General features: G+C 72.7%; 45 protein-coding genes, 1 tRNA gene and 2 pseudogenes (1 of these 48 only partly in view). 30 read left to right on the forward strand and 18 right to left on the reverse strand.

Going from position 1 to position 57,671, the window contains the following annotated elements; all coding sequences use genetic code 11:
• A pseudogene (locus tag FRCN3DRAFT_RS54960) lies at nt 1-220 on the forward strand (IS110 family transposase); the annotation flags it as partial.
• A gap of 20 nt (nt 221-240) precedes the next feature.
• On the opposite strand, the gene FRCN3DRAFT_RS0209620 reads toward FRCN3DRAFT_RS54960, so the two are convergent.
• On the reverse strand, nt 241-1,458 hold the full coding sequence (locus FRCN3DRAFT_RS0209620; protein WP_035927145.1) for a glycosyltransferase family 4 protein: 1,218 nt from the start codon (nt 1,456-1,458) through the stop codon (nt 241-243).
• Between the two features lie 274 nt (nt 1,459-1,732).
• On the opposite strand from FRCN3DRAFT_RS0209620, the gene FRCN3DRAFT_RS43620 reads away from it, so the two are divergent.
• From FRCN3DRAFT_RS43620 to FRCN3DRAFT_RS0209670, 11 genes are all read left to right on the forward strand, one after another.
• Nucleotides 1,733-3,142 carry a glycosyltransferase family 2 protein gene (locus tag FRCN3DRAFT_RS43620; protein WP_007519991.1) on the forward strand — a complete coding sequence of 470 codons (1,410 nt, stop codon included), beginning with the start codon at nt 1,733-1,735 and terminating at the stop codon, nt 3,140-3,142.
• Between the two features lie 242 nt (nt 3,143-3,384).
• Nucleotides 3,385-4,281 carry a glycosyltransferase family 2 protein gene (locus FRCN3DRAFT_RS0209630; protein WP_027140410.1) on the forward strand — a complete coding sequence of 299 codons (897 nt, stop codon included), beginning with the start codon at nt 3,385-3,387 and terminating at the stop codon, nt 4,279-4,281.
• A gap of 230 nt (nt 4,282-4,511) precedes the next feature.
• On the forward strand, nt 4,512-5,861 hold the full coding sequence (locus tag FRCN3DRAFT_RS43625; protein ID WP_007519988.1) for a S8 family serine peptidase: 1,350 nt from the start codon (nt 4,512-4,514) through the stop codon (nt 5,859-5,861).
• A gap of 64 nt (nt 5,862-5,925) precedes the next feature.
• A complete protein-coding gene (gene tyrS, locus FRCN3DRAFT_RS0209640; protein WP_007519986.1) occupies nt 5,926-7,215 on the forward strand; it encodes a tyrosine--tRNA ligase in 1,290 nt (429 codons plus the stop codon).
• A gap of 405 nt (nt 7,216-7,620) precedes the next feature.
• Nucleotides 7,621-8,646, forward strand: a complete 1,026-nt coding sequence (locus FRCN3DRAFT_RS0209645; protein WP_007519985.1) for an NAD-dependent epimerase/dehydratase family protein — start codon at nt 7,621-7,623, stop codon at nt 8,644-8,646.
• Complete coding sequence (locus tag FRCN3DRAFT_RS0209650; RefSeq protein WP_007519983.1) at nt 8,646-9,212, forward strand: dTDP-4-dehydrorhamnose 3,5-epimerase family protein; 567 nt, start codon at nt 8,646-8,648, stop codon at nt 9,210-9,212. Before FRCN3DRAFT_RS0209645 ends, FRCN3DRAFT_RS0209650 begins: the two co-directional genes overlap by 1 nt.
• Before the next feature lie 337 nt (nt 9,213-9,549).
• Nucleotides 9,550-10,806 carry a class I SAM-dependent methyltransferase gene (locus FRCN3DRAFT_RS0209655; protein WP_007519981.1) on the forward strand — a complete coding sequence of 419 codons (1,257 nt, stop codon included), beginning with the start codon at nt 9,550-9,552 and terminating at the stop codon, nt 10,804-10,806.
• Between the two features lie 7 nt (nt 10,807-10,813).
• The gene (locus FRCN3DRAFT_RS53960; RefSeq protein WP_157845199.1) at nt 10,814-10,975 is read left to right on the forward strand and encodes a hypothetical protein; all 162 of its coding nucleotides are present in this window, start codon (nt 10,814-10,816) and stop codon (nt 10,973-10,975) included.
• Entirely contained in the window at nt 10,972-13,578 is a 2,607-nt protein-coding gene (locus FRCN3DRAFT_RS49345) for a hypothetical protein (protein WP_051466207.1), read from the forward strand. Before FRCN3DRAFT_RS53960 ends, FRCN3DRAFT_RS49345 begins: the two co-directional genes overlap by 4 nt.
• A 5-nt stretch (nt 13,579-13,583) precedes the next feature.
• Nucleotides 13,584-14,489 carry a hypothetical protein gene (locus FRCN3DRAFT_RS0209665; RefSeq protein WP_007511419.1) on the forward strand — a complete coding sequence of 302 codons (906 nt, stop codon included), beginning with the start codon at nt 13,584-13,586 and terminating at the stop codon, nt 14,487-14,489.
• A gap of 245 nt (nt 14,490-14,734) precedes the next feature.
• Nucleotides 14,735-16,270, forward strand: a complete 1,536-nt coding sequence (locus FRCN3DRAFT_RS0209670; protein WP_007511421.1) for a Wzz/FepE/Etk N-terminal domain-containing protein — start codon at nt 14,735-14,737, stop codon at nt 16,268-16,270.
• Between the two features lie 605 nt (nt 16,271-16,875).
• Here the strand turns inward: FRCN3DRAFT_RS0209670 and FRCN3DRAFT_RS0209675 are convergent.
• Nucleotides 16,876-18,219, reverse strand: coding sequence for a hypothetical protein (locus FRCN3DRAFT_RS0209675; protein ID WP_007511423.1), 1,344 nt, complete (start codon nt 18,217-18,219; stop codon nt 16,876-16,878).
• Nucleotides 18,220-18,968: 749 nt separating this feature from the next.
• Between FRCN3DRAFT_RS0209675 and FRCN3DRAFT_RS0209680 the strand changes: the two genes are divergently transcribed.
• The 3 genes from FRCN3DRAFT_RS0209680 to FRCN3DRAFT_RS0209690 all read left to right on the forward strand — a co-directional run bounded on the left by FRCN3DRAFT_RS0209680 (nt 18,969) and on the right by FRCN3DRAFT_RS0209690 (nt 22,023).
• Entirely contained in the window at nt 18,969-19,847 is an 879-nt protein-coding gene (locus tag FRCN3DRAFT_RS0209680; RefSeq protein ID WP_232793987.1) for a glycoside hydrolase family 26 protein, read from the forward strand.
• Nucleotides 19,848-20,148: 301 nt separating this feature from the next.
• Entirely contained in the window at nt 20,149-20,904 is a 756-nt protein-coding gene (locus FRCN3DRAFT_RS0209685) for an FkbM family methyltransferase (RefSeq protein WP_007511427.1), read from the forward strand.
• Between the two features lie 207 nt (nt 20,905-21,111).
• Nucleotides 21,112-22,023, forward strand: coding sequence for a PIG-L deacetylase family protein (locus FRCN3DRAFT_RS0209690; protein WP_007511428.1), 912 nt, complete (start codon nt 21,112-21,114; stop codon nt 22,021-22,023).
• Nucleotides 22,024-22,240: 217 nt separating this feature from the next.
• Here FRCN3DRAFT_RS0209690 and FRCN3DRAFT_RS0209695 read toward each other — a convergent pair whose 3' ends face one another.
• From FRCN3DRAFT_RS0209695 to FRCN3DRAFT_RS0209720, 6 genes are all read right to left on the reverse strand, one after another.
• The gene (locus FRCN3DRAFT_RS0209695; RefSeq protein WP_198535956.1) at nt 22,241-23,509 is read right to left on the reverse strand and encodes a glycosyltransferase family 4 protein; all 1,269 of its coding nucleotides are present in this window, start codon (nt 23,507-23,509) and stop codon (nt 22,241-22,243) included.
• Between the two features lie 183 nt (nt 23,510-23,692).
• Entirely contained in the window at nt 23,693-24,457 is a 765-nt protein-coding gene (locus tag FRCN3DRAFT_RS0209700) for an SDR family oxidoreductase (RefSeq protein ID WP_007511432.1), read from the reverse strand.
• On the reverse strand, nt 24,454-25,374 hold the full coding sequence (locus FRCN3DRAFT_RS0209705; protein WP_007511435.1) for a phytanoyl-CoA dioxygenase family protein: 921 nt from the start codon (nt 25,372-25,374) through the stop codon (nt 24,454-24,456). The genes FRCN3DRAFT_RS0209700 and FRCN3DRAFT_RS0209705 overlap by 4 nt, the downstream gene beginning before the upstream one ends.
• An 11-nt stretch (nt 25,375-25,385) precedes the next feature.
• Entirely contained in the window at nt 25,386-26,120 is a 735-nt protein-coding gene (locus FRCN3DRAFT_RS43635) for a 2-C-methyl-D-erythritol 4-phosphate cytidylyltransferase (protein ID WP_007511437.1), read from the reverse strand.
• Nucleotides 26,117-27,529, reverse strand: a complete 1,413-nt coding sequence (locus FRCN3DRAFT_RS0209715; protein WP_007511438.1) for a DUF4910 domain-containing protein — start codon at nt 27,527-27,529, stop codon at nt 26,117-26,119. Before FRCN3DRAFT_RS0209715 ends, FRCN3DRAFT_RS43635 begins: the two co-directional genes overlap by 4 nt.
• Before the next feature lie 14 nt (nt 27,530-27,543).
• Nucleotides 27,544-28,383 (reverse strand): glucose-1-phosphate cytidylyltransferase, encoded by an 840-nt coding sequence (locus FRCN3DRAFT_RS0209720; RefSeq protein WP_007511441.1) that lies wholly within the window; start codon nt 28,381-28,383, stop codon nt 27,544-27,546.
• A gap of 867 nt (nt 28,384-29,250) precedes the next feature.
• On the opposite strand from FRCN3DRAFT_RS0209720, the gene FRCN3DRAFT_RS0209725 reads away from it, so the two are divergent.
• Nucleotides 29,251-30,537, forward strand: coding sequence for a glycoside hydrolase family 26 protein (locus FRCN3DRAFT_RS0209725; protein WP_007511442.1), 1,287 nt, complete (start codon nt 29,251-29,253; stop codon nt 30,535-30,537).
• Nucleotides 30,538-30,581: 44 nt separating this feature from the next.
• Here the strand turns inward: FRCN3DRAFT_RS0209725 and FRCN3DRAFT_RS0209730 are convergent, their stop codons facing one another.
• On the reverse strand, nt 30,582-31,022 hold the full coding sequence (locus FRCN3DRAFT_RS0209730) for a MerR family transcriptional regulator (protein WP_027140411.1): 441 nt from the start codon (nt 31,020-31,022) through the stop codon (nt 30,582-30,584).
• 496 nt (nt 31,023-31,518) lie between these two features.
• Here FRCN3DRAFT_RS0209730 and mfd point away from each other — a divergent pair, with 496 nt between their 5' ends.
• From mfd to FRCN3DRAFT_RS0209790, 12 genes and pseudogenes are all read left to right on the forward strand, one after another.
• Complete coding sequence (gene mfd / locus FRCN3DRAFT_RS0209735) at nt 31,519-35,193, forward strand: transcription-repair coupling factor (RefSeq protein WP_035927164.1); 3,675 nt, start codon at nt 31,519-31,521, stop codon at nt 35,191-35,193.
• An 85-nt stretch (nt 35,194-35,278) separates the two neighbouring features.
• The gene (locus FRCN3DRAFT_RS0209740) at nt 35,279-36,088 is read left to right on the forward strand and encodes a SurA N-terminal domain-containing protein (protein ID WP_232793988.1); all 810 of its coding nucleotides are present in this window, start codon (nt 35,279-35,281) and stop codon (nt 36,086-36,088) included.
• Entirely contained in the window at nt 36,085-37,311 is a 1,227-nt protein-coding gene (locus FRCN3DRAFT_RS0209745) for a nucleoside triphosphate pyrophosphohydrolase (protein WP_007511450.1), read from the forward strand. Before FRCN3DRAFT_RS0209740 ends, FRCN3DRAFT_RS0209745 begins: the two co-directional genes overlap by 4 nt.
• Before the next feature lie 81 nt (nt 37,312-37,392).
• Nucleotides 37,393-39,771, forward strand: coding sequence for a signal peptide peptidase SppA (sppA, locus tag FRCN3DRAFT_RS0209750; protein ID WP_007511452.1), 2,379 nt, complete (start codon nt 37,393-37,395; stop codon nt 39,769-39,771).
• A gap of 166 nt (nt 39,772-39,937) precedes the next feature.
• Nucleotides 39,938-41,224, forward strand: coding sequence for a phosphopyruvate hydratase (eno, locus tag FRCN3DRAFT_RS0209755; RefSeq protein WP_007511455.1), 1,287 nt, complete (start codon nt 39,938-39,940; stop codon nt 41,222-41,224).
• A gap of 26 nt (nt 41,225-41,250) precedes the next feature.
• Complete coding sequence (locus FRCN3DRAFT_RS0209760; protein ID WP_007511456.1) at nt 41,251-41,631, forward strand: FtsB family cell division protein; 381 nt, start codon at nt 41,251-41,253, stop codon at nt 41,629-41,631.
• 48 nt (nt 41,632-41,679) lie between these two features.
• A complete protein-coding gene (locus tag FRCN3DRAFT_RS43640; RefSeq protein WP_007511458.1) occupies nt 41,680-42,267 on the forward strand; it encodes a DUF501 domain-containing protein in 588 nt (195 codons plus the stop codon).
• Entirely contained in the window at nt 42,264-43,211 is a 948-nt protein-coding gene (locus FRCN3DRAFT_RS0209770) for a Ppx/GppA phosphatase family protein (RefSeq protein WP_007511460.1), read from the forward strand. Before FRCN3DRAFT_RS43640 ends, FRCN3DRAFT_RS0209770 begins: the two co-directional genes overlap by 4 nt.
• Nucleotides 43,212-43,233: 22 nt before the next feature.
• Nucleotides 43,234-44,080, forward strand: a pseudogene (locus tag FRCN3DRAFT_RS43645) (uracil-DNA glycosylase).
• Nucleotides 44,081-44,323: 243 nt separating this feature from the next.
• Complete coding sequence (locus FRCN3DRAFT_RS0209780) at nt 44,324-45,706, forward strand: NAD(P)/FAD-dependent oxidoreductase (RefSeq protein WP_007511463.1); 1,383 nt, start codon at nt 44,324-44,326, stop codon at nt 45,704-45,706.
• Nucleotides 45,707-45,983: 277 nt separating this feature from the next.
• Nucleotides 45,984-46,058: transfer RNA gene (locus FRCN3DRAFT_RS0209785), tRNA-Leu, on the forward strand.
• Between the two features lie 521 nt (nt 46,059-46,579).
• Nucleotides 46,580-47,386 (forward strand): Bax inhibitor-1/YccA family protein, encoded by an 807-nt coding sequence (locus tag FRCN3DRAFT_RS0209790; RefSeq protein WP_007511468.1) that lies wholly within the window; start codon nt 46,580-46,582, stop codon nt 47,384-47,386.
• Nucleotides 47,387-47,528: 142 nt separating this feature from the next.
• Here the strand turns inward: FRCN3DRAFT_RS0209790 and FRCN3DRAFT_RS0209795 are convergent, their stop codons facing one another.
• The gene (locus tag FRCN3DRAFT_RS0209795; RefSeq protein WP_027140414.1) at nt 47,529-47,939 is read right to left on the reverse strand and encodes a PPOX class F420-dependent oxidoreductase; all 411 of its coding nucleotides are present in this window, start codon (nt 47,937-47,939) and stop codon (nt 47,529-47,531) included.
• 74 nt (nt 47,940-48,013) lie between these two features.
• Nucleotides 48,014-48,250, reverse strand: coding sequence for a DUF4287 domain-containing protein (locus FRCN3DRAFT_RS0209800; protein WP_007511471.1), 237 nt, complete (start codon nt 48,248-48,250; stop codon nt 48,014-48,016).
• Between the two features lie 108 nt (nt 48,251-48,358).
• Between FRCN3DRAFT_RS0209800 and FRCN3DRAFT_RS0209805 the strand changes: the two genes are divergently transcribed.
• Nucleotides 48,359-48,760: a hypothetical protein gene (locus FRCN3DRAFT_RS0209805; protein ID WP_007511474.1), complete on the forward strand. Its 402-nt coding sequence runs from the start codon at nt 48,359-48,361 to the stop codon at nt 48,758-48,760.
• Nucleotides 48,761-48,772: 12 nt separating this feature from the next.
• On the opposite strand, the gene FRCN3DRAFT_RS43650 is transcribed toward FRCN3DRAFT_RS0209805, so the two are convergent.
• From FRCN3DRAFT_RS43650 to FRCN3DRAFT_RS0209830, 5 genes are all read right to left on the reverse strand, one after another.
• The gene (locus FRCN3DRAFT_RS43650) at nt 48,773-49,780 is read right to left on the reverse strand and encodes an SGNH/GDSL hydrolase family protein (protein WP_035924581.1); all 1,008 of its coding nucleotides are present in this window, start codon (nt 49,778-49,780) and stop codon (nt 48,773-48,775) included.
• Nucleotides 49,781-50,107: 327 nt separating this feature from the next.
• Nucleotides 50,108-51,745: an MBOAT family O-acyltransferase gene (locus tag FRCN3DRAFT_RS0209815; protein ID WP_007511478.1), complete on the reverse strand. Its 1,638-nt coding sequence runs from the start codon at nt 51,743-51,745 to the stop codon at nt 50,108-50,110.
• A 97-nt stretch (nt 51,746-51,842) separates the two neighbouring features.
• Nucleotides 51,843-52,307 (reverse strand): hypothetical protein, encoded by a 465-nt coding sequence (locus tag FRCN3DRAFT_RS0209820; protein WP_027140415.1) that lies wholly within the window; start codon nt 52,305-52,307, stop codon nt 51,843-51,845.
• A 147-nt stretch (nt 52,308-52,454) separates the two neighbouring features.
• Nucleotides 52,455-53,525, reverse strand: coding sequence for a trypsin-like serine peptidase (locus FRCN3DRAFT_RS0209825; RefSeq protein WP_007511483.1), 1,071 nt, complete (start codon nt 53,523-53,525; stop codon nt 52,455-52,457).
• 435 nt (nt 53,526-53,960) lie between these two features.
• Entirely contained in the window at nt 53,961-54,434 is a 474-nt protein-coding gene (locus FRCN3DRAFT_RS0209830) for an antibiotic biosynthesis monooxygenase family protein (protein WP_007511484.1), read from the reverse strand.
• A 102-nt stretch (nt 54,435-54,536) separates the two neighbouring features.
• On the opposite strand from FRCN3DRAFT_RS0209830, the gene FRCN3DRAFT_RS0209835 reads away from it, so the two are divergent.
• Nucleotides 54,537-55,142, forward strand: a complete 606-nt coding sequence (locus tag FRCN3DRAFT_RS0209835; protein ID WP_007511486.1) for a PadR family transcriptional regulator — start codon at nt 54,537-54,539, stop codon at nt 55,140-55,142.
• Nucleotides 55,143-55,390: 248 nt separating this feature from the next.
• Here FRCN3DRAFT_RS0209835 and FRCN3DRAFT_RS0209840 read toward each other — a convergent pair whose 3' ends face one another.
• Together FRCN3DRAFT_RS0209840 and FRCN3DRAFT_RS0209845 are read right to left on the reverse strand one after the other, a co-directional pair.
• Nucleotides 55,391-57,382, reverse strand: coding sequence for a vWA domain-containing protein (locus tag FRCN3DRAFT_RS0209840; RefSeq protein WP_007511488.1), 1,992 nt, complete (start codon nt 57,380-57,382; stop codon nt 55,391-55,393).
• Between the two features lie 157 nt (nt 57,383-57,539).
• On the reverse strand, nt 57,540-57,671 hold the final stretch of the coding sequence (locus FRCN3DRAFT_RS0209845) for a magnesium chelatase ATPase subunit I (RefSeq protein ID WP_007511490.1). It continues 1,257 nt past the right edge of the window; only the last 132 of its 1,389 coding nucleotides appear in the window; its start codon lies off the right edge, out of view — the gene reads right to left on this strand; it ends in the stop codon at nt 57,540-57,542.

Here is a 57,671-nt window from a genome sequence, read left to right on the forward strand (position 1 = left end):
CGACGCCCTCTACCTGCAGGCCTTCGCCGCGCTGGGCGTCTCTCCAGGAGCGAGGGCCTACTACGACGCCCACCGCGCCCGCGGCGCCACCCACCACCAGGCCCTACGCGCACTGTCGAACCGGCTCGTCGGCATCCTCCACGGCTGCCTACGCCACCACACCCCTTACGACGAAGCCACCGCCTGGCCCAGCCAGACCGACCAGAAGATCGCCGCTTGACAGTTAGAACCGTGGGATATCTAGGACGCGCCCCTCTCGGGTGGCGGCAGCTGGTCGCGCATGCGCCGCAGCAGTGCCTCGTGGCCCAGGTTGCGCAGGACGTAGGCGCGGCCGGACCGGCCGAGCAGCCGCGCGCGGTCCGGGTCGGCGATCAGTCCACAGACCTCGTCGACGAACGACGCCGGCTCGTCCGCGACGAGAAGGTGGGTGCCCGCCTCCCAGCTCAGCCCCCGGCTGCCCGTACGGGTGCTCACCACCGGCGTGCCGAGCGCCATCGCCGCGACAGCCTTGATGTTCACCCCGGAACCGGACCGCATCGGGTTCACCGACACCGTCGCCGCCGACACGTACTCGTCGGTGCTCGGGACGTCGGTGTACAGCTCGACGCCGGTGACGCCGCCCAGCCAGTCGGCGAGACCGGGCTCCGGCCGACGGCCCACCACCTGGAACACCGCGTCCGGGTAGCGCGCGCGAATGCCGGCCCAGCAGTTGTCGACGAACCAGTGCAGCGCCTCGATGTTCGGTGGCGTGTCGAGCGAGCCGACGAACACCAGCGTCGCGGGCGCCCGCCGGGGCTCGTCCGAGCCGGTGGCGGACGTGCCGCCCGGGGCCAGCACGTCGAGAGGCAGGAACGGCGGCAGGTGGAAGGTGGCCACGCTCGCCCGCTCGCTGCGCCAGAGGTGGTCCTCGATCGAGATGTCGCCGATCGCGGTCACCAGCGGAGAGTGGTAGAGCGTCCGCTCGGCCAGCTGGAGCTTGCGGTACTCCATCTCGTAGGCGGCGGCGCGCGGCCCGGAGGAGCTGCGCGCCAGGGCCTTGAAGAACTCCGACTCGATGTTGTGCGCCCGCACCAGGTGCGGGAGGCGCCAGATCCGGGCGATCTCCTCGCCGAGATGCGACCCCCGGTAGCTGTAGCTGATCACGGCGTCCGCCCGCGGCGGGGTGGCCTGAAGCGCCCGGCGTAGCGACCCGACCGGCCGGGAGGCGTACATGTACGGCTGCGCGCGCAGGTGGGCCAGTGGGCTGGAGTCTCGCGGCAGCCGAATCACCGCGGCACCGGGGACGGCCGCCTCATATCCCTCGACATCGAGCTCGTCGCGGGTTGGAACCAGCAGCTGCATGCGGATGCCGGCGTTCGAGGCCGCCGTCAGGAAGCCGAAGGTCTCGACCCGCCCGCCAGCGTCGGCCGGCAGGAACGGCTCCTCGACGACCACGATCCAGCGTTCGGCGTCGCTCACGGCGCTCACTGTAGCCCGCGGGCAAGTGGTGCCTACCGGCCCATCCCCTCGGGATGTTGTCCGTCCCGAGTGCTGTCATCCACGGCTCGCGGTCCGTGCGCGGGCAGGCTGGGCGACGCGGCGCGGTATCGCCGCCCGTCGGGCGGCTTTGGCTGGTGGCGCTGGATCCGCGGCGATCTCCGTGAGTGTCCGGAAACACATCTGTCCGTGTGCGGCGCGGCGCGCGACGCCCCCATCGACCCCTGGTAACCCAAGGCAGCTACGGTTACTTGTCATGGCAGGAGTGCGGGCCCTCGGCCGTGGCGCCACCGTCGCCCTTCTAGGGGCGACGACCCTTTGGGGTCACGTTCTGTATCCGGTTTACATCGGGCTGAAGAGCAGGGGTCTCACCCCGGAGACGCCGACGGACCCGGACGAATGGCCGTCGGTGAGCGTCGTCGTCGCGGCATACCGCGAGGCCGCGGTCATCGGCACCAAGCTCGACGAGCTGCTGGCCACCGACTACCCGGGCTCCATGGAGATCATCGTCGTCGCGGACGACGAGGACACCGCCACCGCGGCGCGGCGCGCCGGGGTGCGGGTGCTCTCCTCCGGCGAGCGGCTGGGCAAGGCGCGGGCCGTCAACCGCGGGGTCTCGGCGGCCACCAGCGACATCGTGCTGCTCACCGACGCCAACGCGGCGCTCGCGCCCGGGGCGATGCGCGCCGCCATGCGGCACTTCGGCGACCCGACCGTCGGCGCCGTCGCCGGCGAGAAGCAGGTCGACGACCCGCAGGGCGCGCAGGGCTTCTACTGGAAGTTCGAGTCCTGGCTCAAGCGCTGCGAGTCGGCGACGGGCGCGACCATCGGCGTCGTCGGGGAGTTCCTGGCGTTCCGGCGGGAGGCCTTCCGCCAGCTGCCCGGTGACACGGCGGTCGACGACGCCTGGCTCGCCCTGGACGTCCTCGAGAGCGGCCTGCGGGTGATCTACGAGCCCGAGGCGTACTCGATCGAGACGTCGAGCCCGACCTACTCCGAGGAGTGGGAGCGCCGGACGCGGATCGTCGCCGGCAACCTCGACATGATGTGGCGGCGGCGCGCGACCATGGCGCCGGGGGCGCTGCAGGTCACCCCGCAGCTGTGGGGGCACCGGGTGGTGCGCTCCTCCTTCGGCCCGATGGCGCATGTCGCGCTGGTGGCGATGAGTGTCCCGGCGGCGCGGCACAGCTGGGCCGCGCGGCTGTTCCTCGCCGGCAACGTCGTCGGCGCGACCAGCGCCGGCGCGCTCGCGGTGGGCAGGACGCCGCCAGGCCCGACCAGGCTCGCCGCGCAGGTGTTCTTCCTGCAGGCGGTGGCACTGGGCGGGGTGCGCCGTTTCCTGGCGCACGACCGGCCGGCGGTCTGGCCGAAGCCGGAGCGGCTGGCCCCTGCCTCGGCGGGGGCGCCCGCCCTGACCGCGCCGGGCGAGGAGCCCGCGCCGGGCGGTGGCGCCGCGCCGGCCGCCCCCACCACGCGGGGCGCCGTCGACGCGGGTGAGCCGGTCATCGGCCCCGAGGCGGCGGCGACGGGCCCGATCATTCTGCCCCCGGGCTTCGGGTCCGGGCGGATCTACGACCCCGAGGCGTTCGAGCAGGGCGAGTACAAGGGTGGCATCGGTTCCGCGCGGCCGCAGGGGCAGGCGCGGACGTACGGGCCGGCGCAGTAGGCCGGCGGCAGGAAGGCCGGACGGCGCACTAGGGAGTTGTGACGGTGACCGACCAGTGGACCACCGCGGGGGAGCACGACGCCGAGACCGCCGGGGCGAAACCGGCGGTGCCGAGGCGCGCGGAGACCTCGGGCGAGGAGCCGGGCCTGCGGCCGTCGTGGGTCAGCGACCGCCAGGCGGGCCCGGGCGAGCACGGACCGGCCGTCGACGGGTTCGCCAAGGCGGCCTGGCAGACTGAGCCGGTGGCCGATCCACAGTGGGCGTACGAGGTCGTCATCGTCAGCTTCCACAGCCGTGGTCAGCTCGAACAGATGCTTGCCGGCCTTCCTTTGGACATTCCGGTCGTCATCATCGACAACGCCAAGGGAGCCGACCGGATCCACGAGCTGGTGGCGGACCGCCCGAACGGCCGCTACCTCGACTCGGGCGGCGGCAAGGGCTTCGCCAAGGCCGCCAACATGGGCATCCGGTCGTCGGCCTACGAGTACGTCATTCTCGGTAACCCCGACAGCCGGCCGACCGTCGAGATCATCGAGGCGCTGGTCGACGACCTGCGCGCGGATCCGACCCTGGTCACCAGCGCGGCGACGATGAAGGGGCTCGACGGCAAGCCGGAGCTCGGCAACGGCGGCTGGGAGCCCACCCCGCGCAGGGTGCTGCTGCACGTCCTAGGCGCGCACAAGCTCGCGCCGTCGTCCGCGCTGTTCGCGAGGCCCGTGCCCGGCCGGGCGATGGAGCCCGACTGGCTGACGGGCGCCTGCATGGCCGTGCGCCGGCAGACCTTCCTCGACCTCGGAGCCTTCGACGAGACGTTCTACGTCTACAACGAGGACATGGCGCTCGGCCGGGCGATCCGGGAGGCGGGGCTGCGCCAGAAGCTGCGCACCGACCTGCTGGTGCCGCACGGCGCCGGTGGCTCCGGCGCGGCCAAGACCTGGATGCTGCAGATGCGCGGCGCCTCGATGATCCGGTACATGCGCAAGCACAACGCCCCGGGCAGGGTGAACGCGATGCGATCCCTGCTGGTCGCCGGTTACGCCGGCCGGACCATGTTGTCTCGCGCCCGCGGCCGTACGTCGACGGCGCAGGAACATGCCGCGTACATCAAGGGCCTGCTGGTCGGACCGCCCAAGCCCTGAGGCCGAATCGGCGGCCGGTTCCGGGTGAGCCTGAACTTCTCAGGTGAGCCTGGATTCCGAGGCGCCCGCTGGTCTCGTTGTCGTCCGCTTGTCGTCCGCTCCGCCTGGGCGGGATGTCACGTTCGAGACCGGTCGTCTCCTGGGTGCCCCCGTTGTGGAAAACTGCCGGAAACCAGGAGGTGTCCGCGGTTCGCGGTGCTCCGTCGCCGCTCGCCGAAGGGGGCGCGCCCGTGCCACCCGCGCCCGCCCACGCCCGATGGCCCCGGCGCCGCGTCCTGCCCGGGCTGCTGGCGACGGCACTGACCGGCGGGATGCTGCTGGCCCCGGGCCTCGCCGGTGCCGCGCTCGCCACGCAGCGTGGGGACGGCCCGTGGTATGTGAGCGCGCTGCGGCTCGACGAGGCGCACCAGATCTCGACCGGCGCCGGCGTCGTGGTGGCCATCGTCGACGGCGGCGTCGACGCGACCGTGCCGGCGCTTGCCGGCCAGCTGTTGCCGGGCCTCGGCATCGGCCCGGACGCGGCGGCGGACGGGCTGCGCGACGACGACCCCGACGGCCACGGCACCTCGATGGCCGGCATCGTCGCCGCCCGCGCCGTCGGGCCGGGCGGCCAGCCGACCGGGTTCGCCAGCGTGGCGCCCGACGCGAAGATCCTCTCGATCTCCACCGGCCGGGAGACCGACTCCGACGAGGTGGCCGAGGCGATCCGGCTGGCGACGGACCGGGGCGCCAAGGTGATCAGCCTGTCGCTCGGGTCCTCCGGCCCTCCCGAGCCCGGCGAGCGGGCGGCCGTGCGCTACGCGCTCGCGCGCGACGTCGTCGTGGTCGCCGCGGCGGGCAACGTCGACTCCGACGACCACGACCCGGCGGACCACGCGATCAACTCGCCGGCGAACATCCCCGGCGTCATCGCGGTGACCGGCTCGAACCCCCGCGGTGACTTCTGGGACGGCTCGGCGAGCGGCCCGCTGGCGGTGCTCGCCGCTCCGGCGCCGAGCATCCGCGCGCCCGTCCCGGCGGCGCTGTCCCCGAGCGGCGCCCAGACCGCCGACGGGACCAGCAACTCGACCGCGATCGTCGCCGGGGTGGTCGCGCTGGTCAGGGCCGAGCATCCGGAGCTGGGCGCGCCGAGCGTGATCGACCTGCTCGTCAGGACGGCGGACGACAAGGGGCCGTCGGGGCGCGACGAGTGGTTCGGCTTCGGCGTCGTCGACCCGGTCGCCGCGCTGCGCGCCGTGCCGCTGCAGGTCGCCACGAACCCGCTGCTGGTCACGCCGGCCCCGCTCGAGCCCGGCCCGCTGAAGACCGACGAGGATGCCCTGGTGGGTGCGGGCGCGGCCGGCGAACGAGGCACCGGCGCCGCCGTGCCGACACCAGCGGCCCCGGGCGCCGCGACGAGCGCCCCCGCGGGCCTGGCCGGGGCGGGCGGGGACTCGAGCCCTGGCGTGCTGGCCTGGGTGGGTGGCCTCGCCGCCGCGGTGCTCGCCGGCATGGCGGTCGGCATCGGCGCCTTCGTGGCGAGGATGGCCCTGCGCCGCCGCGGCACCCCACTACCGCCCGGCGGGGCCGCCTGGTCCTGACGGGACGGCCCGTCGCCCGGTGGGGAAGCCGATCTTGCCGATACCGGCTCGGTAGCATGGGGGAATGACGAGCGCGCTACTGGAGGAGCTGTCCTGGCGTGGGCTGATCCACGACAGCACCGATCCCGCCGAGCTGCGGGACCATCTCGACGGTGGCGCGCGCCGTGTCTACATCGGCTTCGACCCGACGGCGCCGTCGCTGACGATCGGCAACCTGCTGCCGATGACCCTGCTGATTCGCGCGGCGCGAGCCGGCGTGGCGCCGGTGGTGCTCTTCGGCGGTGGCACCGGCCTCATCGGTGACCCCTCCGGGAAGTCCGTCGAGCGCACTCTGCTGTCCGCCGAGGACGTCGCCGCGAACGTCGCGCGCCATCAGGAGCTGATGCGCGGCATCTTCGCGCGAGCCCTCGAGCCGGAGCAGATGCCGCAGTTCGTCGACAACGCGGCCTGGCTCGGCCGGCTCGGCATGATCGAGTTTCTGCGCGACGTCGGCAAGCACTTCCCGGTCGGCGAGATGACCAGGCGGGACACGGTGCGCCGCCGGCTGGACGACCCGAATATCGGCCTCTCCTACACCGAGTTCAGCTACGCGCTGCTGCAGGCGTACGACTTCCGCCGGCTGTGCGAGGACCACGGGGTCACGCTCCAGATGGGCGCGTCCGACCAGTGGGGCAACATCGTGGCCGGCATCGACTACGTGCGCCGGGTGCTGCGCACCCCGGTGTACGGGATCACCTGCCCGCTGCTGCTGCGTTCGGACGGCACCAAGTTCGGCAAGTCCGAGAAGGGCGCGGTCTGGATCTCCGCCGACCGCACCTCGCCGTACACCTTCTACCAGTTTGTGATCAATCTCTCGGACGAGGATGCCCGCCGGTTCGCGCTGTTCTTCTCGCTCACCGGCCGGGAGACGTTGGAGAAGCTGTTCGCCCAGCACGCGGAGACCCCCGCGCGCCGGGCGCTGCAGCGCCACCTGGCCCGCGAGATGACCACGCTGGTGCACGGCGAGGCGGCGACGGAGGCGGCCGAGGCGGCCTCGGAGGCGCTGTTCCGGGGGGACGTGCGCGCCATCGGCCCGCAGATGCTGGGTGACGTGTTCGCCGACGTGCCCAGCATCGACGAGCCGGCCGCCCGGCTCGAGGGGGACGGCTGGCCGGTCGTCGACCTGCTGATCGCCGTCGGTCTCGCCAGCAGCAGGCGGGACGCTCGCGAGCACCTGGGCAACGGCGCCGTCCTCGTCAACGGCACCAAGGTGGCCGACCCCGCGGCGACCCTCGTCACCGCCGACCTGCTGCACGGCTCGGTGATCCTCGTGCGCCGCGGCCGCCGCGAGTGGCGCGTGGTCCGGTTCTCCTAGGCGGCTGGTTCGCCGGCGGCGTGAGCCCTTACCGGATCCGCCACCGGCCGGCTCGTGGTCCGTGCGTTGTCTCCCGCCCGGGCCGCCGTGGGACGCGTCGCTGCCGGTGTCACCCTGGCCACCAGCAGGTCCGGTGCCGGCGACCGTCGTCGCTGCCGCGCAGCGTGATGGTCTCGCGACCTGGGCACCGCTTGGGGGGCGGCGGTCGCGGCGGCCGTCGCGCCGGTCGGTACGGTTCTGGTCGGGACATCGGCCGTGCCCTGAGCCAGCGGCGCGCATCCGTGGTGGCGCGTGTCCGGACATCCGGCCGATGTGGAGTAACAGCCCAGCGGGCCGCGGCCGTCCGGTCACGTGGCTGGGGGGCATGGGGGCCGCGGCGCCCTGGAGTAGCGGGAGGACTCGCGCATGAAGGTGCTCGTCACGGGCACGGAGGGATACCTCGGCAGCCTGCTGGCGCCCGAGCTGCTTCGCGCCGGCCACGACGTAATCGGCGTCGACACCGGCTACTACAAGTTCGGCTGGCTCTACCGGGGCACCGACCGGACCGCGCTCACCCTGGACAAGGACCTGCGCAACCTCACCGTCGAGGACCTCGCCGGGGTGGACGCCGTCGTGCACATGGCCGAGCTGTCCAACGACCCGCTCGGCGCGCTGGCACCCGACGTCACCTACAAGGTGAACCACCAGGGCTCGGTGCGCCTGGCGACCCTCGCCAAGCAGGCCGGTGTCGAGCGGTTCATCTACATGTCCTCCTGCAGCGTCTACGGCGTGGCCACCGGCGAGGACGTCACCGAGCGGTCCGGGGTGAACCCGCAGACGCCGTACGCCGAGTGCAAGGTGCTCGTCGAGCGTGACGTCATGCCCATGGCGGACGACACCTTCTCTCCGACCTTCCTGCGGAACGCGACCGCGTACGGCGCCTCGCCGCGGATGCGGTTCGACATCGTGCTGAACAACCTGTCCGGCGTGGCCTGGACCACCGGCGAGATCGCGATGACCTCGGACGGCACCCCGTGGCGGCCGCTGGTCCACGGCCTGGACATCGCCAAGGCGATCAAGTGCGTGCTGGCCGCGCCGCGTGACGCCGTGCACAACCAGGTCTTCAACGTCGGCGACAGCTCGCAGAACTACCAGGTCAAGGAGATCGCCGACGCCGTCGCGACGGTCTTCACCGGCTGCAAGCTCTCCTTCGGTGACAGCGGTGGGGACAACCGCAGCTACCGGGTGAACTTCGACAAGATCCACGCCGAGCTGCCTGGCTTCTCGTGCGACTGGAACGCGCTGCGCGGCGCCCAGCAGCTGTATGACGTGTTCTCGAGGATCGATCTCGACGAGGCGACGTTCACCGGTCGCGGTCACACCCGGCTCAAGCAGCTGCAGTACCTCATCGCCACCAAGCAGCTCGACGCCGACCTCTTCTGGACATACTGATGATCATCACCCCGACCGAGATCGACGGGGTGTTCATCGTCGACGTGGAGTCGTTCACCGACGAACGCGGTCTGTTCGCCCGGACGTTCTGCCGGGACGAGTTCGCCGCCGCCGGGCTCGCGGTCGACGTCGCCCAGTGCAGCGTCGCCTACAACCGGCGCGCCGGGACGGTCCGCGGCATGCACTGGGCTGGCGAGCCGGTGCGCGAGACGAAGCTGGTCCGGGTGACCAGGGGCGCGCTGCTCGATGTGATCGTCGACACTCGGCCCGGCTCGCCGACCTGGCTGCGCCACGTCGCCGTCGAGCTGACGGCGGACAACCGGCGGGCACTGTTCATCGACGCCGGCCTCGCTCACGGCTACCAGACCCTGGCGGACGACACCGAGGCCACGTACCAGATGAACGTGCCCTTCCAGCCGGGCCACGACCGGGGGCTGCGTCACGACGACCCCGTGCTCGGCATCGACTGGCCGCTGCCGGTCAGCGTGATCTCCGACAAGGACCGGTCCTGGCCGTTGCTGGCCGCGGATGCCGCCGCCGCGGAGGTGGGCGTCAGGCAGGCGTAGCCACCTTCCGCGTCCCGGCCGGTACCGGGCGAGTCGCCCTTGTACTCGGCATGTGCCTTCCCGGGCCAGCGAGAGACGGGCGATACCATGACGTCGCGAGAGGGTCCAGGCCACACGCCTGACGGGCGCGCGTGGCTCGCAGGTCGTGCCCGTCAGTTAGTGGGATCGTCACATCTGTCTGGTCGGATAGTCGGCGGATGCGGCGCTCGGGCCAAGGGTCCGGGCACCGCGAGGCCAACCTACCGGTCTCGGCCGAGCGCCGAGCCGTAAGACGACGAGCAACGAGACCGAATGTCCGGCCGGGCCACCGAGCCGGGCCCACAAGGCAGGGGAGCGCATGGCAGGGGAAGCGGCCGCGGCCACCGAGGTGACGACGTGCCGGTCGTGTGGGGGCGAGCGGCCAAGGCTGTTCCTGTCGCTGGGTGCGACGCCGATCGCCAACCGGCTGGTCCGGGCGGACGCGCTGGACGCCGTCGACCCGAGTTTTCCGCTCGAGGTCGGCTTCTGCGAGAGCTGCGCCCTTGTCCAGCTCACGCACGTGCTGCCGGCCGACCAGATCTTCGACGAGGACTACCCGTACTTCTCGTCGTTCTCCGACATGCTGGTCCGGCACGCCGAGAAGCAGGTCATCGACCTGATCGAGAGCCGCAACCTCGGGCCGGACAGCCTGGTCGTCGAGGTGGCGAGCAACGACGGCTATCTGCTCAAGGCGTTCGTCGAGCGCGGAATCCCGGTGCTCGGCATCGAGCCGACGCCGGGCCCGGCCGCGGCGGCCCGCGAGATCGGCGTGCCGACGCGGGAGGAGTTCTTCGGCGCCGAGCTCGCCCAGCGTCTCGTCGACGAGGGCCTGCGCGCCGACGTGATCATCGCGAACAACGTGATGGCGCACGTGCCGGACCTGAACAGCTTCGTCGAGGGATTCTCGATCCTGCTCAAGGATGACGGCATCGTCAGCGTCGAGAACCCAGGCGTGCGCGCGCTGCTCGAGCACACCGAGTTCGACACCGTGTACCACGAGCACTTCTGCTACTTCTCGACGATCGCCGTCGAGGCGCTGATGCGCCGCCACGGCCTCGAGCTCGTCAGCGTCACCGAGTTCCCCGAGCTGCACGGCGGGACGCTGCGCTGGCGGGCGGGCCGGTCCGGCGCCGCGGCGCCGGATGACTCGGTGGCGCGCGTGCTGGCGGGCGAACGGGCCGCCGGGCTGGACTCGTTCGAGCGATACGGCAGCTTCGGCGCCGAGGTCCGCGAGCTGCAGGACCAGCTGCGCGCGCTGCTGGCGGACCTGAAGGCGCAGGGCAAGACGGTCGCGGCCTACGGCGCCGCCGCGAAGGGCGCCACGCTGCTCAACTCGACCGGCATCGACACCGAGCTGATCGACTTCGTGGTCGACCGCAACGTGCACAAGCAGGGCAAGTACATGCCGGGCGCCCGGCTGCCGATCCTGCCGCCCGAGGCCCTGGCGGAGCGGCAGCCCGACTACCTGCTCCTGCTCGCCTGGAACGTGAAGAACGAGATCATGGCGCAGCAGGCTGAGTACGCGGCGCGTGGCGGCAAGTTCATCGTCCCCGTGCCGCGCCCAGTCGTCCTGTAGGCCGCGGATGAGGACCACGAGGCGGGCCACCGTGTTCGCCGGCCTCGAGGAGCGGCCCGCCGAGTGCCCGCGGCGCTGGCCTGGGGAGCGCGCGCACCCCCACCACCACGCGTCGGCGCAGGCACCCGCGTCCCGGCCGGTCGTCACCGTGCGCGGTGCCTCTCCGTGACCGACCTGGACATCGAGGACGACCGGGAGCGGCCCCGGCGTCCCCAGCCGGACGGCTCACGGCGGGACGCTCCCGCGGGCCGTCCCTGGACGCCCGAGGTGGAGCCGCGCGGCGCGGCGGCGCCCGGGCCCGCCGCCGGGCAGCGGCCGCCGGCGCCCGCCGGCCCGGGGGAGCCGCCGCGTGCCCGCGGCGACGACGCGCGCGCCCGTGATGACGTTCACGCCCGTGATGACGTTCACGCCCGCGACGACGCCCGCCCCCGCGACGACGATCCGCGGGCCGGACGGCCCGTCCGGCCGGGCGGGCCCCGCCGACCCGCCCAGGTCGACCCGCCCGAGCCACCTCGTAATCCTGACCGGCCGGAGCCGCCTGACCGGTCCGGGCGGGCCGAGCGGGCCGGCCGAGCGCGCCCCGACGGGCCGGCCGCCGCCGAGCGCACCGAGGTGATCTCGCGCGCGGACGCGCGTCCGAGCAGTCCTGCCGCCCCAGAGCGCACCGAGGTGATCTCCCGTCCGGACGTGCGCTCGAGCAGCCCGGCCGCCGCCGAGCGCACCGAGGTGATCTCCCGCGCCGACGCGCGTGGGGAGCGCACCCGCGTCCAGCGCCCGGTTGGTGATCATGGAGCCGCGCCGCGCCGCGCCGTCCCCACCACCGCGCCGCCGCCCGCCGAGTCGTTCGTGCCCGCGGCCGCGCGGAAGCCGGGGCGCCAGGGCGGCCAGCCCGCCTCGCCGGCCGGACCGGCCGCGGGACGCCCGCGGGACGGGCAGGACCCCCACCCCCACCCCCACCGCCGGACCGGGACCGGCAGGCCGCGGGAGGAGGGGCAACAGACACCCGCTCGCTCGCGCGAGGACCACGTCCTGCCTCAGCCCTTCCAAAACGGCTTCATGAACAGCTTCACCCAGACGATCGACCTCACCGCGCTGCGCCGCCGGCTCGAGGAACAGGACGCGGCCGGCCGCACCGACGCCACGGCCCGGCTGCACGGGCGAGACCGGACCGGCGCCGATTCGGACGGCACCCAGCTCCTGCACCGCGACCCGGCCGGGCACCGCCGGCGGCCACCGGCGGACGGCGGGGACGAGCTGGGCCTGCGCGACCTGGACGCCGTCGAGGAGCCGCGCAAGCCCGCGGCGGCCACCTGGGCCCGCGGCGAAGAAAAAGCGCCGGCCAAGGGCTCGGTCCGCAGCCGCGCCATGTGGACGCTGCTCGACCAGCTCATCTCCAGCGGCACCAACTCGATCCTGATGTTCATCGTCGCGCGGGAGGTCACCAAGTCGGAGTTCGGCGCCTTCTCGGCCGCCTTCGCGGTGTTCGCCGTCGTCATCGGGTTCTCCAAGGCCACCGGCGGTCAGCCGTTGGGCATCCGCTACTCCGGTGCTCCGCGGTCGGTGTTCTCGGCCGCGGCGGCGAAGGCCACCGGCTCGGCGCTTGTGCTCGGCCTGATCGCCGGGTTCGGCTGCGCGGTGGTCGGCGCGCTGCTGGGCGGCGCGGTCGGCACGGCGCTCGTGACGCTCGCGGTGGTGCTGCCGGGCCTGCTCGTGCAGGACCTGTGGCGGCAGGTGTTCTTCGCGCAGGGCCGCCCGGCGGCGGCGGCGGCCAACGACGGGGTCTGGGGCGTCGTCCAGATCGTCGGCGTGGCCGTGCTTCTGGTCCGCCACGTCGCGCTCGCCTCGCCGATGCTGCTCGCCTGGGGCGCGGCCGCGGCCGTGGCCGCCCTGATCGGCGTGGTGCAGGCCGGGTTCTGGCCCGCCCCCAGCCGCGCGTTGGACTGGGTCCGCGAGCACCGGGACATCAACGGCTACCTCGCGGCCGAGTTCGTCACCGTGCAGGGCGCGCTGAACACCACCCTGCTGGTGATCGGTGCCATCAGCACGATCGAGCTGCTCGGCTCGCTGCGCGGCGTGCAGACCGTGCTCGGCCCGACGACGATCTTCGCGATCGGCATCGTCAGCTGGGCGATTCCGGAGTTCTCCCAGCGCAAGGACATGAGGGCCGCCGCCCGGGTGCGTGCGGCCTACCTGCTGTCCGCGGCCGTCGCCGCCATGGGCATCGTCTGGGGCCTGGCCTTCCTCGTCTTCGGTCAGATCGAGACCGGCGGGATGCCACTCGGCGAGCATCTGCTCGGCCCCACCTGGGCCGGGACGCACCACCTGCTGGGGCTTTCGATCATCCAACAGGCTGGCGCGGCGTCCACAGTAGGGGTGAGCTGCATGCTCATCGCTCTCGGCCGAGCCAAGGACACCTTCCGCCTGAACGTGATCATGGCGCCGCAGCTTCTGCTCTACCCGGTCATCGGCGCGCTGGTCGGCGGCGGGACCGGCGCGGTGATCGGTTTTATCGCGGCCAACTGGGTCATGGTGCCGGCGTGGTTCCGGCTGCTCGGCCGCGCCGCGAAGGAGGCCGAGCAGGCGTGGGACGAGACCCAGGCCGCGCAGGGACAAGGGCCCCGCGATCCCGGGGCCGGGGGAGACCAGCCGGACCGGGTGGATGACCGGCTGGAGCACAGCGACCGGCGGGACCGGCGCGGCGAGCGGGACCGGGACCAGCGGCCCGGTCAGGGACGCGGCGCGCCGGCATCAAAGCACCTGAGCGTGGAGTGAGTCACATGCGGCTGTACGTAGTCTGCCGATCGGTCGGTTCTGAGAACGCGAAGAACCGGCCGAGTTTTTACAGCAAGACTCTCGCGTTGGCCTCGTTGTTGCGCGCGGTGGAGAACGTCGATATTCCCACTCAGGTGGTGTTCGCGAACGACGGGCCGATCCCGCCGGAACGACTGGCGATGATGTCGGGCGCGGGAGAGGTGCTCCCGATCAGGGGCGGCAGCAACCGTTCGTCCTACCGACTCGTGCTGCGCCTCCCTCGGCAACGCGGCTGGGCCGAGAACGATCTCGTGTGGTTCGCCGAGGACGACTATCTCTACGCCGCCGATGCCCTGGCGGGCGTCGTGGCCGCCGCGGGCAAGCTGCCCGAGGCCGACTACTTCACCATCTACAGCCGGCTGCGGTTCGCTCCCGGCGCGACCCGCCGGCGTCCGACGATCTCGGCGCTGGACCGCGCCGAGGGCGACGACGAGGCCGTGCCGATCGGCCGGGCTCGCTGGTACCGGGCCGTCAGCTCCACCAGCACCTTCGGTGCCTGGGTGCACACGATCGTCGCGGACGAGCGGCTGCTGCGGACGGCGCCTTTCGTCGGCGGAGCCTTCGACCACGCGACCTGTCTCGCCTACCAGGGCTACCGGCCGTTCGGCCTCTCGGAGCTGGGCGGTGAGCCGCTCGACGAGCCGGACGAGCACCCGGCCGTGAAGCGGTTCGCCCGCCGGGTCGCGCTGACCGGGGTGCGCAGCACGCTCAACGCCGTGGCGCTGACGCGGCCCGAGCACAGCCGGCGCGTCCTGGTCGCGCCCGACCCGGACCTGGCGACGCACATGGAAGAGGGGCAGCTCGCTCCGGGCACCGACTGGGAGGCGGAGGTACGGTCCGTCGAGGAGTGGATGCACGCCGCGTTGAAGTAGGCGGCGTCCACGCGCGAACTCCCGGGGATTGGCGGGGTGTTGCCGCCCTGGCGATTTGTGCCTCGGCCGGCTGGGCTATGCTCACATTCCGGGCCTCAAGGTCAAGAAAACTGCGGTCGTGAGGTGTTGGTCGTCGTGCAGGTGCCCACCGTTGTGAGGTGCCAGAGCGCGCCAAAACGGGGCCGCTCGGTGGCTCCCTCAGGATCGCGGAACTCCACCGCGTCAAGTGGAAGTGAGGCGGAGCGGTGAGCTCAGCTGGTTCTCAGACGGGCGACGGCGGGAACGCGCCGGCGTTGTCACTGCTGCGGGTCCTCGGGCGCCGCTGGTTCCACATCGTGATTGCTGTGGTCGTCGCGGGCGCGCTGGGTCTGATCGTCAGCATGGCGGTCACCCCGACCTACAAGTCGACCGCTCGCGTCTTCCTCTCCACCGACGCGACCGAGGCGGGCGGCTCCGTCGACCTCAGTCGAGTGGTGCAGACACAGGCGGAGCTGGCCACGTCGAAGCAGGCCGTCACGCAGGTGGCGACCAAGCTGCACCAGAACCCTGGTTATGTCGCGGCGCACGTCACCGCGGTGCCGGCGGACTCCGCCTACTACTTCACGATCACCGCGCTGGCGGACACCCAGCTCAGGGCGAACCAGCTGGTCAGCAACACCCGGGACGTCTACAAGACCCTGCTGACGAACTACAACGGCGGTGACCAGGCCACCGTCGACGCGCTCCAGAAGGCGTGGAACGAAGTACGGACGCAGCTCGGCGCCGCCACCCCGGGCAGCCCGAACTACAACGTTCTCAACGACACGTTGACCAAGCTGAACACGAAGCTCACCGACGCGAAGGTGGCGCAGGCCATCTCGGCGACCACGGTCGGCTTCACCGAGGACCCGAACGACGCGGGCCGAATCGCGCCCAAGCCGTTCACCAGCGTTCTGATCGCCGGGCTCATTGGGCTCTTCGTCGCCATCGCCGTCATCTGGGTCCGCTACCTGCGCCGGCCGACGGTGCTCGACGGCCGGGCGGCCGCAGACTCCCTCGGCGCGCCGCTGATCGTCGGCGCCTCCGGCGTCACGCCAAGCATCGACACGATCGTCTCGGCGATGGCGGCGGTGCTCTCACCGACGGTCAAGGTCGTGGCCCTCACGCCGGCGGCCGCCGGCGACCTGACCTCCGAGACGGTGGCCGGCGTCGCGGCCAGCTGGTCCGACGACCAGGGCGTCGTGCTCGTCCTCGACGCCTCGCCCAGCTCCGAGGTCCGTTCCATGCTGGAGCGGCTGCCGCGGGCGACCTCCGGGGAACTGCCGCGGTGGGCGCACGAGCCGACCTGCCTCGCCCGGTCCTCCGGGAGCGGCCGGGGCCATGTGCTCTACAACCGGGTGTCGCCGTCGCGGGCGTCCCGGCCGGGCGGGCTCGCGCCCATCCTGGCCGACCGCGCGCCGGTCGTCGACCTCGTGCTGCTGCTGACGCCGCCGCTGACCGACCTGCCGATGACCGCTGCGTCCGCGCTGCAGGCCGACGCCGTCGTCGTCATCACCTCGCCGGACACCCGCACCGACGAGCTCGCGTCGGTGCCGCGGGACTGGCCGGCGCTCGCGGAGCGGATCGTCGGCGTCATCCACGCCGAGCGGGGCGGATTTCGCCCCTCGACGATAGCGGCGGAGACCCGTGGCGGCGCCCGCCCGACCGTCGGCGGCACCATCGACCGGGATCTGGACCACCGCGACGGCGACCCCGAGGTCACCGACCGCTACGCCCGCCCCAGCGGCGGCAGGGAGTACTAGGAACAAAGCTCGGGTTCAAGCCCGGCCCAGGGGACATCGTCCCCTGGGCCGGGCTTTTTCTTTCGTCCTCCGTGTCGCACAGGGCGGCGGCGGGGGCGTGCGTGCGTTCCGGTGTGACCGCGTTGCCGCGTTGCCGGGGCCCCGCTGCTGCCGCACGTGCTTCAGCCCGCCTGAACCTTCAGCCCGCCTGAACCTTCAGGCCCGCCTGAACGTGCTTCAGGACGCCTGAACGCCGCCCCGGAGGGCGGGGGCTTCGGCCAGAGACGTCCCCCGCGGAGTCCAGGTGGTGTGCGACCTGGGACGTAGTGGGGTGTCTCTGCTCCGCGTCGCTCTTCGCGGGTGCGCGGGACGCGGCTGGTGAGCCCCGAGCGAAGCCGACGGGTCTCTGGATGCCCTCGCCCAGACGGCCGGCGACCCGACCGCGCGGTGAGGCCGGCAGGATGGCATGAGGTTCGAGCGCCGGTGCCCTTCTCGAAGGCGCCCTTGTCGACCCGGCGACCTGCGTCCTGAAACGAATGAGCCCCTTCAGGCCAAGGTTGGCCTGAAGGGGCTCTCACCGAACCGTGCCCGCGAGGTCGGGGGCCGTGGGATCCGGCCGAAGAACGTCAGTGCTGCTCGGCGTAGCTCCGTTGCGCGGGGACCACGGCGCGCCGATAGGCGGGCTTGCGGGAGACCAGCGGATGCAGGTCCTCGCAGAACCAGGTCAGTAGCAGGAGGACGAGGTAGCCGACGACCGGGCTGAGCAGGCTGCTCGACAGCACGAAGTAGAAGAACAGAAGAGAACCGGACAGCACGAACGACGGCGAGCCACGAATGAACGCGGTGGCAAGGAAGAGCAGGAAGGCGACGCCGCCGATCAATCCGTACTCGAGGATCAGCTTGGGCACGAGCGCGTAGTTCAGCGGCAGCCCGGTCCTGGCGAGGAAGGCGGCTGAGTCACGGTCGGACCAGCCGGGCCCGTGGCCCACCAGCGCCGTGCCCGGATGTTGGGAGAGGTCGTCGTACATCCGGGTGTAGGGCTGCACGAACCGCAGGCTGCCGCTGGACTGGCTGGAGGAGGTCTCCGTGGCCCGGGAGGCAAAGATGTCGGCGGCCGGGGTGAGGGACAGCACCGCCACGATCACCCCCACGATGGCCAGCGCGGAGACCGTGAACCTGACGCCCTTGTGGACCGCGAGCAGCACACCGGCGACCCCGAGGAGCAGTACTCCGGTACCCGACACCGTGCTGAGGATGGCCAGCAGGTACAGCGGGTACCGCCACCAGCGCATCTTGCGCAGCACCCCGACGACCAGGCCCATGGCCAGGAACTGCGAGGTGTACGACGCCTCCAGCCCGAGGAAGGCGTTCGACTTGTAGAGCGTGGAGCCGTACCGCACGGGATACGAGGTGTTGAAGTCGTGCGCCAGGAACTGCGACGGCACGATGCTGGCGAGGACGTCCGAGTACTTCCAGCCGACCAGCTGGAGCGCGAACTGCAGCACGGCGAGGCCGGCGAACACGGAGGTCATGATGACGAACCGGTCGAGCAGCCGGGGCAGGAGCACCTTGCTGTGCGCGCGCGACAGCCCCAGGCAGAACGGCGCGTAGACGGCCACCAGTAGCAGCAGCGAGTTCAGCGAGACGTTGTCCTCGCCACGCGTGAACGCGAGGAACGCGACGGCGCAGCAGACCGCCATGGCGATCAGGTAGGCCCTGGTGCGCACCAGGTGGATGCGCAGGCCGCCCCGGGCCACCATCAGCAGCATGCCGAACAGGACCACCGGTAGCACCACGGAGACGCCGGTTCCCCCGACGGGGACCGAGATGCGCTGCAGGAACAGCTCGCAGAACATCAGGACGGTCAGGATGCGGAGAGTCGACCGGTCCGCCTCGGCCGCACGCTGCGCCGCATCCGGAGTCGGGATCACCCAGGTACGCGGGATGCGGGTGGTCAGCGTCGTCACCATGTCCGGCCGTCTCCTGTCGACCTTGTGTGGTCTGCCACTACCACTCCATCGCTAGGCGGCCGCCGCGCGGCCTGTACGGTGCTGGCCGCTGCCGCGGCGTCTACGTTGCGGGCCGAGACCGCGCCCGTCGGGAGCCTTGGGCGCGCTCCGGGCGGGCGGTTCGACTCATACAGTGACACCTGGGTGTTTGCCCGGGCGGAAGTCGCAAATATGAGCATCGACGCCGTCAAGCAGTTCACTCTATGCCGTCTTTGCTGGCGTCCCGGCGCCGGGGGCGCCGGGACGCCAGCCCACAACGGCCAGGCTCCAGCTGGGAACTTGGTGGTGGGCGGCCGTCGTCGTGTCTAGGTGACAGGTAGGTGCCTAAGTCGGCGAGTCTTACGTAAGGTAAGGGTTGTCGACGGCAGGGCGCTCTCGTGACATCCGGTCCGCCGGTGTGCAGATCGCGACGCGCCCGGGGAGGGACGCCGAGCGGCATCGCCGTCATGAAGGGAAAACGGGTGGGGGAGCGCCATGGCACAGGTCGGGGGTCGGGCGGGTCATCCCCGTCGACCGTGGCCGCTGGGAGGGCGCCCGCTCGCGCCCCCAGGCGACGCCGGGCGGGTGGTCGCGCCATCCGGGCGGGGGCCGCGCTGACGGCCGTCCTGGTCGCCCTGGCAGGGCTTGCCGCGTGTTCGAAATCGGACAAGGACAAGTCCGACAAGCCCAGCCCCGCCATCGCGTCGCTTGGTGGCCTGGGTGTGCGCTGGATGTCCGGCGCGAACGCGAACTACCCGATGGACATCGACCAGTGGGCGAAGTGGACCGGGCGGCCCGTCGACCTGGCGCTGATGTTCGTCACGCGCGACAGCTGGGCCAATTTGGTCTCCCCGCACTGGCCGCTGGATGCCTACACCAGGGACAAGTGGCCGGGTCAGATCTCGGTCGCCGTACCGCTCTGGCCGGTCGACCACAGTGGCGCGCCGGTCGACGGCGCGAACGAGAACGACTGCGCCGCCGGCGCCTACGACCAGTACTTCGCGCAGCTCGGGGGAAACCTGCAGAAGTACGGCCGCCCCGACGCGATCGTGCGGCTTGGCTGGGAGTTCAACGGCGACTGGTTCAACTGGTACCCGCGCGATGTCGAGGTCTGGAAGAACTGCTACCAGCACGAGGTGGCCGCGCTGCGCTCGACCGCCCCCGAGGTCCAGATCGACTGGACCATGAGCATGCACCGCGACACGTTGCCCGACGGGACCGATGTCTGGGCCGCCTACCCCGGCGACGACTACGTCGACATCATCGGGGTCGACTACTACGACATGGCCCCGCCCGCGCCCACGGAGAAGATCTGGGACGACCTGTGTGACAACCCGTCGGGCCTGTGCAACATCGTCAAGGAGGCCCGGGCGCACGGAAAGAAGTTCTCCGTGCCCGAGTGGGGGGTCGTGAGCGCCAGCGACGGCGGCGGCGACAACCCCTTCTTCGTCGAGAAGATGTACGAGACGTTTCGGGCGAATACGGACGTTCTCGCCTACGAGTCCTACTGGAACAACCACGAGCCCGACAACGTCCACTCGTCGTTGCTCAACCCGGTGCTGAACCCGAGGTCGGCGAAGCGCTACCAGCAGCTTTTCGGCGCGGGCTGACCGGTTCCGCCGAGGCCGGGACCTGGGCGCACGGCGGGGCTCCTGGGAGATGCCGGTCCACCTGGCGCTCGCGCGCCGCGCGGACGAATCCGGACTGGCCATATCGGGAACGACCCGCTATGTCCTCATGACCGCCCGCGCGATAACCTGCTCCCAACGTGCGCCGGAAGGTCGCAGGCGCCGCCGCGCCAACAGCGCTCACATCATCATCAGGTCGGCGGGCGAGCCGAGACTGGTGCTCTGATGTGGCCTGCGCTGGTTTCGACCCCGGGCACATCGGTCGGACCTGGAGGCCCGAAACATGGGGGAGCAGATCAACCGACAGCTGGGCAGCGCACGGCGGGTGGTGAACGAGCTCGGCCTTGGCCCGGCGCTCAAGGCGGTGCGCCGCAACGTCCTGCCCACCGCCCGGCGAAACGCGGTCGACGACAGGAACCTCGCGCTGCTGCTTGCCTTCGTGCTGGACGCGGAGGCGAACTGCATCGATGTGGGGGCGCACCGCGGCGACGTCCTCCGGGTGATGGTGCACAACGCGCCGCGCGGCCAGCACATGGCCTTCGAGCCGATTCCGGACTTCTACGAGGACCTGCGTGCCGCGTACCCGTCCGTGGTCGTGCGCCGCGCCGCGCTGTCCGATCAGGTGGGCACCAGCTCGTTCGCGTACGTGCGCAGCCGCCCGGCCTACAGCGGGCTGCGTGAGCGGCTGCCGGAGGGGACGGAGGAGGTCGAGCACATCCAGGTGGACGTCGAGACCCTCGACGACACCGTGCCCGCCGACTACTCGCTCACCCTCCTCAAGATTGACGTCGAGGGCGGTGAGTACGGGGTCCTGAAGGGCGGACTGAAGCTGCTGACCCGGTCTCGGCCGCATGTCGTGTTCGAGTTCGGGTCGGCCGCCCGCGAGTACGGCACGACGCCCGACCAGATGTACGACCTTCTCGACGGCGACGTCGGCCTGCGTATCTACGACATGACCGGCGCCGGCCCGTACACCCGTTCCCAGTTCCGGCAGATCTTCGAGTCCGGCCGGCGGTTCAACTTCGTCGCCCACGCCTGACCGTCGTCGCCCGGGCCAACCATTCAAAGAGTGGTCCGCGCGGGCGGGATGCGCGTTCGGGACGCTGACGACCGCGGCTCTTCGGCGCGGGTTGACCTGCGCCTGCCGGCCGCAGAGGGCCCAAGGGCCCTTCGATAGGCTCATCTCGGTCATCGATCGAGTCGGGTCCGGGTGCGCGGGGGATCCGGGTGCCGCGGAGGAGTGGTGATGGACGGGTCCAGCGACGGCGAAGCCGGTGGTGGCGGCGCGGGCTCAACTGCGCGGGCGGTGACGGCCGTGCGGGGACTGGTGCGGCCGGCCGCGCTGCGCGAGGGAGCCCTGCAGCCGGCCCGCTCGGCCTACCGGCGGGCGTGGATGCGCCGCGGCCGGGACATCACCCGGGCGATGTCCCGGGCCTCGTGCCTGGTGGTCGCTCCGCACCCCGACGACGAGACCCTCGGCTGCGGGGTTTCGATCATGCGCAAGCGGGAGGCCGGTACCCAGGTCACCGTGGTGATCGTCAGTGACGGCGCGGCGGCCGAGCCGGCGTACCTCCCGCCCGCCGAGCTCATCGCCCTGCGCAAGGAGGAGGCCCGCCGGGCGGGCAGCCGCCTCGGGCTGCGGGCGGCGGACATCCGCTTCCTGGACGTGCCCGACACCATGGTCGGGGAGCACGTCGACGAGGTGGCCGACCGGCTCGCGGAGCTGATCAAGGAGCTGGGGCCCGAGCAGCTGCTCATCCCGACCTCCTGCGAGGGCCACCCCGATCACGACGCGACGAACGTGGCCGCGCTCGAGGCCGCCAAGAAGGCCGGATTCACCGGCCAGGTTCTCGAGTACGGCGTCTGGATGTGGACGCACTGGCCGTGGACCCGCGGTTATGGCACCGAGGGGTACACCCCTCGGCGCATGCTGCGCGACCCGATGGACCGTATCCGCGAGGTGCGCCCGCTGCTGGTGGGCGCCAAGGGCTACCGCGCGCGCCAGGCATACGCGCTCGCCGCGCACAGCAGCCAGGTCAGCGGCCCGAACGGGGGCGGGGCCACCCTGCCCAGGTCGCTGCTCGCGGCCACCCGAGGCCCCTTCGAGCTCTACCTGGAAGCCGGAGCGCTGTCACACCTGAACTTCACGCGGGCCTGAACTCGAGCATCTCCCGGAGGCCTGCGTCTCTCGCGGGCTTGAGTCTCTCGCGGGCCAGTCTCTCGCGGGCGAGAATCTCCCGCGTGCCTGAGTCTGGCCCGCGCCCGGCCGCCAGTCGGCGGTCGCGGCGGTCGCCGGTCGTGCCCGGTCGGCCCGCGCGGGCGTCTGGACGCCCGCGTACGGTCGGCCGGCGGCTGGGGAACCGGCGGCCGGGGAATCAGTGCTGGGCGTCCTCGGCGGGCTTGTCGTGCTGGAAGCGGGCGACCGCCTCCCGGTAGACCGCCTCGCGGTCGCGGGCGATCTGGAGTGGATCAAGACGAGCCGCGCCGGCCCGGCCGTTCGCCCCGACGGTCTCGGCGAGCTTCGGGTCGGTCAGGTAGGCGGCGAGCGCGTCGGCGAGCGCCTTCGGGTCCTCCGGCGGGACCACGTCGCCGGCGTGCCAGTCCTGCACGAACGGCGCGATGCCGGTCCGGCTGGTGGTCACGACCGGGCGGCCGGCGGCCATGCCCTCGACCGCCGCGATGGAGAAGCTCTCGAACCGGCTCGGCACCGCCACCACCCGGGCCTGCCCGTAGACGTCGGCGAGCTCGCGCTGCCCGACGTGGCCGGTGAAGACGACCGGCACGTTCAGCTCGTTCGCCCGTCGTTCCAGCCAACGCCCGGTCGGCACGCCGTCTATGTGCCCGGACGAGCTGCCGGCGAGGATCAGCTTCGCGTCGATGTCCCGGGCGGCCAGGATGGCGAGCGCGTCGAGGAGGACGTCGATGCCCTTGTTCGGCTCCAGCCGGCCGACGGTGGCGACCACGGGACCGGTGCGACCCACACCCGACACGGCCGCCCAGGGGCTCGCGTCGAACGGGTTCGGCACGATCGTCACGTCCTGGCGGCGCAGCCAGCCGTACGGGCGGACGGTGTCGACCAGCAGCTGGGACGGCGAGGTGACCACGGTCGCGTGGTCGGAGGTGATGCGGTCCAGCCGGTCGGCGATCCGGCCGCGGACGGACAGGTGCGGGCTCGCGAGGCGCAGCGTCAGCATGGTCGGCGCGTGCATGTGGACGACGACCGGGCAGGACCGGGTGACCACCTGCATCAGCGCGCGGGTCTCGCCGTCCTGCGTCTCGATCACGTCGGGGTGCAGCCCGGTCTGCCGCAGGTAGGCGGCGTACGACAGGGTCAGGCTCATCCGTAGCGAGATCGAGTCACGCGGGTAGTTCGGGCCGGTGAGGAACCGGGCGTATTTGCCAAGGGCGCGGCTGATCGGAACGCGCAGGAGGGGGCGGCGATGCACGTGGACGCCGTCCACGACCTCGTCCACAACCCGGTGACCCTGGGCGCAGATTACGTGAACGTCGTGACCGATCGTGGCGAGGGCCGATGCCAACACAGCTGTGTAGATACCAGCGCCATCCCAGACAATCGGGGGATACTGCTCACAGAGGAACGTGATGAGCAACTTTCTCTCACCGTTCACGTTCCGACGCTCCATGCGGTCGACCTCCACCGCCGCCGCCGCCTGCGGCCCTTCGTTGGACCACCGGTGAATCACCGCACACCTCGGTTTCCGGACGCGTGGGCGCACCAGCCCATCGATGGTGCATGGACCGCGCGCTGGCCGTGCCGGTGGGCGAAGTCGGCAACGTCACTCTACTGTTGTCCGACTTCGGGGACATCAGTAGCTCTTCTTGGCCGGCCGCAGGTGGAGCTCGGTCACCTCGGCGCCGGGCGGCAGGCTCAGCACTCCCGCCACGACCTCCGCCACGTCCTGCGGCTGAACCAACAGCTCTGGTGCGTAGGGCCGGCCCTCCTTGGCGAAGATGGCCTCCTGCCGAGGAGTCGCGGTGCGGCCCAGATGGATGCCGCATACCCGGATCCCGTCCGCGTTCACCTCCTGGCGCAAGCTGTCCGTTATCGCCCGCATCGCGTGCTGGGTGGCCGCGAACTGGCCGGTGTTCGCGCCGGCCCGCACGCCCTGTGACGAGTTCACCACCACTACGTCGCCGCCGCCCGCGCGCAGCGCGGGCAGCAGCTCCTGGGTGAGAGCGTAGGGCGCCCGCACGTTCGCCGCGTACAGCGCGTCGAGATCCGCGATCTCGGCGTCGGCGTGCGGGCCGCTGGCGTAGCCGCCGGCACTGTGGACCAGGAGGTCCACCCTCGGACCGGCGAGCAGGCCCGCGACCAGCGCGGAGCGCGCCTCGTCGTCGGTCAGGTCGACCTGCGCCGGGCTCAGCTGACCGGCCATGCCGGCCCGCGTCGCCCGAGCGGCGGCGCCCGGCAGGGCGTCCAGGCGGGTCTTGTCCCGCCCGACCGCGGTCACCGCCGCTCCCTCGGCGACCAGTCGAAGCGCGATCGCCCGGCCGACGCCGCTGGACGCGCCGGTGACCACCGCGACCCGGCCAGCCAGCCGCTGGCTCGCCGAGCCTGGCTCGGAGGTCACCGTGTCCCCTCGTAGACCAGGATCGCGTCCGCCATCGGGGGGACCTCGTCGTACTCGAGGCACACGTCCTCGGGCAGCCGGGTGAGGTCGGTCGCGCGCAGGTAGTCCCGCATGGTGGTACCGGTGCAGGCCGAGTCGGCGTTCGGCGCGCCGATGTGGCCGAGCACGTCGTCGTGGTGGACCGTGCGGAAGTCGATGCTGAACCGGGTGCGCCCGGAGGTGTTCGGCACCGACGAGTGCAGCTGCTGCGCGGAGAAGATGAGCATTCCACCGGCCGGGGCGATCACCCTGGTCTGCGGGAAGAGCTCGACCTCCTCCTGCGGCTTCGGCTGCACCCGGGTGTCGCTCTTGATGTGCTTCGCGGCCGACGCCCGGTTGGTCGCGTTCCATTCGTAGTAGTTGTATGTGGAAGAACTGTTCTCGACCGGCCGGCCAAAGTACTTCGGGTGGAAGGCCAGGCCGTTCTCGGGGACGATGTCGAACACCGGGAACCACCAGTTCAGCTGGCAGAACGGCGCCGAGTACCAGGTGTCCCGGTGCGGGTGGAACGCGTAGGCGATGCCCGAGGTGAGGTAGTCGTCGCTGGTCGACGTGCGCAGCCGGGGCACGTCGAAATAGGTCTTCTCCGGGTCGGCGCCGTGCTCGACGAGCACCTCCCGGATCAGCTCCTTGCAGCGCGGGTGGTGGATGAACCGCGGCTTGAGATCGGCGAGCAGCGCGGCATAGTCCTCCACCTCCATGTGGTACTGCGCGGTCTCCGGGTCGAGGTCGCCGAACGCGTCGCGCACCAGCTCCCTGGTGAACTCGACGAACGCGAGCGACGCCGGCTTCGGCCCGTAGACGAACAGGTCGCCCGCGTACAGGCGGGCGCGCCGCTCGTCATCGGACAGCGTGGACTCGACCAGTACCGTGCTCATCAGACTCCCCCTCAGTGCCCGGCCGATGCGGCGACCAGGCCAGCCCCGGCCGCGAGCAGTCGCCGGGCCATCGTCAACTCTTCCGGCGTGGTCACGTGAATGTTCATCGGCTCGCCCGGCACCACGACGACGGCCGCGCCGAGCGCGGCGACCATCGCCGAGTCCTCGACGGCCTCGGTAGCGCCCGCGTGCGCCGCGCGCAGCAGATCCGCGCGGAACGCGTGCGGAGTCTGCACCAGCCGGTGGGTCTCACGCACCAGCGAGCGCCCGGCCACCAGGGCGTCGGTCAGGCCACGATCGGCGTCGCCCGGGCCGACCTCCTTGACGACCTCGGTGAGCGGGAGTCCCGGGACGGCCGCGTCCGCGCCGCCGCGCACCGCGGCCACCACCCGGTGGTAGAGGTCGGCGGTGGCGAGCGGATGGGCGGCATCGGTGATGACGATGACGCCCGCGGCGGCCGGCACCGCCGCCAGGCCCGCGCGCACCGACTCGGCCCGGGTGGCGCCGCCGCTGGTCACCAGCACCTCCGGCGTCCCCGAGGTGAGCTCCGGGCGCCAGCGGTCCAGCAGCGCGGGCGGGAGCACCACGACGACGCCGTCGCTCACGGGGCCGGCGGCCAGCACCGGATGCTCGACCAGTGGGCGCCCGCCCAGGTCGAAGAACTGCTTCGGCCCGCCGAACCGAGTACCGCCGCCGCCGGCCAGTACCACCGTCCAGACCGGGCCGGCCGCGGCATGGGTGCTCATGAGACGACCTCGGGTACCGGCGCGCCCGGGGTTCCCGCTGCGTCCGCGTCCGCGTCGTCGTCGCGGACCAGCAGGCCCACTCCGGCCAGCGCGTCGACCGCGGCGGTGACCGAGTCGAACTCGATGGCGGCCCGAGCCGCGATGTCGAGCAGGTCGTGCGCCCCGTCGGCGAGGTTGAGGACCCAGAGCAGGCCCATCTCGACGGCCTGGCGGTTCATCGTCGCGCCGATCGCGCGGTACAGCCCGCGGCGGCCGAGCTGCGGCTCGCCGTAGGGGCTCGTGTTGCGCCAGACCGCGTTGCGCTCGCAGATCTCGATGATCCGCGTGAGCAGGCCGAACGACTCGGCCAGGCTCTCCGGGCTGACGAAGTCCAGGTTGTCGGCGGAGGTGTGGTACTCGGGGTACTCGCCGTGCTGGCCGCGCCCGAACCGGCCCACCGGCAGGTCGAAGCCCGGGGAGCAGAACTGCCGCTCGTCGTAGCCGTACGGCGAGAAGTCGACGACCCGGTGCGGCCGCCCGGTCTCCGCGAGCGCGACGGCCGCGGCTCGGTCGACGACCGCGTCGCCGCGCCTGCTGCGCTTGTAGGTGGGCTGGGAGCGGTCGCCGAGGCCGGTCAGCACCAGCCCGTGCCGGATCCGGCCGACGACGTCCCGGTTCTGGGCGAGCCAGGTGATCGAGCCGATCGTGCCCGGGATGAACAGCAGCCGGAACGTGTGCCGCCGGCGGGGCAGGGCCGCCAGGTGATGAGCCAGCTCCGCGAGGATCGCCATGCCGGACCCGTTGTCGTTCGCGGTCGACGGATGGCACGTGTGCGTCGTGATCAGGAACTCTTCCGGCTCGCCGCCCGCCGGCGTGGGCTCGGTCGCGGGCAGGACGATCTCGGCGTAGGTGAGCGAGCCGTCCGTGAGGGTGGTGTCGATGACCACCTCGTACTCGCCGTCCGGCAGCGCGCGCAACGCGGTGTCCGTCAGGCAGAAGCCCCAGTTCTCGTTCCAGTAGGACGTCCGGTACGGGATCCAGTCCGGCCGGTCCGGCATCGAGAACAGGTGCGGGCGCAGCTCGTCGAGGCTCAGCCGGGCGCGGGTGGGGACGCTGTAGCCCAGCAGGTGCAGTGGGTGGTCGGCGATGTCGACCACCCGCGACCCGTCCGGACCGACCAGGTAGGCGGCCCGGACGTTCCACTCCCTGGGCACCGTCCAGTCGAGCACCGGCGTGCCCGAGGGCACCTCGTGGACCTCGAACGGGATCTCGGCGCCCCCTCGCCCCCCGGCGACGGCCTTCTGGACGATCTCAAGGGTCGCCCGGACGCCGTCGCCGGTGATGCTGCGCACCGGTGCCGCGCCCAGCGCGGCGACCAGGTCGTGCAGCCGCTCGCCGAGCGCGGCGTCCTGGGCCTCTGAAGTACTCACCGTGACCTATGGGCTCAGTCGGTCCAGACCCGCCAAGGGGCGGCGCCCGCGTCCCAGAGCTGGTTGAGCTCGGTCCAGTCCCGGAACGTGTCCATCCCCATCCAGAACCCCTCGTGGGGGTACAGGGTGAGCTGCCGGTCCCGGGCGAGCTGCTGCAGCGGGTAACGCTCCAGCATGAGGGACGGGTCGTCGTCGACGTACTTGTCGGCGAACTCCCGCTCGAAGACGAAGTAGCCACCGCTGACCCAGCCGGTCTGCGGCGGCTTCTCGGCGAACAGGCTGACGCCGTCGCCGTCCGTCTCCAGCTCGCCGTACCGGCTCGAGGGCCGCACCCCGGTCACGGTGCCCATCCGGCCGCCGCGCACGTGCGCGTCGAACAGCGCGGCCACGTCGATCGAGCCGACGCCGTCACCGTAGGTGAGTAGAAAACGCGGGCCGGTCAGGTACTGGCGGACGCGGCGCAGCCGGGCCCCGGTGCCGTTGAGCAGGCCGGTCTCCGCGAAGGTGACCTCCCAGTCCTCGTCGCCCTCGGCGTTGTGGAACTCGGGGGTGTGGTCGTCCGAGAGCGTCAGCGTGAAGTCCGCCACCTGCTCGCGGTAGTTGACGAAGTAGTTCTTGATGGCGTCGCTCTTGTAGCCCAGGCACAGGACGAAGCGGCGGAAGCCGTAGTGGCTGTAGGTCTTCATGATGTGCCAGAGGATCGGCTTGCCGCCGATGTCGACCAGCGGCTTCGGAAGCTTCTCGCTGGCCTCGCGCAGCCGGGTGCCCATCCCACCGCAGAGGATGACGACCGGGATGTCCGCGGCGCCGGGGACGGTGCGGGCCGGCGTGGACGCCGAGCTCGGGGGTGTCACGGCTGTTTGCTCTCCCAGGGTCGGACCCGGGCATGCTCCCGGGCGTTGGTCTGCCGGCGTTCGAGCGGGCTGGGGCAACGCCGGGCGGTCACGGCCGAGGTGGCCACAGCCCTTGACCGGTCGTGGCCCAGACGGCCGGGCCGCCGATGGGAACCAGGGGCCGTTCCCCTGGCAGGGACCGCGGGTCCTGGCCGGTCCGGAAGATCAGCTGCTCCCACTCCCGCGGTGACGTCCGGGACGCTGCCGGAGTAACCGTACCGTACTGAACTTCTCGGCCCGCGCAGACTAGGTCGGCCGCTTCGGGCCCGCCTACCGGGCCTTTCGGCGCGGCGAGGACCTGACGCGGGACCCGCAAGGACGGGCCAGAGGTCGGGCGGTGGCCGCGCGGTGGCGGGCGCGCCGCCCTGGGCCGTCGTGCGTTCGTCATCGCGACGCCGCGTCCACGGACCGGGACGTCACGGCTCTTCCGGAGGCCGCGCCGTGGCGGATCCGTAACGGCGCGTGCTTGTTGGTCTGCTTGGCGCACACCAGCTCGCGGCGCCTAGGTAACAGGTGATATGTCTCGTTGCTGCGGCGCGCGGCTCTCGTGCGGGTGTCGGGCCGGCAACCACCGGGCCGCCTGAAGCGTCCTCTTCTTGTCGTTCTCATCCAGTCTGAGCGGCAGCTAGGGGAAAGGCTCAAGGCCGGTCGCTGTGTGTGCTTGCGCACAGATCCGGCGAGTCCGGGTGTGTCACCAGGTGCCCGGCTTCGCTGTGCCGCCCCGAGGGGGCGGTCAGCGGACGTAGTAAGTTTCGGTACCTTTCGGGCGCCGCCGACCCACTCTGCCCTGGTTGGGACGGCGCCGCACCGCGACGGAGGTGAGTGTGGGTGGCCCGCCGTGGTGGATCGACCCGGGAGCACGCGCGCGAGGAGCTCCGCTACTACGGTGACGAGGCCCGACGCTGGTATGACTGGCTGGTCCAGATCTCGGGCGGCCCGGCGAAGTTCAAGAGCCGGATGCTGCCGGGAATCGCGGTGGCCCTAGTCCTGGTGCTCGGCCTGACGGCCTGGGCCGTGACGCCGAAGCCGGGCGGGCACGACGACGAGGGCGCCGACTTCGTGGCCGCCTCCTCGACGGCCGCCGCCACCGTCGCTCCGACGGGCCCCGACGCGCCGGCCACGTCCGCGCCGGCAGCCGCCCCCACCGGACCGCCCCCGCGGCCGCGCGCGCAGCCCGCGAAGACCAACGGGCCGTGGCCGGCCGGGATGTCCGCCGGCAACACCGGCCAGGCGAACGCCTTCGCCAGCTACCGCGGCCGGCCCAACGACGTGGTCGTCATGTTCACCGCCCGCAACAGCTGGGGGGCGATCACCGGGCCGTGGATCGGCGACAGCGCCAACCACTTCAGCGGCTTCGCCGGCACCTGGGTCGTCTCCGTGCCGATGTTCCCTGACCCGCCGGCCGGAGCGGACAGCGACGCCTGGAACCGGCAGCACATGGCGGCCTGCGCCTCTGGCGCCTACGACGGCTACTTCCGGCAGTTCGGCAACTGGCTCAACCGCAGCGGTCGGTCGGACTCGTTCGTCCGCATCGGCTGGGAGTTCAACGGCAAGTGGTTCGCCTGGCGGGCCCTCGACGCCCAGCAGTGGGTCCAGTGCTTCCGGCACGAGGCGCTCGCGCTGATCTCGGTGGCCCCGCGGGTGCGGATCGACTGGACGGTCAACTCGCGCACCTCGCTGCCGAACGGCGGCGACCCGTTCTCCGCCTACCCGGGTGACGACGTCGTCGACGTGATCGGGATCGACACCTACGACCAGTACCCCCCGAGCTACGACGTCGGGACGTTCAACGCCAAGTGCGAGGACGGCCCCCTGCTGCCGGGCGCCTGCTATGTGATCAATTTCGCGCAGCTGCACAACAAGCTGTTCTCGGTGCCGGAATGGGGGCTGGTCGACAAGGGCACCCCCGCGGGCCAGGCGGGCCAGGCGGGCGGCGACAACCCGTTCTACATCCAGCAGATGGCGAATCTCTTCCGGCAGTACAGCGGCATGCTCGCGTACGAGGCCTACTTCAACGACAACGATCCCCACAACGTGAACTCGTCGCTCACGAACCCCGTGCAGCAGCCCAACGGTTCGGCGGCCTACCGCTCGCTCTGGTCGGCCACCCAGTAGAGCGGGCGCGAGGCGCGCCGGACCTCCCAGATCACTGCCTGGTACTACCCGCGGCGTGACCGGTCGGCGTCGTCGTACAGGCCGGAGACGAAGGCCTCGGCGACGCCGACCTGCGCGCGCAGGGCGGCCAGCTTCTCCTCGGCGAGCACCACCCACGTACGCAGGCGCTCCTCCAGCGCGGCTCGCACGTCCGGGGCCATGCCCGGATGCGAGAGCTCGTCGCGCAGGGTGAGTAGTGATCGCATCTCCTCAAGGGTGAAGCCGAGGGGCTTCATCATCTTGATCAGGAAAAGCCGGTCGACGGCGTCCTCGTCATAGAGCCGGAAGCCGCCGGCGGTGCGGCCAACCGGCATCAGCAGCCCGGCCTCCTCGTAGTAGCGGACGGTGCGCAACGACAGGTCGACCCGCTCGGCGACGTCCCCGATCTGGTAGAGGTCGGCGCGACCGGTTTTTGGCGTGGACTGGCCACGGCGCGTGGAAGACAACTCTACCCTTACGTCAAGTGAGACTGGCGGGCCCCTGCCGGGCAGGCCAGCTGCTGGCAGATGACTGTACGTCGCGTCGACCCTTCGGCCCACCCCACTGATCCCGCCCGCGCCCGTTCGTCCGCCGGCCACCGCGGGCCACTGCCGGCGGTCGTGGCGGGGGACGAGCTGACCCACGCGGCCGGGCGCTCCCGTACCCTGACCATGGAGTTGCTCGCTCATTCAGGTCGGGCTCTTTCCAGGTCGGGCGATGGCCAGCTCACGCTCGCCAGCCGAGCGTCACGCTTGCCAGCCGAGCGGGCCGCGGGACGGGCGCCCGGCCGCGCCCCCAGCGTTGCCCGGAGCTCCGGCGCCGCACGCCGGGCAGAAGCCGCGGCCCGGCTGACGTTGCAGTCAGAGACGGTGTTGTAGTCCAGACCGTGCGCCCGCGCGGGCGCACATCGACATCCAGGATCCGGTGGTCGCGCCGGACCTGGAAGAGGCCGGGACGGATCCGATGACCCTCGCGCCGCTGCTCGACGCTCTCACCGCCCGGCCGGGCGGTGAGCCGGCGCTGTTGCGTGCCCAGGACGCCCTCGCCGCCGGCGGCCCCGGCGGCCCGGTGGTGCCGGTAGATCTCTCGGGACCGCCGGGCCTGCGCCCGTTCGCGGTCGCGGCGCTGGCCCGCGCGGGGCGGCAGGTGCTGGCCGTGACCGCCACCGGGCGGGAGGCGGAGGACCTCGCCGACGCGCTGGGCAGCGTGCTCGGGCCGGACAACGTCGCGGTCTACCCGAGCTGGGAGACGCTGCCGCACGAACGGCTCTCGCCGCGCGCCGACACGGTCGGGCGGCGCCTCGCGGTGCTGCGCCGGCTCGCGCACCCCGACACCGGGCCGGGCGACGGGCAGCAGGCGCCCGACGGGCGCGCGGCGTCGGCCGGGCCGCTCTCGGTCGTCGTCGCGCCGGTGCGGGCCGTGCTGCAGCCGCAGGTCGCCCGCCTCGGAGACCTCGAGCCGGTGCTGCTGCGCCGCGGCGACACCGCCGACCTCGAGGCGGTCGTCGAGCGGCTGGTCCAGATCGCCTACCACCGGGTCGACCTGGTCGAGCGGCGCGGCGAGATCGCGGTGCGCGGCGGCATCCTCGACGTCTTCCCGCCGACCGAGGAGCACCCGCTGCGGGTCGAGTTCTTCGGCGACGAGATCGAGGACGTCCGGCCGTTCTCGGTGGCCGACCAGCGCGCTCTCGACGGCGAGAAGGCCGGGGGGCAGGGCGCCCCCGGCGGCGGGTACGCGCTGTTCGCGCCGCCGTGCCGCGAACTGCTGCTCACCGACGACGTGCGCGCCCGCGCGGCCCTGCTGGCCGGTGAGCACCCCGACCTCGTCGAGATGCTCGACAAGATCGCCTCGGGTATCCCGGTGGAGGGGATGGAGGCGCTCGCGCCGGTCCTCGTCGAGCGCCTGGTGCTGCTTCTCGACGAGCTGCCCGCGGGCACCCAGGTGCTGCTGTGCGACCCGGAGCGCATCCGCGCCAGGGCCGCCGAGCTGGTCCGCACCAGCCAGGAGTTCCTCGCCGCCTCCTGGAGCTCGGCCGCGCTCGGCTCGGACAGCCCCATCGACCTCGGCTCGGCGGCCTACCGCTCGCTCGCCGACGTGCGCGCCCGCGCGGCCGAGCTGGGCCTGCCCTGGTGGACCGTCAGCCAGTTCGGCGCCCTGAACGCCGGGGAGGACGCCGACGAGGCCACCGCGGCCTTCGACCCGCCCGACGAGGCCGTGGCGTCCAGCCTGCGCCCGGCGCCCGCCTACCACGGCGACACCGCCCGCCTGGTCGCCGACGTCAAGGGCTGGCTGAACGACTCGTGGCGGGTCCTGTTGGTCACCGCCGGCCACGGCCCGGCGCAGCGGCTCGCCGAGCTGCTGCGCGAGGCCGACCTCGGCGCCCGGGTCGCCGACGACGCCGAGCTCGCGCCGTCCGTCGTCACCGTCACCCAGGGGCAGCTGTCCACCGGCTTCGCCAGCGACCTGCTGCGCCTGGCCGTGCTCACCGAGACCGACCTCGCCGGCGCCCGCGGCGTCACCACCAAGGACATGCGCCGGCTGCCGAGCCGGCGGCGCAAGGGCATCGACCCGTTGGCGCTGGCCGCCGGCGACCTGGTCGTGCACGAGGCGCACGGCGTCGGCCGGTATGTCGAGATGGTCACCCGTACCGTCGCCGGCGCGAAGCGCGAGTACCTGGTGCTCGAGTACGCCAAGGGCGACCGGCTCTACGTCCCCACCGACCAGCTCGAGCAGGTCACCCGCTACGTGGGCGGTGAGGGCCCGACGCTCGACCGGATCGGCGGGGCCGACTGGGCCAAGCGCAAGAGCCGGGCACGCAAGGCGGTCAAGGAGATCGCCGGCGAGCTGATCCGGCTCTACAGCGCCCGGATGGCGGCGCCCGGCTACGCGTTCGGCCCTGACAACCCGTGGCAGCGCGAGCTGGAGGACGCCTTCCCGTTCCGGGAGACCCCCGACCAGCTCTCCGCGATCGACGAGGTCAAGCGGGACATGGAGCGCCCGGTCCCGATGGACCGGGTGATCTGCGGGGACGTCGGCTACGGCAAGACCGAGATCGCCGTGCGGGCCGCGTTCAAGGCGGTGCAGGACGGCAAGCAGGTGGCAGTCCTGGTCCCGACCACGCTGCTCGTCCAGCAGCACTACCAGACCTTCTCCGAGCGGTACGCGGCCTTCCCCGTGATCGTGAAGGCGATGAGCAGGTTCAACACGGCCACCGAGCAGAAGGCCGCTATCGCCGGGATGGCGGACGGCTCCGTCGACGTCGTCATCGGCACCCATCGACTGCTGTCGAGCGAGACCAAGTTCAAGGACCTGGGGCTCGTGATCGTCGACGAGGAGCAGCGGTTCGGCGTCGAGCACAAGGAGCACCTGAAGAAGATGCGGACGGCGGTGGACGTGCTCACGATGAGCGCCACCCCGATCCCGCGGACGCTGGAGATGTCGATCACCGGCATCCGGGAGCTGTCGACGATCGACACCCCGCCCGAGGAGCGCCACCCGGTGCTCACCTCGGTCGGCGCCTACGACCAGCGCCAGGTGGCCGCCGCCATCCGGCGCGAGCTGCTGCGCGAGGGGCAGGTCTTCTACATCCACAACCGGGTCGAGTCGATCGACAGGGCCGCGGCCCGGCTGCGCGAACTGGTGCCCGAGGCGCGGATCGCGACCGCGCACGGCCAGCTGAACGAGGACCTGCTCGAGAAGGTGATGGTCTCCTTCTGGGAGAAGAGGTTCGACGTCCTGGTCTGCACGACGATCGTCGAGTCGGGCCTGGACATCTCCAACGCCAACACGCTCATCGTCGAGCGGGCCGACGTCTTCGGCCTGTCCCAGCTGCACCAGCTGCGCGGCCGGGTCGGGCGCGGGCGCGAGCGGGCGTACGCCTACTTCCTCTACCCGCCGGACCGGCCGCTCACCGAGACCGCGCACGACCGGCTCGCGACCATCGCGCTGAACACCGACCTCGGCGCGGGCATGGCCGTCGCGATGAAGGACCTGGAGATCCGCGGCGCCGGCAACCTGCTCGGCGGCGAGCAGTCCGGGCACATCGCCGCCATCGGCTTCGACCTCTACGTGCGGATGGTCGGCGAGGCGGTGGCCGACTACAAGGGGCAGGCGCCCGAGGAGCTGTCGGACGTCAAGGTCGAGCTCCCGGTCGACGCGAGCCTGCCGCACGACTACGTCGGCAGCGAGCGGTTGCGCCTCGACGCCTACCGCCGGATCGCCGCCGCGGCCAGCGGGGCCGACCTCGACGAGGTCCGGGCCGAGCTCGTCGACCGCTTCGGCGCGCCGCCGGAGCCGGTGGAGAACCTGCTGGCCGTCGCCTCGCTGCGGGTGCTCGCCCGCGGCTACGGCCTGGCGGAGATCACGCTGGCGGGCAAGCAGATCCGCTTCGGCCCGCTGGAGCTGCGGGAGAGCCAGACGCTGCGGCTGCAGCGGCTGTACAAGGGCGCCGTGGTCAAGCCGGCGGCCCGCACGGTGCTGGTCCCGGCCCCGAGCCTGACCGGCCGGATCGGCTCGCCGCCGCTGCGTGACAAGGCGCTGCTCGCCTGGGCGGCCGACCTGCTCGCCGCCATCCTCGGTGACTCCGTCGCCGCCGCCGCCAGCGTCGCCACCGGTAGCGCGCCCGGCAGCCGACCGTGAGGGCTCGCGTGGGTGGGCCGTGAATGGCACGCATTGGGGTGGGGTCGGGTGCGTCACCCCTGATGGGGAAGCTAACGTGGCGTCCGTGAAGTCACCACGTCTGCAAGGCCGGCGGCCCTCGTCCCGGGGGGCACTGTTCGGTGCCGCGCTCGCGCTGGTGGCGGTGGCCATGACCGCCTGCACGAGTCATGCCGGCGCCGCCGCGCAGGTCGACGACCAGACGATCGACACGGCCACCGTGAGCGCCATCGCGGACCGCGGCATGGAGGCGTACACGGCCTACGCCGCCGCGCATCCGGATGTGGTCGCGCAGCGCGAGTCCCAGCAGGGCCCGATCACCCGTGACCTCGTGCAGCGCCGCGCGCTGAACAGCCTCATCCGGGTCAGGCTGGACGAGGCGAAGGCGCGTGAGCTCGGGATCACGCTCACGCCGCAGGACTTCGACGCCTACTACCAGGCGCTCGCGGTGACCCAGGCCGGCAGCGTCCCCGCCTTCGAGGACGCCGTCGGCGTGCTCGGATTCGCGCCGCAGGACGTCCGGACCCAGGTGCACGTCGACGCGCTCGAGTCCAAGATCGCGGACAAGGTCGCGCCGGACCTGGTCGGCACGGACGCGCAGGCGAAGTCGGCCTATGACGGCCTGCTGGCCCAGTTCGGGGTGAAGTCCCTGCCGCTCAGCTACGAGCAGCTGCGGCCGTTCCTGGCCCGTGACATCGTCGAGGGAACCGCGCGCTCGGACAAGGTCACCCCCGAGCTGGTCAAGCTCTCGCGTCAGGTCGGGGTGTCGGTGAGCCCGCGGTTCGGGGCGTGGAGCGTCGACGACCTGCAGGTGCTGCCGCAGTCCGGTTCCATCGCGACCACGGCGACGCCGGATCAGCAGCTGAGCCTGTCGTGACCGAGGCCGGCCTGGCCCGGGTCACGCTGCTCGCGACCAGCGCCCGGGTCGCGCCGGGCCTGCTCACCGCGCCTGCCTGGGACCTGGTGCGCAAGGCTCCGGTGCGCTGCGCCGACCCGGCACACCCGCAGCTGCCCGCGCTGCGCGCGGCCGGCGCCGACGTCGAGGTCCTCGCGTTCCCGGAGCCGGCGCTGTTGGAGTCGGTGCTCGCGGAGCTGCGCGCCGCCGCCCTCGCGGCCGGCGCGGACGAGGTGGTGTGGCTGCTCGAGCCGGAGGCCGGCTGGCCGGGCGCCTCGGCGGCGCTCGACGCCGCCCTGCGCGCGCACGCCGGGACCGAGCCGGAGGCGGTCCGCATCGTCGCGGGGACGCACGACGTGGCGGGCGCGGTGCTGCTGGACGCGGTCGCCGTGATGGACCGGCTGCGCTCGCCAGGCGGCTGCCCGTGGGACGGCGAGCAGACCCACGCCTCGCTGGCCCCATACCTGCTGGAGGAGGCCTACGAGGCCTACCAGGCGATCGAGGACGCGCAGCCGGCCGAGCTGCGCGAGGAGCTCGGCGACGTGCTCATGCAGGTCCTGTTCCACGCGCGGGTCGCCGAGGAGGCGACGGACGGCGACGTGGACCGGGGCGGTGGCCGGTTCGACGTGGACGAGGTCGCCGCCGGGCTGGTGAACAAGCTGGTGCGCCGGCACCCGCACGTGTTCGGCGACGTGGCCGTCGCCGGCGCCGACGAGGTGCTCGCCAACTGGGACGCCATCAAGGCCGTCGAGAAGGGCCGCCGGTCGGTCACCGAGGGTGTTCCGCTGACCCAGCCGGCCCTCTCGCTCGCCGCGAAGCTGCAGAAACGCGCCCGCAAGATCGGCGTTCCCGCCGACCTCGTCCTGCCCGCCGCGCCGTGGTCCGAGACCGATGCCGCGACGGTCGAGGGCGAGGCCTGCGAGGGCCTGCCCGTGGCGGACGGCCCCGGCACGGCCGCCGAGGCGGTCGCGGCGATCGCGGCCGGCCCGGAGCTGGACGAGCGCGGGATCGGCGACCTGCTGTTCGCCGCCGTGGCGCTGGCCGACGCGGCCGGCGTGGACGCGGAGTCCGCCCTGCGCGCGCGTGCCCGCGCCTTCCGCGACGCCCTGGCCGCGGCCGAGGAGTCCGCCCACGCCGACGCCGTCGATCCGGCCGGGCAGGACCCGGCCAGCTGGCGCCTACGGTGGTCGTCTCCCGCCTCCTGACCGCATCCTGACCAATTTGAGGTCATGTTGGGTGAGTGGTGGGTGGTTACGGTGACATGGGGGTGGTCGTAGCCTCTGGGCATGGAGACGACGACGCCCCGGCACGCGATCGCCGAGATCCGCGCGTTGGCCGCCCGGCGCAACGCCCCGCTGCTCCTGGAGCTGGATCTCGCCACCGACCCGGTCGAGGGGGTCGTCGACGACCCCCTGGCGGCCTGGCGAGGCCGGGGGCGCCAGACGCTGCGCGAGCTCGTGGACGGCCTGCGCCGGGCCGCGCTCGACCCCAGGACCCGTGTGCTCGTCGCGCACGTCGCCAGCTGCGGGATGCCGCTCTCGCGGGCGCAGGAGATCCGGGACGCCGTCGCCGAGTTCCGCGCGGCCGGGAAGTTCGCGATCGCCTACGCCGACACGTTCGGCGAGTTCGGCGGCGGGACCGTTCCGTACTACCTGGCCTGCGCCTTCGACCAGATCTGGCTCGCCCCGCCCGGTGACCTCGGGCTCACCGGCGTCGCCAGCCACACCCCGTTCCTGCGGGACGCGCTCGACCGCCTCGGCGTGACCACCGAGCTCGGGGCGCGGCACGAGTACAAGAACGCGGTCAACACGTTCGTCGAGCGCGGCTTCACCCCCGCCCATCTGGAGGCGACCACCAGGGTGGTCGAGTCGTGCGCCGACGAGATCATCGCGGGCATCGCCGCCGGCCGGCGGCTGCCGTCCGACCGGGTGCGCACGCTGGTCGACGCCGGGCCGCTGTCCGCGCGGGTGGCGCTCGGCGCCGGGCTGGTCGACCGGCTCGGCTACCGCGACGAGGTGTACGCGGCCGCCCGCGGGCGTGCTGGCGCGCAGGACCCGACCGTCGAGCCGGTGACCGCCGCTCCCGAGCCGCTCGCCGCGTCGGCGCCGGCGTCGCGGGGCCGCCCGCCGCTGGCCGCCGTCCCCGAATCCGCCGCGAAGCCCGCCATGCCCGCCACGCCCGCCATACCGGTCGCGGAAGGCGGGGACGCCGTCACGGACGAGCCTTCCCGTCGGTCCGCTGACGCGGATCCGGAACTCTCGACGGGCACGCTCCCGCTGGAACCCCTGCCCGCCGAGCCGGCGACGCCGCGCGCGGACGAGGGCCCCGCCGCTGTCGCCGCCACGGGCATCCCCGCCGCTGCCGCCGCGGACCGGCCCGGTGATGGAGCCGAGGGCACGGCGTCCGCCGGCGACGCCGAGATCCAGGCCGGTACGGGCGACGGGTCGCCGGCGGGCGGGCCACCGCAACGCTCACCGGACGGGGCCAGCCCGGTCCCGATGTACCTGGGCGCCTACCGCCGGTCGGCGGCGCGGCGGGAGTCCTCGCCGCCGCGCCGGGTGGCCCGCTCCCTCGCCGCGGTCGGCTCCCGGTTCGGCGCCCAGCGGGGGGACACGGGACCCGCGGTGCCCGCGCAGGCCGAGACGGGCGCCGGCCTGGACCCCGACGTCGCGGTCCCGCCGGCCCTGGACCCGGGCCGCGCCGCCGTCGCGCTCATCCACGGCACCGGGCCGGTGGTGCTGCGCCGCGGCGGCCCGGGGGTCGGCGGCCCCATGCTGGCCGCCGACGCCGTGTGTGCCGCCTTCCGGGCCGCGGCGAAGGACCCGGACATCGCGGCGGCGGTCTTCCGGGTGGACAGTCCCGGCGGCTCCTACGTCGCCTCCGACCTGGTGCGCCGCGAGGTGGAGCGGTTCCGGGCCACCGGTCGCCCGGTCGTCGTGTCGATGGGCGCGGTCGCCGCCTCCGGCGGCTACTTCGTCTCGCTGGCCGCCGACACGATCGTCGCCAACCCGTCGACGCTCACCGGCTCGATCGGCGTCTACGGCGGCAAGCAGGTGATCAGCGGGCTGCTGGACAAGCTGGGCGTCGCGATCGGTGAGGTCGCCCAGGGCGAGCACGCGCTGATGATGTCGGCGCGCCGCCCGTTCAGCGCCGGCGAGCGGGCCAAGCTGGAGGAGTTCCTCGACCGCGTCTACGACGACTTCGTCGGCAAGGTCGCGTCCGCGCGGGCGATGAGCCTGGAACGGGCCGGCGAGCTTGCGCGCGGCCGGGTCTGGACCGGCGCCGACGCGTACGGGCACGGGCTGGTCGACGAGCTCGGCGGCCTGGAGCGGGCGCTGCGGCTGGCCTGGGCGGCCGCCGGCCTGCCCGGGGCGCGCCCGGGACAGGTGCGACTGGTGCCGCGGCGGTCGCTGGTCGACCGGGTCCGCCCCGCTCGTTCCAGTGAGGACCAGGCCGCCGCCGCCCAGGCCGCGTTCGGCCTCGGCGGCACGCACGGCCTCGGTGCCGGGTGGGCCGGCGCCTGGGAGGCGCTGGCCGGCTACTTCGCCGGCGTCCTGACCGGTGACCACGCCGGTGGCTGGGGCCCGCTCGCCGGGCTCGCCGCCAGCGCCGGCCTGCCGGCGGTCGGTCCGCTCCTCATGCCCCCGATCGGGCCCATCGGCTGACGCGCTCGCGCTCGCGCACCGCGACCGGGTCGATCGCCGTGGTGTCATGTGGTGTTCGGCGTGTGGCCGACCCGGTCGGGTCCTCGCGGCGGTAGTCTCGCCCGGGCGGATTCGTCCGGACCTTGTAGCTTGTCCTTCCCCTCGACCTCTGGCCAATGGAGGATCCGTGCCGTCCATCGAGGATGTAGCCGCCCGCGAGATCCTGGATTCGCGTGGCAACCCCACCGTCGAGGTCGAGGTCCTGCTCGACGACGGCACGGAGGCCCGCGCCGCGGTCCCCAGCGGAGCGAGCACCGGCGCCTTCGAGGCGGTCGAGCTGCGTGACGGTGACGACCGCTACGGCGGCAAGGGCGTGACCAAGGCCGTCGAGGCGGTCATCGACCGGATCGGCCCGGCGCTGATCGACCTGGGCCTGGACGCCACCGACCAGCGGCTGATCGACGCGACGCTGATCGACCTCGACGGCACCCCGGACAAGTCGAGCCTCGGCGCGAACGCGATCCTCGGCGTGAGCCTCGCGGTCGCCAAGGCCGCCGCCAAGTCGAGCAACCTCCCGCTGTTCCGCTACGTCGGCGGCCCGAGCGCCCACCTGCTGCCGGTGCCGATGCTGAACATCCTCAACGGCGGCGCGCACGCGGACACCAACGTCGACATCCAGGAGTTCATGGTCGCGCCGATCGGCGCGAGCACGTTCGCCGAGGCGCTGCGCTGGGGGACCGAGGTCTACCACTCGCTCAAGAGCGTCCTCAAGGGCCGGGGCCTGGGCACCGGCGTCGGCGACGAGGGCGGCTTCGCCCCGGACCTGCCAACCAACCGTGAGGCCCTGGACCTGATCGCCGAGGCGATCCAGAAGGCCGGCTTCACCGTCGGCGAGGACGTCGCGCTCGCGCTCGATGTCGCCAGCACCGAGTTCTTCCAGGACGGCGCGTACCGGTTCGAGGGCACCGGCAAGTCCGCCGAGCAGCTGACCGACTACTACGCCGAGCTGGTGGCGTCCTACCCGATCGTCTCGATCGAGGACCCGCTGGCCGAGGACGACTGGGAGGGCTGGCAGGCGATCACCAGCCGGCTCGGCGCCAAGGTCCAGCTCGTCGGCGACGACCTGTTCGTGACCAACCCGGAGCGCCTCGCCCGCGGCATCGCGGCTGGCGCGGCGAACGCGCTGCTCGTCAAGGTCAACCAGATCGGCACCCTGACGGAGACGCTCGACGCCGTCGACCTCGCGCACCGCTCCGGCTACCGGACGATGATGTCGCACCGGTCCGGCGAGACCGAGGACACGACGATCGCCGACCTCGCCGTCGCGGTGGGCAGCGGGCAGATCAAGACCGGCGCCCCGGCGCGCAGCGAACGAGTGGCCAAGTACAACCAGCTCCTGCGGATCGAGGAGCAGCTCGACGCGGCGGCGCGCTACGCCGGCGCGGGCGCGTTCCCGCGGCGCGTGGCCGGCTGAGCCGCCCAACCGGCTGACCAGCTGCCATGCCGCGCCTGCCCCGGCGGACGACGCTCACCACCCGTGCCACCCTGCTGGCCGTGGTGATCTGCGTGCTCGTGCTGACGCTCGCCTATCCGCTGCGGCTCTACCTGCAGCAGCAGGCGGACATCGCCGCGCTGGCCAAACAGAACGCGGCGGCGCAGGCGCGCGTCGACGCGCTGCGCGCGACGGTCTCGAAATACGACGACGACGCCTGGGTCGAGGACGAGGCGCGCCGAAGGCTGCACTACGTCAAGCCGGGGGAAACGACCTACCTGGTGCCCGTCACGCCGTCGCCGAGCCCGGCGGCGGCGGGCGGTCGCGGGCGCTCCAGCCCCGACGACGCCTGGTACAGCCAGCTCTGGTCCCAGGCGAGCGGGCGTTGAGCGGCCCGCGCGGCCGCGGAGCACAGCCAGGACACGGCGCGTGGCCAGATGAGTGACGGGGGCGGGCGGGAAGCGGCCGGTGGTCTGGACCGCGATCTCGAGGTCGTCGAGGAGCAGCTCGGACGGCGGCCGAGGGCGGTCCGGCGGGTCGCGCACCGCTGCTCCTGCGGCCTGCCCGACGTCGTCGAGACGGCGCCGCGGCTGGAGGACGCCACCCCGTTCCCGACGCTGTACTACCTGACCTGCCCCCGGGCCGCGGCAGCGATCTCCCGGCTGGAGGCGGCCGGGGTGATGCGGGAGATGACGGCCCGCCTCGGCGAGGACCCGGGGCTCGCCGCGGCCTACCGCGCCGCCCACGCGGACTACCTCGCCCGCCGGGACGCGCTGGACGTGCTGCCGGGCAACCCGGGCGCCGGCGGCATGCCGGACCGGGTCAAGTGCCTGCACGTGCTCGCCGCCCACAGCCTGGCGGCGGGACCCGGGGTGAACCCGTTCGGCGACGAGGCGCTCGCCGCCACCGGCGACTGGGGCGCCCGCGGGCCTTGCGTCCAGTCCCCGTCACCCGTGACAGCGGGGACGACCGGACCTCTCAGCGGACCTTCTGACGACGAGGACGAGAAGGGAGCGGGCGGATGAGCCGTGTCGCAGCCATCGACTGCGGTACCAACTCGATTCGGCTGCTGGTCGCCGACATCGAGCCCGGCGATGGCCAGGGACCCGGCGAAGCCGGGCCGCGACTGCGCGAGTTGACCCGCCGGATGGAGATCGTCCGGCTTGGCGCCGGGGTGGACCGCACCGGTGAGCTCGCCCCCGAGGCGCTGAAGCGCACCCTTGCCGCGCTGCGTGACTACGCCGCCGAGATCGACCGGCTGGGCGCCACCAGGGTGCGGATGGTCGCCACCAGCGCGACCCGGGACGCGCGCAACCGCGCCGAGCTCGTCGACGGGGTGCGGGCGATCCTCGGGGTCGACCCCGAGGTGATCACCGGCGACGAGGAGGCCGCGCTGTCCTACGCCGGCGCCGCGGCGGAGCTGCCCGGCGCCGCGACCCCCATCCTGGTCGCCGACATCGGCGGCGGCTCCACCGAGCTGGTGCTCGGCGACGCCTCCGGGGTGCTCGCCGCCCGGTCGGTGAACGTCGGCTGCGTCCGGATGGCCGAGCGCCATTTCCGTTCCGACCCGCCCGACCCGGACGAGGCGGCGGCGATCGTCGCCGACGTCCACGCCGCCCTCGACCTGGCCGAGCAGGTGGTGCCGATCCGTACGGCGGCGACGCTCGTCGGGGTCGCCGGCACGGTCACCACGGTCGCGGCGCTGGCCGCCGGCCTGCCCGAGTACGACTCCGACCGGATCCACCTGCTGTCCACTCCAGCCGAGGCGATCGCGGAGGTGACCGGCAAGCTGCTGGCGATGACGCACTCCGAGCGGGCCGCCCTCCCGGTCATGCACCCAGGCCGGGTCGACGTCATCGCGGCGGGCGCGCTGGTGCTGCGCACCCTCGTGGAGCGGGTGGGGCTGCCGGCGGTGGTGGCCAGCGAGCGCGACATCCTCGACGGCATCGCCTTCTCGCTTGGACGCTGAGGAACCGGGCTCGCGGGCGCCGGTGGGGCCGGGGACCGGCTGGCCCGGCGACCCGGCGACGGCGGCGACGCCGGTGGCCCGGTCGCCCGGGGACGCCGCCCGGCTGGCCGCGACGGCACCGGACGCGGCCGAGGTCGACGCCCCGCTCGTCGGTCTGCCGGGCCTGCCCACGGCTGGTGGCGTGGCGCGAGGAGGTCGCGCGGGCCCGTCGAGCCGCGTACGCCACCGAGCGGTACTGGGGTCGCCCGATGCCCTCGTTCGGGCCGCCGGACGCGCGCGTGCTGCTGGTGGGGCTCGCGCCAGCCGCGCACGGCGGCAACCGCACCGGCCGGATCTTCACCGGTGACCGCAGCGGCGACTGGCTGTTCGCGGCGCTGCACCGGGCGGGTCTCGCGAGCGTGGCGACGTCGACGGCGGCGGGCGACGGCCAGCGGATGCTGGGGGCGAGGATCACGGCGGCGGTGCGCTGCGCGCCACCGGTCAACAAGCCCACGCCGGCCGAGCGGGATGCCTGCCGACCCTGGCTGGTCCGTGAGCTGGAGCTTCTCCGCCCGACGCTGCGGGCCGTCGTGGTGCTCGGCGGTTTCGCCTGGCAGGCGCTCTGGCCGGGGCTGAAGGCCGCCGGCTACCCGGTGCCTGCCCCTCGTCCCGCCTTCGGCCATGGCACCCGCGTCGAGCTGCCCGACGGGCCGCTGCTGCTCGGCTGTTACCACCCCAGCCAGCAGAACACCTTCACCGGTCGGGTCACGGCCGAGATGCTCGAGGACGTGCTGTCCGCCGCCGCCCGGCATGCCGGCCTGGGCCCGCCCGACGACGACCGCGGCGCGCGCGACGGCGCTGACATCCGGACCGGGCCGGGCAGCCGGTAACCGGGCAAAGAGCTCGCAAGAGACAGGCCGGCCACCCGAATTGCCCTGGGCCATGCCACCTATGGATCGCCCGACCCGCGCGGTCGTGGCCTATATCACCGGTGTCTCGTACGTCATAGTCGGCTAGCCAAATGATGTATTCGTGGTCCACGTCACGTCTGGGCGGCTTCGGCGCGGCGGTACCCGAGGTGCCCGTCTCGCGCTTGGGGCGTACCAGTTGGCGCCGTGGGTACCGCCTTTCCCATGGCATTTGGTGGGGAGCCACGCATCCTCGTCGTCGGCGGTGGTTACGTCGGGATGTACACGGCCCTGCGGCTGCGGCGCCGGCTGCGTCCAGGTGAGGCGAGCGTGACCGTCGTCGAGCCCAACTCCTACATGACCTACCAGCCGTTCCTGCCGGAGGCGGCTGCCGGCAACCTGGAGCCACGGCATGTGGTTGTCCCGTTGCGCAAGGTGCTTCGTGGCTGTGAGATGATCAGTGGGCGGGTTACCAGCATCGCGCACGCGTATCGTCTCGCCACGGTCCGTACTGTCGGCGGTGACGAGTACGACCTTGGTTACGACATCCTCGTGCTGGCGCCCGGCTCGGTCGCCCGCACGCTGCCGATCCCGGGGCTCGCGGATCTCGGCGTCGGATTCAAGTCGGTCGCCGAGGCTATTTACCTGCGGAACAAGGTGATAAATCGGATCGACGCCGCGGCGTCGACGCGCGACCCCGTCGAACGCGTCCGCGCGCTCACCTTCGTCTTCATCGGCGGCGGATACGCGGGAATTGAAGCGCTCGCGGAGCTCGAGGACATGTCGCGTTACGCGTGTTCCTATTATCCTGACATTAGTCCGAACGACCTGCGATGGGTGCTCGTCGAGGCGACCGACCGCATTCTTCCCGAGGTCTCGCCGGCCATGGGGCTTTACACCGTCAAACAGCTCGAGCACCGTGGGATCGAGGTCCGGCTGAGCCGGCGCGTCACCAGCCTGGTGAACGGCCACGTCGAACTCGACGACGGCACCGAGTTCGACGCGGACACGATCGTGTGGACCGCGGGCGTGCGCGCCAACCCGGTGCTCGGCCACACCGACCTGCCCCTCGACGAACGAGGCAGGCTGCGGGCCAACCCCTTCCTTCAGGTCGAGGGGGTTCCCGACGCCTGGACGGCGGGCGACTGCGCCGCCGTGCCCGACCTGACCGGGCCGCCGGGCGCCACCACGAGCCCGTCGGCCCAGCACGCCGTCCGCCAGGCTCGCAGGCTCGCGGACAATCTGGTCGCCCACCTGCGCCGCGAGCCGATCCAGCCATACGAGCACAGGTACGCCGGCAGCGTGGCCTCCCTCGGCCTGCACCGTGGCGTCGCCGACGTCTATGGCATCAAGCTGCACGGGTGGCCGGCCTGGTTCATGCACCGGACCTACCACCTCAGCCGCCTGCCGACCTTCAACCGGAAGGCCCGCGTGCTGGCCGACTGGACGCTGGCCCTCCTCTTCCAGCGGGAGATCGTCTCGCTCGGCTCGCTCGCCGACCCGCGGGCCGACTTCCGGCGCGCGACCGCGGCGCCATCCGAGCCCGCCCCCGCCGCCGTCAGAACCGGCGCGGGCATCGCCAGGGGATGGCCGATCGGCCCGGTATGACGGCGCCGGATGCGTTGCCGGGCATGGCATCCGCGCGGGTGGGCCGCGACGCGGAGCGGACATATCGTCCTATGCGGAAGCAGTCGAAGACCATGACCGTCCTGTGATGACCACGCGACTTCCTATGACGGTCCGCACCGATCTGTCCGCGCGTTGTTCACCTCAACGTCACGAAGGGTGACGACTGCCCCGTCTGTCCGCCGTCCGGGTGATTTCTCCATGTTGTGTTATTCCCAGAACCTACGTAGCGTGGTAGAAATATCAGCGATGTAGACGAGCCGGTGTATCCCAACAGGTAGAGGAGGCTGTCCTAAAAACAGCTCGAGTGTCGGTTCGACTCCGACCACCGGCACGAGCCAGCGTTCCATGCTTGCCGCCTTTGGCGGCTTCGCCGAGGGCCGCGATATTGCCCCGGGGCCGAGCCCCGGACCCCGCGCCAAGGGGGCTTCGCCCCCTTGGATCCCCCTCCGGTCTCGCGGCTTCGCCGAGAGTGGCGATATTGCCCCGAGCCCGGACCTCGAGGGAAGGGGCTTCGCCCCTTGGACCTCGCTTCGGTTGCGCTTGCTGGGGTTTCTTGTATTGGTTGACTGTGGGGCTCATTGTGCTTCCGGCGCGCGTTGTCGTGGCCGTTCTGTAGCTCTGGGTACCCAGGTTCGCTCCCGCCTCGCCCGGTAGGGGCGGTTCCGCCTGGCCGGCTCGGCGCGCCGGGCGGCGAGTGCCCCTCGATGGGCCGGCGGGGTATGGGGAACCGCTGGGTGCGGGGTGACGTTTATCGTTTGCGGTTAGTGCTGGGTGGCGTGCGGGGCACGCTCCGGCGCGCGGGGCGGCAGGGCGCTGCTCAGTAGGTCAGCGCGAAGAGGGCGGCGAGCCGACATGGCGAGGATGCGATCAAGTAACCCGGTCTTCACCCGGATGCGTTCGGCACCGGCCGGTCGGGATGAGACAACCTGGCCGCCGAACCCGCGGGGCGGGATGCCCGGAGCGCCGACGCCGGAGGACCTGGCGCGGATCTACCGGCAGCCGAACGGGCTCACCATCGATGACGTCGTGATGCACACGCTCGGGCTGTTCGGGCTGGCGGGCGTCGGCGGTCTCGTCGGCTGGCTGCTCGTTCCGGGCTCGCCCGGACTGGTCATGGTCGCCGGCATCGCGGGGTTCGTCCTGAGCCTGGTGATCGGGTTCAGCGGGCGGGCGACGCCGCCCCTGGTGATCGCGTTCGCGGTGCTGGCCGGTATCGGCGCCGGCGGCCTCTCCCGGACGTACGAGTCGGCCTACTCGGGGATCATTCCCCAGGCCCTGCTCGGTACAGCCCTGATCTTCACGACCATGCTGATCGCCTACCGCAGCCGCCGCATCCGGGCGACGCCGCGGCTGGCGCGCATCGTCGGCTCGGTGCTGCTCGCCGTCGTCGCCCTGAGCCTGATCGATCTCGTGCTGCGGCTCACGACCGGCAGCCACCTGCCGGTGATGAACGACGCCACCCCGCTGGGGATCCTGTTCAGCCTGGTGGTGCTGGTGTTCGCCAGCCTGCAGTTCATCCTCGACTTCGACTACATCGAGCAGGCGGTGGCGGCCAGGGCGCCCCGCGCGGAAGCGTGGCGGGCCGCGTACGGCCTGCTCATCGGCTTCCTCTGGGTCTACCTGGAAATGCTCCGCCTCCTGTCGAAGCTGCGCCGCTAGGGCGGGAAGGAGGCCAGGGCGCCGGCGCGTCCCGCCCTGGACCTTCCAGATCGCCGGCCTTCCAGGTCGCCGGCCTTCTACATCGCGGTCCTGCCGGATCGGCGGCGAGGCCGATCCGGCAGGAACCCCGCCGCCGAGACGGTCAGCCTGAGCGGGTGGGGCCCGCGGTATCGATGGTGACGCGGATCAGGCAGCGCTGGTCGCGGACCATCGCGGCCCGGTAGTCGTCCCAGTCGGGGTGCTCACCGGAGACACCGCGGTAGTAGGCGATCAGGCCGTCCATCGCCGCTGGGAGCGTGACGATCTCGGCGTGGCCGCTGATCTGCGCCCAGGCGCCGAAGAAGCCGTCGTTCAGCACGCACAGGTCGACCGCCGGCTCGCGTTCGATGTTGCGCACCTTGTAGGCGGTCAGGCGGCTGCTGATGATGACCAGGCCGGCTTCGTCGACCCCGACGGTGACGGGTGACAGCTGCGGCCCGCCGTCGCGACGGCGGGTCGCCAGCACCGCTCGGTGATTCTCCTGGACGAACGCGCGTGCGGCATCGACATCCATGCCGCCATTGTCGCGGAGGCGAGATCGGTCGGATCCCCCGCGGTGCCGCGGCCTGGCTCGGTAGGGCCTCGGAGTCAGACCCTGATCGCGCGGCGGCGCATGTCGGACTCGTGGACGAGCGCGGCGGCGTAGCAGTGTGGGAGGTCGTACTCGTCGCGCAGCCAGTTGACACGCTCCGGGAACCGCAGCAGGCCTGGGCCGTCGGCGATCCGCGCGAGCCAATGGGCTAGATCGTGGCCGGTGACCTTTGGAAGGCGCTCGATGAGACTCTGGTGGGTCTGCGGGGTCTGGACGGAGCGAAACTGAGACATGGGCGCCTCCTGAGCTGAACCCGGCGTCAACGGACCATGAAGGGAGGGTGCATCACGACGAACGGTAGGGCAAGACCCGGCGTCGTCCTCGTCAGGTAAGGTGCCCGGATGTCGGAATCGGTCCATGGGCCGGCCCGCGATCTGGCCCGCGAGCTCCACCGGTTGCTCGACCGCCTCCGGAGCTGGAGCGCGGCCTCCTGGGGCGTGCGCGCGGCCGCCGGTGGCACGCGGGCCGAGCGGGCCACGGCGCTGGCCCGTGAGCTGGCTCGGCTGAGCCGCGTGGCGGGCTCCGGAGCCCCCGACGGCGCGCAGCCGCCACCACTCGCCGCCCACGGCCTCGCCGACCAGCTGACCGTGCTCGCGGAGGACCTGCTCGACCTGCTCAGCCGGGCCGACCTCGACCCGGCCCGGCGCGCCCAGCTCATCGCCGAGTCCCACGAGGTCGTGACCGCGGCCCGCGCCGACCTCGACGGCGTCGGTTTCGGCTTCGCCGGCACTCGCGGCCGCTGAGACGACGGTTCGCTACCCGGCCCCAGCGGGTACCGGTGTGGACAGACGGTAGTCGGCGGTGAGTGCGGCGAGGATCGGGACGGCGACGATCCGGGAGCCGTCCAACGTGTAGTGGACACCGTCGCGGGTCCTGGCCAGCACGGTATGGCCGGCCGGGTTGCGTAGATAGTCGCTGTAGTGGCCCTGATCGGTCAGCTCGGGCGTCAGGTCGAGGAACTCGGCGCCGGGCACCTGGCGGGCGGCGTCCGCCACGGCGGCGTTGAGCTGGCGGAAGTAGCCATCGAGCCGGCCGGAACGCGCTGGCGGCAGGCTGGCCCAGTACACCCGGCGCTGTCCGCCGTCCGTCCAGATCCGGAGCAGGACCAGCGCGCGGCGCCGGTACTCGTCGGCCCACCGCGGCGACCCGGCTGGCAGGACCGTGCCGTCAGGCAGCGTGATGCCCTGGCCGTCGTTCGCGCCGAGAGCCACGACGACGACCTCCGGGTCACGGGCCGCGATCTGCTCGCGGGCGTGGCTCGCCCAGTCGAAGAAGTCCGGCCGCACAAGGCCGGTGCCGAACCGGGTGTCGGTCTGCGCCCTTACGGTGGCCGGCCCGGTGTTCGCGATCGTCGGTCCCAGCGACTCGGTCAGCGAGTCGCCGGTGACGAGGACGCGCAGTGGGTCGGCGGTCGTCGGGACCCGGACCGGGGCGGGCGCGGGCGGCGGGGGTGTGACCAGCCCTTTTCCCCCCATCCGCGGCTCGGCCGTGGTGGCCGCGGACTTCTCCTGGCCCGCGGCGGTGACCAGCTCGGAGTGGGTGGCCGGGGCGCCATGCCCGAAGAACGCCGAGAGCCGCCTGCTTGGCCAGTCGAGGCCGAGTGGGTGGGTGACGGTCGCGAGCGGCCGGGCGAGGGCCAGGACGACGTCGCGGGTCGTGCCCGCCGGCATTCCCTCGCCGGCGTGGACCGCCGCCGGCGCGCGCAGCACCGCCATCGCGGCCAGCGACAGCGTGACCAGCGCGAACGCGCGCCGGGCGGACACGACCCGTGACGACGAACTTGCCGCCGACGCCGACGCCGACGCCGACGCCGACGGTGGCGGTGGCGGTGGCGGCGGTGCGGGTGGCGGGTTCGACGGTCCCCGCGGTGCCGGCGCGGGAAGGCGTCGCGACGGGCCGGGCTCGCCGGTGTCCGTCGCGCCGTCGCGCCCGGTCGGCGTCTCGTCCACGTCCGCCTGGGTGTCCACGGCCCACGAGCCTGCCACGCCGCTACGTATCGTCTCCATCAACGACACGAACCGTTTCCTCCGTCGATTCGGTCTCCCTCACCGAACTGCCGGATTGACTCTGGGTGATATCGGGGCGCCTCGTCAGAACCGAAAGTAAATGAACGGGGCGACGTCCTGCTGGCCGACGAACGAGTACATGACCAGCAGGAAGGCGGCGACGGCGAGCGCCTGGACGGGCAGCCTCAGCTGGTCGAAGGCACCCTGGGCCGCCGCCCACCAGCGCGCCGGCACCGCGGCCAGGCCAAGGCCGACGACGATCGCGAGGATCACTGTCGGCGTCACCAGGCCGACGGCGAGACCACCGGTCACCAGCCGGCGCAGGATCTCCCCGGTGGTCGTCAGGTCGGGGGACCGGAACAGCACCCAGGCGGCGCAGACAAGGTGGAAGGTCACGATCCGGCGCACCCAGCGGCCAGCCGCCGTCCCCGCCGTTTCGGGTGCTTCCGTCCCCGGTGCCGCGGTCCCCGGTGCCACCGTGACGAGCCGCGCCGCGACTGGGGCTGGAGCTTGAGCCACGGCCGTCAACGCCGGCGTGAGGGCGGGGGAGCCGGCCGGATCGAGCCTGGCGGGGTCACCGCCCGCACGCGGATGCGGGATGGTCCCCGAACGGGCGGCATGGTCGGCGGCCAGCGGCATGAGCGCGTCGACCGGGCGGCGGTGGCCGTGGGGGCGGGCGCGGCGGCGGACGAACGCGCGCTCGGCCGCCAGACCGGCCCCGTGCGCCGCGCCCCAGCAGACGAACGTCCAGGCCGCTCCGTGCCACAGCCCGCCGAGAACCATCGTGATCAGCAGGTTCAGCTGGGTGCGGCGCGGGCCGCGCCGGCTGCCACCAAGTGGCACGTAGACGTAGTCGCGCAGCCAGCGTGAGAGCGTCAGGTGCCAGCGTCGCCAGAACTCACGCAGGCTGGTCGCCGCGTACGGCCGGTCGAAGTTGTCCGGGAAGCGGAAGCCCAGCAGCAGGGCGATCCCGATGGCGATGTCCGAGTAGGCCGAGAAGTCACAGTAGATCTGCACGGCGTAGCCGTAGATCGCGACGAGTACCTCGATGGACGAGTGCTGCCCCGGCGTGTCGAAGACCGGGTCGACCAGGCGGCGGGCCAGCAGGTCGGCCAGCACCACCTTCTTGACCAGGCCGCCGCAGATCAGGAAGACGGCGCGGGTCGCCGGGACGGCGGCGCGGTCGCGCGGGCTCGCCAGCTGCGGGATGAACTCCCGTGCCCGCACGATCGGCCCGGCGACCAGGTGCGGGAAGAACGCCTCGTAGACGGCGAAGTCGATCAACTTCGCCGGCCTGGTGTCGCCGCGCCAGACGTCGATGACGTACGAGAGCGCCTGGAACGTGAAGAAGGAGATGCCGATCGGCAGCGCCACCTGCAGGAGGGGCAGCGGTGCGCCGAGCCCGATCTGGTCGAGCGTTCGGTCCACCGACAGGGCGAAGAACCCGTAGTACTTGAACCAGGCCAGGAGGCCGAGATCCGCCGCGATCGCGCCGATCAGGATCCTTCGGTCACGGCGGCGGGCCAGCAGGGTGGCGGCGGCCTGGTTGACCAGCGTCGACGCGACGAGCAGGAGCACGAACCGGGTGTCCGTGTAGCCGTAGAAGAAGTAGCTCGCCGCCAGCATGAACGGCTTCCAGTACCGCGGCCGCGGCATCAGCCACCACGACAGGGCCATCACGACCAGGAAGAAGGCGGCGAACTCGATCGTCGGAAAGACCACATGCACCGCCCTCGTCGCCATCGGTAGCCGGTGTCACCTTACTCAAGGTGATCCCATCGATACTGATAGCGACTGTCGGTGGCGAGGCCGGTAACTCTCACATGCCGGGCTTGATCACCATCAGGAAGACGATCGCGACCCAGCAGGACGTGGTGACCAGGCCGGTGAGGGCGAGCCACGGGAGCCGATGGCGGGCCGCCATCCCGGTCTGCTCGATCTCGGCGACCGCCGTCGCGACGCCGCTGGCCAGGATGGTGACCGTGAGCAGGGTGGCGATCGCCCAGAGGGCCACGGAGCTGGTGATCCAGCCGTCTCCGTAGTGGCGCACGCTGCCGAACGGCCCCTGCCGGACCAGGACCAGGCCGAGGGCGACGACGCCGAGCGAGGCCGCGGCGGCCAGCCGCAGCACCAGCGGCGCCGGGCGCAGCAGCGGGAGCGCCCGCAGGCCGACGAACGTCATCGCGGGCAGGCAGAGCCCCGCGAAGGCCAGCGGGCTGATCACGAACAGGGCGCCCACGACGTGCAGGGCCAGAACCAGCCCGTACGGCCCACTGTGCGGCATGCGCACGACGCTACCGACCGCCCGAAGCGCCGCGAGGGCCGGCCCCGCCGCGAGGGCCGGCCCCACGCCCGCCTGCCGGGTCCGCGATCGTCGCCTCCTGCTGGGATGAGCGCGCGGCGCTCGTCTCAGCAGGGCGTCATCGGTCTGTCACAGGCCTATCGCGTGCTGGTACAGGTCTCGGATCGCCGGGCCGAACCAGGTGCCATAGATGGTGCCGGGATCTGCCGAGTAGGCGTAGCTGACCACCGAGTCCACGGTGCCCCCGCCACCGGCGAACCCGGTGAACCAGGCGCCTCCGCTCGCGCCGGCGGTCATGGCGCAGGGCACGCCGAGCGAGGTCCCGCCGTTGGGGTCGGCGGTGGGCGTGGCGGAGCAGTACATCAGCGTCGTGCCGTCGTAGGGCGGAAGCTTCGGGTAGCCGAGAACGGTCTGCGGCTGCCGGCCCGTCCCGAAGCCGATCGGGAAGGCCCCGCCGATCACGGCCTGGACCGTTCGGCCGCCGAGCGGCCGCAGGGCCAGGAAACCCACGTCCTCGCTGAAGTTCTGCTGGTATCCCCAGCCGTTCGTGACGGTCAGCTGCCGGGCATGCCAGACGCCGTAGGGCGAGGCGCCGTTCGCGTAGCCGGGGATGAAGATGACGTTGGTGGCGAACCCGCCTCTCGCGCCCCCCTCGTGCAGGCAGTGCCCGGCGGTCAGCACGAGGTCGCCGCCGGTGCTGTCGACCACGGTGCCGGAGCAGGCGTAGTCGGTGCCGGCGATCGTGCTGAACAACGCTCCCTCGGCGCGTGCCGCGAGCCCGCCGCCGCGGTAGGGCATGACCTGGTTGCCCGCGAGCGGTACCCGGCCGGGCACCGCGGCGCTGGGTACCACAGCGCCGGACAGTTGGCCGTCGGGTGGCTGGGCGTCGGGTCGCTGGACGCCGGGTGGCTGGGCGTCGGGCGAGCGCGGGCCAGGCGCCAGGCCCGCGGCCGGGCTGGCGGGCTGGGCGTCCGGCGCGAGTGTGCCGGGCCGCTGGGCGACGTCGCCGTCGACGGCCTGGGCCCGGCGCCCCGGCGTCCAGTAGCGCGCCAGTTCCTCGTCGGTCTGCGCCTGGCGTTGGGACGTCACCGGAGCCGTCGGGACCCCGGCGACGGGATCGTCGGTCACGCCCGAGGACGCGGGCTCCGACGAGGGGCTCGGGGCCGGTCCCAGCAGGAACAGGGCGGCGATGGCCGCCACCGCGACCGTGAGCCCGGCGAGCCAGGGGCGCCGCCGCCGCGCGGCGCCGTGCCGCCAGCCGCCGCCGGGCGTCGTGCCGCCGCGACCACCCGTGCGTTGGTCGAGACCGTCCCGCTGGCGACGCTGGCTCCGCTGGCCGACCAGGGCCCGCGGGCCGCGTGGCCCGGATCGCTCGTGTCGGCCGCGGGGGCGGGACCAGCCACGCCGGTCACCGCGACGGCGATGTTGGCCTCGTTTGGAACGCGTGACGCCGGACGGATCTGTGGCGCCGTCTTCCAGGGTCGACGAAGACCCCACCCCGATCTGTGAAGACATGAGTGCGGACGGTAACAGCGGCGACCGGGGTTCCCGCGCTCCGAACGGGCTGGGCCAGCCCGGGCAGCTGGGTCAGTGGGGGCACTCGGGGTCCCGACCCCAGTCGGGCCCCAACCGTGGTCAGGCGGTCGGGTCCGGCGCCGACGGCGGCAGCGCCCGATCGGCGTCGACGCGGGCCGTGGCCTCGGTCCAGGTCGGCGGCTCGGCCGCGGCGTCGTGCGCCCAGAAGACGAACGTGGAGTCCGCCATCGCGGGCCCGAGCGTGCGCATCGCCGCCCGGTGCTCGGGCGAGCGCACGAACCCGTCGAGCGCCCGCCGGTCGGTCCAGCCCGACAGCGTCCAGTACTCGCCGCGCATCGGGCGGGCGACGAGTGATACCCCGAGAGCGCCGGGGGTGGCCAGCAGCGCGCGCCGTACCCGCAGGGCGTGCCGGAGCATCGTCACGGTGTGCCGGCGGGAGGCGATCGAGAACCGGGAGGCCATGACCACCGGTGCGCCGGCCGACGGGTCGGGCGTCTCGGTGGGCGCGGTCGTCGCGGTGGCGGACGCGGCCGAGCCGGCGGCGGACGGCGTGGACCAGGGAATGGTGGCCATCTGAAGCTCCTGGGACTCTTACGGTCCATAGTAGACCGTCTGTTTCGGACGGTCATAACTATAGTATGAATCGGACCGTCCGCAAGGGGTAGTCTGCGAGCTGTGGAAGAGGAAGACGCGCCCGGCGCGACCCACCCGCCCTCGTCGGCGCCGGGCGCGGCGTCGCTGACGCCGGTCTCCTACCTGGTGCTCGGGCTCGTGGCCAGGCACGGCACGGCCACGCCCTACGACCTGAAGACGTTCGCCGCGCAGTCGGTCGGGAACTTCTGGTCCTTCCCGCACGCGCAGCTCTACAAGGAACCGCCGCGGCTGGCCGAGGCCGGCCTGCTCGCCGAGGAGCGCGAGGAGTTCGGGCGCCGCCGCCGAATCTTCCGGATCACCGACGCCGGCCGGTCGGCGCTCACCGACTGGCTCGCCGGCGGCGAGACGGCACTGGGGGAGTTGCGCGCGCCGGGCCTGCTGAAACTCGCGTTCGCGGAGCTGGGCCGCCCGGCGGACGCGGTGACGCTCGCGCGTGGGCAGGCGGCCGCTCACCGGGCGCAGCTCGCCACCTATGAGACGTTGGCGGCGCTCCCGACGGACGCGATGCCGTGGTCCCTGCGGCGCGCGCTGGAACTCGGCCTCGGCTATGAGCGGCTGCAAGTGGACTTCTGGGAGAAACTGCTCGCGGACCTCACCGCCGGCCGGATCCCCCCGCCCACCGACTAGATGCTGTGTCGTCCCATGGTCTTGGACCTCACTGCCAAGCGGCAGCCGACCGCCCGTGGTGACGGCGCATCGGCGCAGCGCCCGGGGTCCCTGCCGGATCGCGAAGCGATCTGGGAGGTCTGCCAGCCACCTCGGCAACCCTGAGCCAACCTAGCCACCGTCATAGGCCGCAGGCCGGATCCAGGTGGCGAGGGCGCCCGGCGCCCGGCGCCCGGCGCCCGGCGCGGAGCGTCTGCCGCCGGACCGCCTCAGCGGGCCGCGCGGCGGCCGCCGCGGGAGCGCAGGTAGTCGTGGACGACGTACTGGTCGAGCGCGTTCGGGTCGGGGGAGAGCACTCGGCCACCGTTGCGCCGGGCCATCTCCTCGACGAAGCGCACCAGCCGCGGCTCGGTGTCCAGCATGAAGACGTTGATGTTGACACCGCGCCTGGTCAGCCGGTCGACCTCGGCGAGGGTGAGCTCCAGCGTCTCCGGCATCGGCGGCCACGAGAAGGCCGGTGTGCCGTCGCGCAGCAGATGCGCCGTCGGCTCGCCGTCGGTCACGACCATGACGACCGGCTCCGACTCGGGGTAGCGCGACAGCAGCCGGCCGGCGATCAGCAGGGCGTGCTGCAGGTTCGTGCCCTGCACCATCTCCGAGTCGAGGCCGGCCAGCTCCACCGGCCGCAGCTCGCGGGCGTAGTCCGAGAAGCCGATGATATGGATCTTGTCCTGCGGGAACTTCGTGGTCACCAGGGTGTGCAGGGCCAGCGCCGTCGACTTCGCTATCCCCCAGGTGCCGCGCAGCGCCATCGAGTAGGACAGGTCGACGAGCAGGCAGACGGCGGCCGAGGTACGTCGCTCCGTCTCGGCCACGGCGAAGTCCTCGACCTTCAGCCGGATCGCCCCGCCCGGGCCGGGCGGGCCTGACCGGAGCACCGCGTTGCGCACGGTCCGTACGACGTCGATCGGCTGCGTGTCCCCGAACTCCCAGGCGCGCGCGGTACCGATCAGCTCACCCGCGCCGCCGGCGTCGGTCTGCGCGTGGTCGCCGCGCGCGCCCGACGAGATCTGCCGGAAGATCCTGGCCAGCGCCGACTGGCCGATCCGGCGTACCGCCCGGGGCGTGAGCTCGAGGCGCCCGGAACGGCGGGTGATGAAACCCGCGCGTTCCAACTCGCGCTCGATCTGCTGAAGCTGGCGCAGGTCGTCGACGGCGGAGCGGCCCAGCGCCGCGGCGACCGCCTCCGGGTCGACGTCGTCGAGCGAGGCTCCCGGGTAGTCCTGGCTGAGCGCGGCGGCCAGCTCGTCGAGCTCGGCGAGCTCCTCGATCGCCGACGTCGCGTCGCCGAGGCCGAGCCCGGCCCCGCCGCCGCGCGGGTCGCCGAAGCCGTTCGCTCGCCCCGACGGGCGCATGCCCCAGTTGAGGTTCGGGCGGGCGGCCCGAAGCGCGTCGCCGAGCTGGGAGAGCTCGTCGGCCAGGCCCATGTCCTGGACGGCGGAGGCCATCAGCTCGGCCAGCTCCTGGCGCTGCTTCGGCGACAGGCCCGCGAGCAGGCGGGCGGCGGCGGCCGAGCGGCGGGCCAGCGTGTCGACCAGTTCCTCGAGGTTGCCGGGCTGCTCGGGGAAGAACTCCCCGAACTCGCGCATGAACTCGCGGAACGCCTCGTCGGTGTCCTCGCCGCGGGCGTCCTGGGCCAGCAGCTCGTTGAGCGCGCGGACCATGTCGCGCACCCGGCCCATGTCCTCCGGGGTGGCGCCGGTCAGCGCCTCCTTCATCCCGCGGAACTGGGAGTCGAGGACCTCGCGGCGCAACAGGTCGGCGATCTGGTCGTAGGTCTCGCGGGCCTGCTCGGAGCGCCAGTCGTAGTCGGCGAGCTCGCGCACCGCGCGGGCCGGGTCGCCCGGCAGCGCGTCCAGTTCGGCCTCGCGCATCCGCGCGTCGTCCGACGGGTCGGGGAACAGAGCCGCCCGCTCCTGGCCGATCGCGGTGTCGAGCAGCCGGCGCACCTCCTGCAGCGTGCCGTCGAGCCGGCCCCGGGAACGCACCTCCCGGCGGCGCCGGTCGACCGCGCGGCGAAGGTCGTCGAGCCCGCGCCGGTCGTTCATGCCGCGGCGCAGCAGCGAGTCGAGGGCCTCGCGCGGCGTGCGGCCTTCCAGCACCTGGCGGGACATCTCGTCGAGGGCGTCGGTGGCGGCGAACGGGAAGTCGAGCGGGTCGGGGCCGCCCGCCCAGGGGCCGTAGCGGAACTCGTTGCTCACCGTGTGATCCCGTGCCTCTCAGGGCCTCGCTTCGCGAGGTTCCACGCCCCTGTGGTTCAGGGTGCGTCCGCCCCGCGCCGCTCTCTGTCATGTCCCGCTGGCCCCGAGATCCCGGCCCGCCGTGGGTACCCGTCCCCGCCGGCGGCGCCGCTCGCGGTCAGCCGCCGTAGACCGTCCGTCCGGGCAGTTCCTCCTTGGCGAGCCGGCGGTTGAGGTGCAGGCCCTCCATCGCCAGCTCCAGCGCCGCGGCGGCGACCCCCGGCGACTCGGCGCCGTCCACCCCGAGCTT

The sequence above is a fragment of the Pseudofrankia saprophytica genome (assembly GCF_000235425.2).
Taxonomy (GTDB): domain Bacteria; phylum Actinomycetota; class Actinomycetes; order Frankiales; family Frankiaceae; genus Pseudofrankia; species Pseudofrankia saprophytica.

What these genes read in the sequence shown, in the direction of transcription:
- FRCN3DRAFT_RS43620 (WP_007519991.1), top strand. Translation starts at nt 1,733, where the DNA reads ATGGCAGGAGTGCGGGCCCTCGGCCGTGGCGCCACCGTCGCCCTTCTA.
- FRCN3DRAFT_RS0209695 (WP_198535956.1), bottom strand. Translation starts at nt 23,509, where the DNA reads ATGGAGCGTCGGAACGTGAACGGTGAGAGAAAGTTGCTCATCACGTTC.
- FRCN3DRAFT_RS0209780 (WP_007511463.1), top strand. Translation starts at nt 44,324, where the DNA reads ATGGCATTTGGTGGGGAGCCACGCATCCTCGTCGTCGGCGGTGGTTAC.
- FRCN3DRAFT_RS0209790 (WP_007511468.1), top strand. Translation starts at nt 46,580, where the DNA reads ATGGCGAGGATGCGATCAAGTAACCCGGTCTTCACCCGGATGCGTTCG.
- FRCN3DRAFT_RS0209800 (WP_007511471.1), bottom strand. Translation starts at nt 48,250, where the DNA reads ATGTCTCAGTTTCGCTCCGTCCAGACCCCGCAGACCCACCAGAGTCTC.
- FRCN3DRAFT_RS0209665 (WP_007511419.1), top strand. Translation starts at nt 13,584, where the DNA reads ATGCGGCTGTACGTAGTCTGCCGATCGGTCGGTTCTGAGAACGCGAAG.
- sppA (WP_007511452.1), top strand. Translation starts at nt 37,393, where the DNA reads ATGGAGACGACGACGCCCCGGCACGCGATCGCCGAGATCCGCGCGTTG.
- FRCN3DRAFT_RS0209655 (WP_007519981.1), top strand. Translation starts at nt 9,550, where the DNA reads ATGGCAGGGGAAGCGGCCGCGGCCACCGAGGTGACGACGTGCCGGTCG.
- FRCN3DRAFT_RS0209760 (WP_007511456.1), top strand. Translation starts at nt 41,251, where the DNA reads ATGCCGCGCCTGCCCCGGCGGACGACGCTCACCACCCGTGCCACCCTG.
- FRCN3DRAFT_RS0209830 (WP_007511484.1), bottom strand. Translation starts at nt 54,434, where the DNA reads ATGGCCACCATTCCCTGGTCCACGCCGTCCGCCGCCGGCTCGGCCGCG.
- FRCN3DRAFT_RS0209820 (WP_027140415.1), bottom strand. Translation starts at nt 52,307, where the DNA reads ATGCCGCACAGTGGGCCGTACGGGCTGGTTCTGGCCCTGCACGTCGTG.
- FRCN3DRAFT_RS53960 (WP_157845199.1), top strand. Translation starts at nt 10,814, where the DNA reads ATGAGGACCACGAGGCGGGCCACCGTGTTCGCCGGCCTCGAGGAGCGG.
- FRCN3DRAFT_RS0209705 (WP_007511435.1), bottom strand. Translation starts at nt 25,374, where the DNA reads ATGAGCACGGTACTGGTCGAGTCCACGCTGTCCGATGACGAGCGGCGC.
- FRCN3DRAFT_RS0209645 (WP_007519985.1), top strand. Translation starts at nt 7,621, where the DNA reads ATGAAGGTGCTCGTCACGGGCACGGAGGGATACCTCGGCAGCCTGCTG.
- tyrS (WP_007519986.1), top strand. Translation starts at nt 5,926, where the DNA reads ATGACGAGCGCGCTACTGGAGGAGCTGTCCTGGCGTGGGCTGATCCAC.
- FRCN3DRAFT_RS0209770 (WP_007511460.1), top strand. Translation starts at nt 42,264, where the DNA reads ATGAGCCGTGTCGCAGCCATCGACTGCGGTACCAACTCGATTCGGCTG.
- FRCN3DRAFT_RS0209685 (WP_007511427.1), top strand. Translation starts at nt 20,149, where the DNA reads ATGGGGGAGCAGATCAACCGACAGCTGGGCAGCGCACGGCGGGTGGTG.
- FRCN3DRAFT_RS43640 (WP_007511458.1), top strand. Translation starts at nt 41,680, where the DNA reads ATGAGTGACGGGGGCGGGCGGGAAGCGGCCGGTGGTCTGGACCGCGAT.
- FRCN3DRAFT_RS0209675 (WP_007511423.1), bottom strand. Translation starts at nt 18,219, where the DNA reads ATGGTGACGACGCTGACCACCCGCATCCCGCGTACCTGGGTGATCCCG.
- FRCN3DRAFT_RS0209805 (WP_007511474.1), top strand. Translation starts at nt 48,359, where the DNA reads ATGTCGGAATCGGTCCATGGGCCGGCCCGCGATCTGGCCCGCGAGCTC.
- FRCN3DRAFT_RS43635 (WP_007511437.1), bottom strand. Translation starts at nt 26,120, where the DNA reads ATGAGCACCCATGCCGCGGCCGGCCCGGTCTGGACGGTGGTACTGGCC.
- FRCN3DRAFT_RS0209650 (WP_007519983.1), top strand. Translation starts at nt 8,646, where the DNA reads ATGATCATCACCCCGACCGAGATCGACGGGGTGTTCATCGTCGACGTG.
- FRCN3DRAFT_RS0209795 (WP_027140414.1), bottom strand. Translation starts at nt 47,939, where the DNA reads ATGGATGTCGATGCCGCACGCGCGTTCGTCCAGGAGAATCACCGAGCG.
- FRCN3DRAFT_RS0209690 (WP_007511428.1), top strand. Translation starts at nt 21,112, where the DNA reads ATGGACGGGTCCAGCGACGGCGAAGCCGGTGGTGGCGGCGCGGGCTCA.
- FRCN3DRAFT_RS0209680 (WP_232793987.1), top strand. Translation starts at nt 18,969, where the DNA reads ATGTCCGGCGCGAACGCGAACTACCCGATGGACATCGACCAGTGGGCG.
- mfd (WP_035927164.1), top strand. Translation starts at nt 31,519, where the DNA reads ATGACCCTCGCGCCGCTGCTCGACGCTCTCACCGCCCGGCCGGGCGGT.